We start from the raw sequence: 55,196 nt of genomic DNA, 5'->3' as shown, positions 1-55,196 counted from the left end.
ATCGTAGGTGCCCAGACGCACGACTCTGCCGAGAACGCCTACTGAAGGAGAGCACATGATCAGCAACGGCCAGGTTCAGGCCTATTCAGGCCAAGGACGGTTTCTCGGCAATTTCGCCGCGTTCCTCTTCGTGTTCATCATGCTGCTCGGCTCCGCCGTCGCGCTGAACTTCTGGGACCTCGACTACGTGTGGATCCCCGGCCTTCTGTTCCTGGGACTGTACAGCCGGCGCATTCTTCGTAGGGAAGGAGATCGTCGGCCGGTCGGACTCCCTCGAGCACCAGGATCTCCACGGTGAGCATGGCGAGCCGCTGGACGCCATGGCCTCACGGGCTGCCGAATCCTCTGCTCCCATCGGCGAGCGCAAGCCCTCTTCTCAGCACTGAGCGGCACTTCGGCCCCGCGCACCAAAGACTCATAGCCAGACGATGACCCGCAGCATTGGAATCGACATGCTGCGGGTCATCTCTGTCATGGCCGTCGTGCTGGGGCACGCGTGGGCGTTCATGCCGGGTGAGGAGTATCTCCAGATATGGCGGATGCCGCTCTTCTTCTTCCTCACCGGGTATTTCCTCTCCTCCTATCGGACGTTCCGCCAGGAGGCGGCGGTGCGGTGGCGCACGCTCGGGGTTCCCTACGCCACCTGGTTCGTGATCCTCTCGGCCCTGGTGCTCGTTCATGAGCTGAGCCCGAAGCCGTTCGACGCCGAGAGCGCGGGCTCGCTGATCGCAGGCGCCGCCTACGGAGGCGGACTGACGCATTCGCCCTACTTGGCGTTCTGGTTCATCTCGGTGCTCTTCTTCGCGGTGCTCCTGGTGCGCGTCCTGCTGCGCCTGCCCTGGTGGACTCATCTGCTGGCCGCTGCGGGCGGGCTGGCTCTGGCTGAGGCCCCGGATTCACTGATGTCCTACACGCCCCTGGGCATCGGCCTGGCCCCGGCGTGCGCGGCCTACATCCTCGCGGGCTACTGGGTCCGCCGCCTCCTGACGGTTCCGCTCATTCAGCCCTGGGCCGCCTCTCCCGGCGCCGGGGCCTTGGGCCTGGTGCTGATCGCAGGCGGAATGGTCGGTGTGAACTCCGGGCTCAGGACCATGAACATGAAGTGGTCGGGGTTCGGCGACTTTCTCATCTCCCCCTGCTGGCGGTGATGATCTGCTTGGGCCTGGTGCTGATCTTCTCCACATGGGCCGACCGCGGCCTAAGCCTCCTTCCCGGAGCTCGCCCCGTCATTTCGGGACTCGTCGCCACAGGGACGCTCGTCGTCTTTCTGCACCCTTACATCCTGTTTCTGATGAGCGGCATCGTGGAGTTTCCCCGGCCCGAGTCTTGGTGGCACTGGCGGTCTGCTGGCCGTTGGGCCTTCTGGTCAACCGCACGCGGCTGAGCCGCTGGCTCACCGGCTTCGGAGCCAAAGGCGGCGCTGCGCGCCGACAGGATGCCGCTGCGACCCTGCGGCGGTTCCGCCGACAGGCGGACCGAGCTGACACTGCGCGCCAAGCGGTATCCTGGCCTGCGGCTGAATACATCCACTCAAGCGAGGCTCTCTCACCCCTATGGCTCTCACCGGTCTGCGCACGGCTCTGTCCTCGGACTCGTCCTACTCACGGGTGGCATCTGCTGCTCGGCATCCCGCAGGCGAACGGCCCGAGGAGCTGCAGATCGCAGCGAGCTCGGGCCTGCGCCCGGCTCTGATCGCTGAGGCTGCGGCGAGCCTGCGACAGGCCCACAGCGACGGTGTCGTACTGGCCGTGACGGCCACCGACCGAGAGGCGGAGGAGCTGGTCGCCTCTCTGGCCGCGTTCGCCCCGAGGCGGAGGTCGCACACTTTCCTTCCTGGGAGACCCTCCCCACGAGCGTCTCTCGCCCCGCTCGGACACCGTGGGACGCCGACTCGGTGTGCTTCGCAGATTGGCGCACCCTGAGGAGGGCGGGAAGCTCGATGTGGTCATCGCGCCCGTACGAGCGATGATCCAGCCCATCGTTGCGGGGTTGGGAGACTTGGCACCCGTAACGCTTGAGACCGGGATGACGTGCTCCTTCGAGGACGCGGTGGCCCGCCTCGCCGCCGCTGCGTATTCGCGGGTGGACATGGTCACCCGGCGGGGCGAGTTCGCGGTGCGCGGGGAATACTCGACATCTTTCCGCCCAATGAGGCGCACCCGGTGCGCGTGGAGTTCTTCGGCGATGAGGTGGAGCAGATGCGATCGTTCTCCATCGCCGACCAGCGCTCCCTGGAGGGGATCCGCCGCAGCGGGTGGAGGCCGTTCCCTGCCGCGAGCTGCTGATCACCGATGAGGTCGCGGTCCGCGCCAAGTCGCTGCTGCCCCAGATGCCTCACGCTGTCGACATGCTCCAGAGAATCTCCGAAGGCATCGCCGTGGAGGGGATGGAGTCTCTGACTCCCGTTCTGGCCCACAGGATGGTTCCGCTGGTGGCCGAGCTGCCGGAGGGCTCACTGACACTCGTCATCGAGCCTGAGAAGGTGCGCACCCGAGCCCATGACCTCGCTGCCACCAACGAGGAGTTCCTGGCTGCCGCCTGGCAGGCTTCGGCCGATGGGGCTGCGTCCCCGCTGGCTGTGACCGACGAGGAGGAGAGCGCATTGGCGGTAGCGCCTTCGCCAGCCTCAGCGAGACCCGGGCGCAGGCCCTCGACCATGGGCGGGGCTGGTGGAGCATCACCTCATTGGGCCTGGACGCGGAGCTCGAGCAGGACGCGGACATGCTGTCCATCGCTTCCAGGAGCCCATCGGCTACCGGGGCTCGGTCGAGCAGGTCATGGAGTTTCTCGCCGGGCGGGCGCGGGACTCCTGGGCCGTCGTGGTCACCACAGCCGGTTCCGGCTCCGCGGCCCGCGTGGCTGAGCTCCTGGAGGAGCACCATGTGCCCCACGAGCGCGTCGAATCTCTCGGGGAGGCGCCGGCGGCAGGGCGGGTCACCGTCACCACCGCGAACGTGGCTGAGGGCTTCGCCCTCGACAGTCTTCAGCTCGCACTTCTCACAGAGTCCGAGATGCTGGGCCGCTCCATCCGGCAGGAGGGCCGCCGCGACGGCAGGGCCCGGACGCGCAAGCGCAAGAATGCCGTTGACCCCCTGGCTCTGGCCAAGGGCGACTATGTCGTCCACGAGCAGCACGGCATCGGACAGTTCGTGGAGCTGGTTCAGCGGCCGGTGGGCTCCCCGCAGGCCGTCAGGGCCAGGACCGCCGGGATGCGCGAGTATATGGTGCTCGAGTACGCCTCGTCCAAGCGCGGCTCGCCCCAGGACCGCCTGATGGTGCCCACCGACCAGCTCGACCAGGTCTCGCAGTACGTGGGCGGCGACCAGCCGAGCCTGTCAAGATGGGAGGCTCGGACTGGGCCTCCACCAAGCGCAGGGCGAAGAAGGCGGTCAAGGAGATCGCAGCGGAGCTGATCAGGCTCTATGCGGCTCGCATGGCATCGCGCGGACACGCGTACAGCCCCGACACCCCTGGCAGAGCGAGCTCGAAGACGCCTTCCCCTACGTGGAGACGCCCGACCAGCTCTCTGCGATGGAAGAGGTCAAGCGCGACATGGAGTCGGACGTCCCGATGGACCGTCTGATATCCGGCGACGTGGGGTTCGGCAAGACCGAACTGGCCATCCGGGCAGCCTTCAAAGCCGTCCAGGACGGCAAGCAGGTCGCCGTGCTCGTCCCCACGACGCTGCTGGTCTCGCAGCACTACGAGACGTTCAAGGAGCGCTACGCCGGATTCCCGGTCACAGTGCGCGCTCTCTCGCGGTTCCAGAGCACCAAGGAATCCCGTGACGTCATGGCCGGGCTGAAGGACGGCAGCATCGACATCGTCATCGGAACCCACCGGCTGCTCGGCGGCGAGGTTCAGTTCAAGGATCTCGGCATGATCGTCATCGACGAGGAGCAGCGCTTCGGGGTGGAGCACAAAGAGCAGCTGAAGAAGCTGCGCACCAGCGTCGATGTGCTAGCGATGACCGCCACACCCATTCCTCGTACCCTCGAGATGTCACTGGTAGGCATCCGGGAGACCTCCGAGCTGAACACCCCGCCCGAGGAGCGGCACCCTGTCCTGACCTACGTGGGCGCATACTCGGACAAGCAGGTCTCCGCGGCCGTGCGTCGAGAGCTGATGCGCGAGGGTCAGGTCTTCTATGTGCACAACCGGGTCTCCGATATTGATCGGGTGGCCGCGAGAGTCCGTGAGCTCGTCCCTGAGGCGCGAGTCGAGGTGGCCCACGGCCAGATGGGCGAAGCGCGCCTGGAGCAGATCGTCAACGACTTCTGGGAGCGCCGCTTCGACGTGCTGGTCTCCACCACGATCATCGAAACCGGGCTGGACATCTCCAATGCCAACACGCTGATCGTGGACAAGGCCTCCTCGTTCGGACTCTCCCAGCTGCACCAGCTGCGCGGACGGGTCGGCCGTTCCCGGGAGCGGGCCTACGCCTACTTCCTCTATCCCGCGGAGAAGCCGCTGGGCGAGGACGCCCTGGAGCGGCTGAAGGCTGTTGCCGCGCACAATGAGCTCGGCGCCGGATTCCAGCTGGCCAAGAAGGACCTGCAGCTGCGCGGTGCGGGAAACCTCTTGGGCGGCCAGCAGTCCGGACACATCGAGGGCGTCGGATTCGACCTCTACCTGCGAATGGTGGGCGAAGCCGTGGCCGACTACCGCGGCGAGGAGGACGCCCACCCCGCTGAGGTCAAGATCGAGCTTCCCATCAACGCCCACCTCCCAAACGGCTTCGTGCCCTCGGAGCCGCTGCGGCTGGAGGGCTACCGGCGGCTCGCAGCCGCCGATTCCGACGAGAAGGTCGACGCCGTGGTCCAGGAGTGGCAGGACCGCTACGGACCGCTGCCCGAGCCTGCCCAGAACCTGGTGGAGGTTGCTCGGTTCCGCAACAGGGCGCGGGACGCAGGAATCACCGACGTGGGCGTGCAGGGCAAGTTCATCCGGTTCTCCCCGGTTGAGGAGCTTCCGGAATCGCGCCAGCTGCGGATGGAGCGTATGCACCGCGGAGCTCAGCACAAGGCATCGATGAAGCACCTGCTGATCCCGAAGCCGTCCACCGCTGCCATAGGCGGCGGCGAGGTGGTGGACGCGGACCTCCTCGAGTGGCTCCACCAGGTCTATGACGCGCTGCTGAAGCCCGCACAGGCCCCGCCTCGGTCAGCTGAGCACGGACAGTGCGATGATCCCGACAAGGATCATCACCACAGCGACCACGAGCAGGGCGGGAAGCCATATGGCCGCCGCCCGAACCTGGTTCGACGAACCCTGGGAACGCTCCACCAGAGAGCCGAAGGCCTTCAGCAGCCCGTAGACCGTGAGAGTGCCCAGGGAGGCGGCCACCGTGAACCACCACATGAGCGCGAGCATGGCTGCTGCCTCCTTCGGTCTGCCGTTTCGCCTGGTCTCTCCACGGTACAGGTGACGAAATGTGAATGTGACGTTTCGTCATCCTCACTGCGCCCGGTAAGCTGTCGGAGCTTCGCGAGTGCGGCAGAAGGAGACGAACTCTCCTCAAACCCGGCATAGGCCGCACACCAACCCCATGTTCACGGGTGGTTCCGGGACTGAAGCGGCCTGTTCTCCGAAGAACGACGACTGGGATGGGCAAGAGCATCAGAGGAGACGCCTCACATTGATCACCCTGGCTGACGTCAGCAAGGTCTACCCCGGCAGGGTCACAGCACTGGACGAGGTGTCCCTGCGCATCGGGGCAGGAGAGATCCACGGGATCGTCGGCCGCTCCGGCGCGGGAAAGTCGACACTGATCCGGTGCCTCACGGGCCTCGAACGCATCACCCGCGGCTCCATCAGCATCGACTCCACAGACATCGGCGGCGCGCGCGGGCGCCGCCTGCGTCAGGCACGCCGAAGCATCGGCATGGTCTTCCAGCACGTCAATCTGCTGGACTCCCGCACTGCTGAGCAGAACATCGCCCACCCCTTGGAGGTGGCCGGGATGCCGCGCGCCCAGCGCAGGCGCCGCACGGCGGAGCTGCTCGAGCTGGTCGGGCTCTCCGATCGTGCTTAAGCAACTATCCCGCGCAGCTCTCCGGGGGCAGAAGCAGCGGGTCGGGATCGCGCGCGCCCTGGCAGCCGAACCTCGCGTCCTCATATGCGACGAGCCCACCTCCGCGCTGGACTCCTCGACCACCCGCCAGATCCTTCAGCTCATCCGTGAGCTGCGGGATCGGCTGGGAATCACCGTCGTCATCATCACCCATGAGATGTCGGTGGTCCGTGAGATCTGCGACGGGGTCTCCCTGCTGGAGGACGGCAGGATCGTGCGCAGCGGCCAGCTCCTCGACGTCATCTCGGATGCCAGCTCCCCGCTGTCCAAAGAGCTGATCTCACTTCCGCCCACCGCGGGCATCAGCCCCGGGAGCAGCTCGTCGAGGTGCGCGTGGCCGAGACTGAGCAGATCCGCAGCCTCGGCGACCTGTTCGGCCTCCTGACCGAGCACGGCCTGCCCACGCGGATCGAGGCCGGAACCATCGAGACCATCAGCGGCCGTCAGGTGGTAGCTTCACCTGCGCCCCGGGAGCACGGAGCTGGCGCAGCGTGCTGTGGAGGTCCTCAGCGGCGCCGGACTGCACGCCGAGCTCACGACTGCCGAGCTGCTGGCCGCGGACGCCGCTGCGCGCGAGGACCACGACGCTGACCAGGAGGCCACCGATGCTCGCCGCTGATGAGGCCCGCTGGCTGGACAACCCGGTCTTTCAGAACCAGCTCGGGGACGCCATCCTTGAGACGCTCTACATGACGGGGACCACGGTTCTTGTCACCGTCCTGGTGGGGCTCCCGCTGGGCCTGCTGCTGCACAACTCCGGCCCCAAGGGTCTGCGGCCAATGGCGCTGCTCTACCGCGTGCTGTCATTGGTCGTCGACTTCGGCCGGTCGGTGCCGTTCATCGTGCTGATGGTCTGGATGATTCCCGTGACGCGGATGATTGTGGGCACCGCCGTGGGATGGGAGGCGGCCGTCGTGCCGCTGACCGTCGGAGCCATTCCCTTCTTCGCGCGCATGGTGGAGAACGCTCTGCGCGAGGTCTCCTGGGGCAAGGTCGAAGCCGTGCGCATGATGGGTGCCTCCGATCTGCGGGTTGCGATCCAGGTGCTTCTGCGCGAAGCCCTGCCCGGGATCATCGGGGGCTGACGATCACCTCCGTGACGCTGATCAGCTTCACCGCCATGGCCGGAGCCGTGGGCGGCGGCGGCCTCGGGCAGCTGGCCATCAACTACGGCTATCAGCGCTATCAGGGCGACGTCATGCTCGTGTGCGTGCTGCTGCTGGTGCTCATCGTCACCGCAGTGCAGTACAGCGGCAACTACGCCGCACGCCGCCTAGACCGCCGCTGAGCGCGCCCCAGGGCTGCTCCCGCCCACCCATGAACCTGCAGCGCACTGAGCTGTGCGCTGCCCACCACCGAAAGGAACCCCTATGAAGCACACCCCGCTCAACCTCTCAGTCGCCGCAGCCGCTGCTGCAGCACTGATGCTCTCCGCCTGCGGCGACGAGGGCGAGACCGGCGAGCCCGCCGGCGAGGAGGCCGAGGACGGCACCGTCGAGCTGACAGTCAGGGCCTCTCCTGTGCCCCATGCCGACATCCTGCAGTTCATCGACGATGAGCTTGCCGAGGAGGCCAGCCTGAGCATTGAGGTTCAGGAGTTCGACGACTACAACCTCCCCAATGAGGCGTTGGACAACGGCGACCTGGACGCCAACTACTTCCAGCACGAGCCCTGGTTCGACGCAGAGGTCGAGGAGAACGGCTACGACATCGTTCACTTCGACGGCGTGCACATCGAGCCGTTCGCGCTGTACTCCAGCCAGCACGATGACACGGCCGATCTGCCCGAAGGCGCAACGATTGCACTGAACAACGACCCCTCGAATCAGGCCCGCGGGCTTGTGCTCCTGGCCGAGGCGGGTCTCATCGAGATCGATGAGGATGTTGACGCCCAGGCTCTGACGCTCAACGACATCACGGAGAACCCCAGCAGCTTCGAGTTCATCGAAGCTGATGCGGCTGCTCTCACCCGCACCTTGGACGACGTGGATGCAGCGGTGATCAACGGCAACAACGCGCTCGAGGCGGACCTCTCCCCACCGAGGACGGATTGCTGGTCGAGGACGGCGACGATAACCCCACGCGAACTTCCTGGCGGTGCGCACCGAGCACGAGGACGATGAGAGCGTCCAGGCTCTCCAGGACCTGCTCACCTCCGATGAGGTCCGTGACTACATCGAGGAGAACTGGACCGACGGCGAGGTGCTGCCTACCTTCTGATCGCTCGCCTGACGCGTGAGAGGACCGACGTGTGGGGCCGCCCGGGGAGTTCCCGGGCGGCCCCACACGTATTCGGTGCAGTCGACGGTGCTCGTCAGGGCTGCTTCTCGCGCACGGAGTCGGCGTCCGAGGAGAGGATCACGGGTTTGGGCGAGGTGTAGAAATCCTCAAACTCCTCAAACGCCTCAGGCTCGTCGTACTTCTCCCTGTGGCTGGACCCCATCTCATAGGCAGCCAGCGAGAGCACCCAGAGAGCTGTGATGGGCAGCACGAACCACAGCATCGTAGCGCTGAAGGGCTCGAGCGCGGCGTGCTGGGCTGCAGACAGGACGAGGTACACGACGTAGGCCACGTACATCATGAACAGAAGCAGGCCTTCCCATCGCCGGATGGCGCCTGAGGTGAAAGCCAGCGGAACGAGCACCAGCGCCACCGCGAGCATCACGGGTATGTCGAAGTTGATCGCTGCGGGATCCACCTGCACCCCCGCAGGGGAAGCGAGGGCGGTCAGGCCGAGCACGGCGCCGATGTTGAAGATGTTCGAGCCGACCAGGTTGCCGACCGCCATGTCCCGTTCGCCCCGGATTGCGGCGATGACGCTTGTGGCCAGCTCCGGAAGAGAGGTGCCGATGGCCACAATGGTCAAACCGATGATCAGGTCTGAGACGCCCAAAGCCGTCGCGATGCCGGTGGCCGCGACCACCAGCATCTGGGCGCCCCCGACGAGCAGCGCGATGCCCACGGCGATCAGAAGGATATCTACGGTCGTGGCGCGCAGCTTGGTGGCGCGCAGCCACGCTGTCACACGTCCGGCGCTTCCCTCGGCCAAGACGTCGTCGACCCCATCTCGTCGGCCGAGGAGCCGCTGCGACGCGCGAAGAAGAGGGTGGCCACCAGGTAGACCAGCAGCCCGGCAAAGAGAATGGCGCCGTCGACGAAGCTGAAGCCGCCGTCAAGAGCGAGAATCAGGGCGAGGACGGAGAAGCCGATCATGACGGGTATATCGGCCTTGATCAGCTGAATCTTCACGAAGAGAGCGCCGAAGACAGCGGTGAGCCCCATGACGAACAGGATGTTGGCAATGTTGCTCCCGACCACATTCCCTACGGCCAGCCCGGGTGAGCCTGCCGCCGCGGAGCTCAGACTCACGGCCAGCTCGGGCGCCGAGGTGGCGAAGGCGACGATCGTGAGCCCGATGATCAGCGACGAGAGGCCGAAGTTCTTGCCGATCGACGCGGCACCGCGGACCAGGGCTTCGCCTCCCGCAACGAGAAGGGCGAAGCCGCCCACGAGGAAGATGAGGTTCAGAAGAGTCACTATGCCGATCCTACGTTGCTATACGAAAGTTGTATACATGAGCCAGAGCGCCGTCGCACCAGCTGGTTAGGATGAGGGCATGGCCATCGAAGCTGAGAAGATCATCCCGCACTCTGCCTCCGAAATCGTCGGCGCGTACGCAAGCCGAGGGTTCCAGGAGCACCTCTCCAAGAAGTTCGGCTCCGAACTGACCTCCTTCGACGTGCAGGGATCCCCGAGTCAGGGTTCACCGTCATCACGCAGCAGGCGATGAGCACCGACAAGCTCCCGGAGATCGCAAAGAAGGTGGTGCGCGGGGCACCGTGAAAGTCACCGTGACCGACACGTGGGGCGCACCGGACGAATCAGGGTCCCGGCGGGCGGACACCACTGTGGAGATCGCGGGTGTGCCGGTCACCGGGAACGCCTCCCAGACCCTCCACGCACGTGGCGATCAGGAGACCAAGTCTGTGGTCCGCGGCGACGTGACCGTGAAGATCCCGCTCATCGGCGGGAAGGTGAAGTCCGCAGCGGAGCCCTACGTGGGCCGGTTTGTGGAGATTCAGGCAAAAGAGGTCGCCAAGTATATCGAATCCCAGCCCTGAGGCCCGCGATCCCGGCTTTCGTCCGCCATGGCGGACAGAGCCGGGCGCCCTCGCGGCCTGACCTAGTGGAAGCTGTTCATGGCCCGGTCGAGGCCCTCGGTGACGATCGCTTCGACCGAGTCTGCCGTGCGGGACACGAACTCGGGAGGTCTCGCCCCTCGTCCGCGCTGAAGGGCTGCAGAACGTAGGCAGCCGTGTCCATCTGGCCCGGGGGCGGCCGACTCCTGCCCGCACTCGGATGTAGTCTCTGTTTCCGCCCAGATGCTGCGTGATGGACTTCAGACCGTTGTGACCGCCCTCGGAGCCGCCGCGCTTGAGCTTCAGGCGGCCGAAGGGCAGGTCGACCTCGTCATGCACGACGACCAGCCGATGCGGATCCACTTTGAAATAGTCCATCAGTCCGCGCAGGGGCTTCCCCGACTCGTTCATGTAGCCCTCGCTGACGGCGAAGACCAGCTTCGGGCCGTCCGGCAGCTGCGCACCTACTGCCTTGGCACCTACTTTGGTGCGGCTGTAGGACGCGCCGAGCCGGTCGAGAAGCTCATCGAGGACCATCTGCCCGACATTGTGCCGGGTACGCTGATAGCGGGCCCCGGGGTTCCCGAGGCCCGCTATCAGCCAGGCTTCTGACGCCATTCAGTCAGGCTGCCGAAGACTCACTCGGAGTCGTCGGCGTCTTCCTCGCCGGCGTCACCCTCAGAGGTTTCGTCACCCTCCTGGGGCTCATCGCCGGTCGTCTCGGTGTCGGACTCAGTGTCCTGCTCCTGCGGCTCGTAGATGGTGACGATGGGAGATTCCATGTCGTCGAGCTGCAGCTCGGAGTAAGCAGGCAGGATGAGGTGCTCGGGCAGAGCGTTCTCGTCGCGGTCGGTGATGTCGATGCTGACGGACTCGGGCAGCGCCGTGGCATCCGCCTCAACAGGCACGGTGACCTGGTCGAGCATGTGCTCGAGGCCCTGTGCGGGCTCACCGATGACCTCGACGGGGACATCGACGACGATCCTCTCGCCCTTTCGCACCGCGAGAAGGTCCATGTGGACGATGAAGGGGCGAAGCGCCTCACGCTGGATGTCCTTCGGAACCACCATCTGGTCCTCACCCTCGATGTCGAGGGTGATCAGAGCGTTGGGGTTGCGGACTGCCAGCATCGTGGCGTGGCCCTCGAGGAGGACGTGGCGCGGCTCGTCGCCGTGGCCGTAGATGACTGCGGGGATCTGGTTCGCGCGGCGGGCTCGGCGGGCGGCGCCCTTGCCGAATTCGGTGCGCACCTCTGCGCGCAGGAGGAGTTTGTCAGCCATGAGAGTCCTTATGCTTAGTCGATGACGGAGCGTCGCAGCTGAGCTGCCCGCTCCTCGCCTCAATGTGTGTACAGCGTGCCGAAGGCACAGCGAATAACTGTACCCGAGACGGGACGCTGCAGCGAGCTCAGAAGACGATGGTGGCGTTGCCGTCGCGCAGGACACGGTCCTGGCAGTGCGCCTCCACCGCTGAGGAGAGCACGCGCCGCTCGACATCGGCTCCGCGCCGCCTCAGGTCATCGGCCGTCTCCCGATGGGTCACGCTGACCACGTCCTGGGAGATGATCGGCCCCTCGTCCAAGTCTTTGGTGACGTAGTGGGCCGTGGCGCCGATCAGCTTCACTCCCGCTCCTTGGCCTTGCGGTACGGTCCCGCGCCGATGAACGCAAGCAGGAACGAGTGGTGGATGTTGATCACCGGGACGCCGACCTCCTCGATGAAGCGCTCACTGAGGATCTGCATGTACCGGGCCAGGACGACGAGATCCACGTTGTCGCGCAGCAGCTCCAGGTGGCGCGCCTCGGCCTCCTCCCTGCGATCCTTGTCCACCGGAATGTAGAAGTAGGGAATCCCGAAGGCTCTGACATCCTCGCTGTGATCCGGGTGATTGGAGATGACCATGGTGATGTTCACGTCGAGGTCCCCGCGGCGCTGACGCCAGAGCAGGTCCAGCAGGCAGTGATCGGTCTTGGAGGCGAACACCGCAACCCTCTTGAGGCGGCGGGCCTCCGTCAGGCGCAGCTGCACATCGAAGCCCTCCAGCTTCTTCTCCAGTGCCTCCCGCAGCTGCGGAGCATGAGCCGAGAGGCTGTCCAGGGTGAAGACGGTGCGCTGGAAGAAGCGTCCGCCGCTGGGGTCCGAGGTGTGCTGGTCGAGACTTGCGATGTTGGCTCCGTGCTCGGCCAGGGTGCCGCTGATCGCTGCGACGAGCCCAGGGCTGTCCGTGCCCTGGACGATGAGGCGGCCGACGTCCTGCAGGGACGGGTCTGAGGCCGCCTGGACCATCGCCAGGGTGCCGAACTCTCACGGGGGACGCTTCTGTCATATCAGGATTCCTTTGACGATGGTGCCGAGATCAGCCGCGGGCCTGTGCGAGCAGCTCCTGCCGCCACGCCTCGGTCCGCTCGAGATCATTGAACGTGTAGATGTGGAGACCGGCGATGCGGGTGTCCGCGGTGTGCAGCTTCTGCACCAGCCCCGCAGAAGCGCCGTCGGCCGGTATCCGGAGGGTGAAGAACTTCCAGAGCATGTTCTGCTGCTTCTTGAGGAAGTTTGCCGAGGGTCCCAGCCCGAGGCTGGCCGAGATGCGCATCAGCTTCTGGCGGCTCACGGGACCGGGCACACCGGCGTAGACGGGAAGATCCACGCCCTCCTGCCGCAGCTGGGTGCCCCACTTGATGTAGGCGTCGGGGTCGAAGCAGATCTGCGTCAGGATCCTGTGGGAGTGCGCGGCCTTTCGGCGCAGGGCTTCGCCGATCACCGCATCGTCGAAGAAGGCGTGTCCCTCGGGTAGCCGCCGATGCCGATGTCGACGAAGTGGTGACCTCTCTCGTCGAGCGCTCGGAGCAGGTCGAGAGCCTCGTGGAACTCCCCGCAGGCTCCTCAGCGTCGCCGCCGATGACGAAGAGGCGATCGATTCCGGCCGCCTCGAGCCGCTCGACGATGGTGTTGAGCTCGTCGGGTCCGGAGACCAGCCTCGCCGGCACGTGGGGTGCCACGGAATAGCCGCTTCCGGCCAGCTGCGCGGAGACGTCCAGCGTGGGCTCGAGGCCTTTGCCCCGGTGGCGGTGACAGTGAGCGGGACCTCTGTGGGTACGTGGGCCCGCACCTTCTCCACCGCCGTCTTGAACGGCATCACTTCGTAGCTGAGATTGTGCGCCAGGGTGTGAAGCGTGCGCCGCTCGTCCTCGTTCGTCGCCAGTGATCGTGCCATCAAACACTCCTTCTACCCTTGAGCGGGACTTGTGTGCCCTGCATCACACAGATGATGCCCTCACTCGTCGCCTCCGTCAGAGTTTCTCCCATTCACCGGGATAACGCGACCATTTGGCCGCATAGTTTGGCGGTGTCTGTGACTCGTATCACACTATGAGGGAGCGTGACCAGCACCCCTCAGCGGAAGGACGAAGAAATGGCGAACTCAGCCTCAGGCGAAGCTGTCCTCGACCGCGTCATGCGCATACTCAGCATCGTGGAGATGGAGCAGCACCTGCCTGCCGGGCAGCTGGCCCGCCAGACCGGGCTCCCCAAGAGCACCGCATACCGTCTGATCGATGATCTGGCGCGCAGGGGGCTCCTCCAGCGGGACGCCCGGGGCGAGGTGACCCTGGGCAGGCGGATCTGGGGCATGGCGCAGCACACCCCCTGGCAGCCATGCTTCGCCAGGCCGCCCTGCCCCAGATGCAGGAGCTCAACAGCCTCGTCGGGCAGACCGTACAGCTCGCCGTCCTCGAGGACGCTCAGGTGCTGATCGTCGAACGCCTGTCTCGCACCGGCGCCGTCACCAACCCCGCGGAAGTGGGCACTCACATGCCAGTCCACCTGACCTCCATGGGGCACGTGCTGCTCGCCTACTCCCCCGAGAGACCGCCGAGTCAGTCATCCGGCAGCAGCAGCACCGCATCGCCTCCGAGCGCCCGCAGCTGCGCTCGGAGCTTGCCGATACACGCAGACGCGGATTCTCACGCATCAACGAGGCCATCCACACCGGCACGATGGGAATCTCCGCACCCGTGATCGATGAGCATGCCAGCGCGGTGGCCGCACTGACGCTGGTGGTCCCGAGCGACGATTCGAAGCTCGGCCTCTACGTGAGCTCGCTGCAGGCAGCGGCGCGGAGCATCTCAAGCACCTGCGGTCCTATCACCTTCCTCCGTCACGACCCGCCGCAGCTGCCGCTGCGTAGATCAGCCCATTGGATGGGACCCGATTTTGCTCCGCGGACGAGATCAGCGAGTGTGATATGACTCACACACGAGTACACCGCACGAGAGGAACCCCATGCTTAGGACCGATTCCACCCGACGGTGGGCACCCGCCCGCCAGACCATGCTGCTCACCGCAGGCATCGCAGCGCTGACCCTCAGCGCCTGCAACGGCGACGGCGACGCCGAGGGCGGCGCTGAGCCCGGCGACGACGGCGAGCTCACTCCCATCGAAGTCGGCGCACTGCCCATCGTCGACACCGCGCCGCTCTATGTCGGCGTGGAAGAGGGCATCTTCGAGGACCACGGCCTGGACGTCACCATCACGCAGGCCCAGGGCGGCGCTGCCCTGCTGCCCGCCGTCACCGGCGGAGACATGGACTTCGGGTTCAGCAACGTCACCTCGCTGGTCATCGCTCACGCCCAGGGACTGGACATCGACATTCTCATAAGCGGCAGCGCAACCACCGGCGATCCGGATGAGGACTTCGCTTCGGTCGTCGTCTCTGAGGACTCCGACATCGAGGAGATCGAAGACCTGGAGGGCGCATCCATCGCGGTGAACACGCTCAGCAACATCTCGGACTCCACGATCAGCGAAGCGGTGGAGCAGGCAGGCGGGAACTCTGACGCCATCGACTTCGTCGAGATGCCGTTCCCGGACATGCCTACCGCGCTGGAGTCCGGCCAGGTGGACGCGGCCGCGTCCGTGGAGCCGTTCCAGACCATCACCAGGAACGACGGTGCACGGTCAGTCTTCTCCAACTATGCCAACCCGATTGAGGACCTCACCGTGGCCGTGTGGTTCACCGCTGGGACATATGCAGAGGAGAACCCTGAGATCACCGAGGCCTTCACAGAGGCGATGGGTGAGGCCCAGACGTTCGCCGATGAGAATCACGATGTGGTCCGCGAGACGCTGCCCACCTACATGGACAGCGATGAGCAGGTGCTCGAGGAGCTGACGCTGGCGCACTACCCGGCAGCAGTCAACGAGGACTCGCTCCAGCAGATCAACGACATCTCTGCGGACAGCGACATCATCCCCGAGCCGATCGACATCGAGGAGCTCTTCAACGAGTACTCGCTGCGCGACTGGTCGTTCGCGCGCACAAAGAAGGAGGAGCCCGATCCGGGCCCCTCCCTTCTTTGTGGCTTCAGCCTAGGACTGGCTGGTCCGCCAGCCTCCTGCGTACTCCTTGCGCGCAACCAACGAGTAGGGCACAGGGCTGACCACAGCCCGCACCTCAATCTGCTCGTGCGGCTCAACGGTGGGCTTTGAGGTTCCTCCGCCGGGCTCGCCCCACAGGACCTTGACCTCAGCACCCTCAGGCACATTGGCATCGACGGTGGCCAGCGAGAGCACCGTCCGGTCATTGGCGGTGTAGCCGGTGAACATCGACACACCCACGGTGGTTCCCTCTGCGTCGAGGACGGCATCGTAGTTGGACGAGCCGTACTGGGCCATGGGGAGGTCGAAGTACTTGTACTGCGGGCCGTCCACATCGACGAGTGAGCCCCAGATCTTCTTCATGTCCTCTGCGTTCCAGGCCAGCGTCACTTTGCGCTTCTGGGTCGCCGGGTCCACCTGCTCGAGCGCCTCACGACCGATGAAGTCGTGGTCGAACCGCACAAAGCCGCCATAGCCCAGCTCCCATGGCGTGAGGTAGTAGTCCTCGATCGAGCCGCCCACAAAGCTGCCCGCGAGCGCGTTGACAGCCTCGTAGCTGTCGGCGCCGAGCCACTCGCGGTAGCCGCGCAGCTCTTCGCCGGTGTAGATGGTAAGCAGCGGTGATGGGATCCATCCGGACTCGATGGTGTTGGAGGAGTAGGTTCGCGAACCCACAGGCAGCATCCCGAACTCGGCGCCTAGCCTCAAGGATCGTGTCGCGGATCTCGAAGTAGTCCTCGTAGGGCCCCCACAGCTCCAGGCCTGGAGCTCCGGCCATTCCGTGCCGGAGGGTGCGGACCTCTTTGCCTCCGATGTTCATGGAGGACATGTTGAAGAACTTCAGCTGCTCGAGGGGCCGCCGTGCAGCTTCTCGATGACCTTCCAGGCGTTCGGGCCCTGGATCTGGAACCTGTAGTACCGGCGCGAGACAGGGCGTCCCATCGGGTGGGAGGGCGAGCGTCGGTCCACCTCGACCTCGACGTTGTAGCCGCCGGTCTCGGCGTGGTATAGGAGCCAGTTCGCTGCGGGGCTGCGCCCGACGTAGACGAACTCCTCCTCGGCCAGGCGGAACATGATGCCGTCGCCGATGACGTGTCCCGAGGGAGTGGTCGGCACGTACTGCTTGGCCTTATTGACCTCGAAGTTGGCCACCGAGTTGATGGCTGTGTCCGAGATGAGCTTCAGCGCGTCAGGCCCCGTGATGAACAGGTTGTCCATGTGGTGGGACTGGTCGAAGAGCACCGCCGCCTCGCGCCAGGCCTTCTGCTCGGTGCGCCAGTTGGAGAACTCAGTGGGGACGACGGGGTAGACGTAGGCCCCGAGCTGTGAGTTTCGGAGCAGGTCGACGGTGCTGTCGGCCCCGTCAAGGACGTCCTGGAGTGAGCGATGTGACATGGTGTGTTTCCCTTTCTCGTGGATTTCAGGCCGATGAGGCGCTGGCGTCGTGCTTAGCCTTCTGGATCTGCTGGTACACGTGGTGGCGGAGCTCCGTGAAGCGCTGCTCCGATCGTGTTTCGAGCTGGGTGCGCTCGCGGGGCAGGTCAATGTCGATGTCGTCCTGCACCACGGTCGGCGAGGAGGAGAGCATCAGGACCCGCTGCCCCAGGTACACGGATTCGTCGATGTCGTGGGTGATGAAGAGGATCGTCAGCCCGTGCTCCATCCAGAGCTTGCGGATCAGATCCTCAAGGTCGGCACGGGTCTGAGCGTCGACAGCCGCGAACGGCTCGTCCATCAGGAGGACTTCGGGCTGATAGGCGATCGCCCGGGCGATCGCCACACGCTGCTGCATGCCCCCGGAGAGCTGCCAGGGGTATGACCGGGGCACGTGGCTGAGCCCCACGGCTTCCAGAGCGTCCTCCACCAGCTTCTTGCGCTCGCTCTTGGGCACACCGGCATTCTTCAGCGGCAGCTCCACATTGGAATCGACCCGAAGCCACGGGAAGAGGGACCGGCCATACTCCTGGAATACGACGGCCATGTTCTTGGGAGGTCCGTGAACCGGCTCGCCGTGGAGGATCACTTCGCCGTCTGTGGGCTCCAGGAGCCCGGCGATGCACTTGAGCAGCGTGGTCTTGCCTGAGCCTGAGGGCCCCACGAGGCAGGCGAGGTCGCCGCGGGCCAGGTCGAAGGTGATGCTGCGGACAGCTTCGATGGGTCCGGCATCGGACCGGTAGGTCTTCTTGAGTCCCCGAATCCTCAGCAGGGTCTGATCGTCGGGGAGGGTCTTGCCCTCGGGGAGCTGGGCGGCGGTGTCAGGCTGCATTTTCTACCTCTTTCAGGCCGTGGTACCAGCGCAGGAGGCGCTGCTCTACAAATCGGAAGATGAAGGACAGGGTCACGCCGATGAGTCCCAGGACTACGATCCCGGACCACATCTCGGAGATCGCGAAGGAGCGCTGGAACTGCACAATGGTGAATCCGAGTCCGGAGGACGTGGCGAACATCTCGGAGATGACCATGAGGATCAGGCCGATCGACAGGCTCTGGCGAACACCGGCCATGATCGTTGGGGCGGCCGCCGGAAGCAGCTGGTACCTGACACGGTTGAAGCCGCTCAGTCCGTAGCTGCGTGATGTTTCGGACTGGACGGGGTCGATGGCCCGGACGCCCTCGATGGTGTTGAGGAGGATCGGCCAGATGCAGCCCGAGACGATCACCGCGACCTGCATGGGGGCGCCGACTCCGATGAGGAGCATCAGGACGGGGATCAGCACCGGCGGGGAAGGGCCCGGAAGAACTCGAACACGGGCTCGGTGAGCTGCCGGATCACGCGGTTGAGACCGATGAGCAGTCCGAGCACCACCCCGAGGATCAGGGCGAGGGCCAGGCCGATGAGGAGTCGCTGGAGGCTGGGAAGGACATCCCGGGTGAGACGCTCGCCGGTGATCCAGGTGTCGACGAACGTCTCAGCGAGCGGAATGGGCTCGGGCACGAAGAAGCTCGGGCTGGTGGTGGCGTACGCCCACCACGCCGCGATCAGCAGCACCGGAAGGGCAAAGAGCGCCAGGACCGGCGAGATATAGCGCTTGAAGATTCTCATGATGCGAGCTCCCCTCGGACGGATGTGTGCCATGACAGGACGCGGCGCTCCACGAGACGTGCACCGAAGTTGATCACGACGCCCAGTGCCCCCGTCGCCAGGATGAGGGCGTACATGTTGGTGATGGCACCTCCCTGCTGCGACAGCGCGATGTCGCTGCCCAGCCCCGGGGTGCCGATCACCAGGCCAGCGGTGATCGCGAGGATCAGTGCGACAGCCGCGGCCAGCCGCAGTCCGGTCATCAGATAGGGAAGCATCGTCGGGATGACGACGTCACGGATGCGCTGCCAGTAGCTGAACCGGTAGGACTGTGCGGTGTTCATCGCCACCGTGTCGATGTCGCCGACCCCGTAGAGGACCTGAATCAGGACCTGCCAGAAGCAGGCGTAGACGATGAGCAGCAGAGCGGAGTCCAGGCCGATGCCGAAGAGCAGCACCGCCAATGGGATCAGTGCCACGGAAGGGATGGGCCGCAGGAACTCGATGGTCGAGTGGGTGTAGCGGCGCAGGAAGCTGCTCATGCCGATCACGAGGCCGAGAATGGTGCTTACTGCCGTGGCGATGAAGAGGCCTATCGCCCAGGCCTGCATCGTCACGCCGACGGAGGCCCAGAAGCCGAGGTCGGCCAGATTGCCCGCCGCTGTCATCAGCACTTCGCTGGCGGGAGGCAGATAGCGGCTGTCAGCGAGGCCTAGTCTGGGAAACAGTTCCCAGATCGCCAGGAAGGCCAGGATCCCGGTGAGGCCCAGAACGGGCGAGCCCCAGGACCGACCAGAGGTCGGCCTTCGCCGGGATGATGTTTCGGGTGCCACGGTGTGTGCCTCCTGTGGGTGCAGCTGACTCGTCCTTGTTCAGCCATCATGTGACACAGGGCACAGTTCTGCTTGGCACGGACTCATTCAGTGGGACTCACAGGGCCGGACGGCAGCCTCTCCACAAGACTGTGGCCTACGCCACATATATGGAGGGGCTGTTGTCAGGGAGCAGAGCATCATCACACCTTGCACTTGCGACTCTCGTCTTCGTGGCCGCGGCAAACCTGCGGCCCGCCATCAGCGCCGTCGGGCCGCTGCTGGAGACCATCGGAGATGAGACGGGCGCAGGGCCCACCGCCCTCGGGGCGCTGGGTGCACTGCCGGTCTTCACCTTCGCCCTCGTCTCCCCTTCGTCCACCTGCTGTCTCGGCGGTGGGGCATGGACCGCACCGTGCTTGCCGCCCTGACCGTGCTGACGCTGGGCACTGTCGCCAGATCCGCGGGGGCGAGGCGGTGCCGCTGTTCCTCGGCACGCTCATCCTCTCTGCGGCCGTGGCGGTCCTCAACGTGGTGCTCCCAGCAGTGGTGCGCAGGGACTTCCCGGATCGGGTGCCGGTGATGACGGGCGCCTACACGGCGGTGATGACCGGTGTGGCCGCACTCGCCTCAAGCACGGCCGTCCCGCTGTCCGGCGCGCTGAACTGGGAACTTGCCCTGGCAGCAGCAGCTGCTCTCTCGCTTCTCGCTGCGCTCCTCTGGGGTGGCGCCAGAGCCGCAGCGGGCCCAGTGAGGCCGTCGACAGCAGCAGCACGGGGCGCGGGGGCTCATCCCGCTCCGTGTGGTCCTCACCCCTGGCCTGGGGAGTCATGATCTTCTTCGGATTCCAGTCAGCGATGTTCTACTTCTTCCTGACGTGGCTTGCCGCCATCCACACGTACCACGGGTTCAGCGCCGTAACGGCGGGACTGGGAGTGGGGATCTATCAGGCGACGGGCATTGCGGCGATGCTGCTGATCTCTCGGATTCTGCAGAGAACCCGCGACCACCGACTGGTGGTGGGGTCACGGGCGTAGGAATGGCTCTCGGCAGCTTAGGGATGGTGCTGCTGCCGGAGCTGATGCTGCTGTGGGCCGTCGTGAGCGGCTTCTTCTCGGCCAGCTCTCTGCTCCTGGCGCTGACGATGATCAGCCTGCGCGCGGCGGGGCCGCAGCAGGTAAACGAGCTCTCAGGCATGGCCCAAGGAGTGGGCTACGTCATCGGCGGCGCAGCCCCTCGCGGCCGGATACCTCTTCCAGGTCAGCGGCACCTGGACAGTGCCTCTGCTGCTGAGCCTGGGGGTCATTGCGGTGTACACCGCGATGGGAATGTGGACCGGACGGGATGTGCGTCTGTTCGGGCAGGGGTCAGTCGGTGAGCAGCTCGAAGTCCAGACGATCCTGGATCTCCTCGGCGCTGAGACCGTAGGCCTGACGCAGCCTGACCCCACCGTCTTCGATGTGGAAGACACCATGATCGGTATAGACCCGACTCACACACCCCAGCCCCGTCGCCGGATACCCCAGCTGCGGAACGATCTTCGCCGTGCCGTCCTTGGCGAAGAGGCTCATCATCACAAACACATCCTTAGCCCCGATCGCCAGATCCATCGCACCGCCCACCGCCGGAATCGCATCCGGGGCACCAGTGGACCAATTGGCCAGATCCCCACCAGCAGAGACCTGGAAAGCACCCAGCACACAGACGTCCAGGTGCCCCCGCGCATCATCGCGAAGGAATCAGCATGATGGAAATAGCTGGTCCCCGGCAGCTCCGTGACCGGGATCTTGCCCGCATTGATCAGATCACCATCGACCTCATCCCCTGAGCCGCCGGGCCCATCCCCAACATCCCATTCTCGGTATGCAGAGTCACCCCCTGCTCCGGAGTCAGATAATCCGACACCGTCGTAGGCTGACCGATCCCCAGATTCACATACGAACCCGCCGGAATATCAGCCGCCACCAACTGCGCCAACTGCTGCCGTGAGAGCTTCTCGTCATATCGTGCGGTGATCATCCTTGGAGTCTTCCTTCCCTGCTCGCAGCCTCACCGGACGCGGTGGGCACCTCCACCACAGTGTCCACATACAGCCCCGGCGTGACCACCGACTCCGGGTCGATGGACCCAGTAAGCAGAACCTGCTCCACCTGAACCACCGTGCGCGCTGCCGCAGCAGCCATCACCGGACCGAAATTCCGGGCCGTCTTGCGATACACCAGATTCCCCACCTCATCAGCTGCCAGCGCTTTGATCAGCGCCACATCACCGCCCAACGGGTACTCCAGCACGTAGTTCCGGCCCTGAATCTCCCGGACCTCCTTGCCCTCGGCCAACGTGGTTCCGTAACCGGTGGGAGTGAAGAAAGCCCCAATGCCCGCACCCGCTGCGCGCAGCCGCTCAGCCAGATTGCCCTGAGGCACAAGCTCCAGCTCAATCCGACCAGCCCGGTAGGCCTCATCGAAATGCCACGAATCCGACTGCCGCGGAAACGAACAGATGATCTTCCCCACCCGGGACTCCTTGACCAGCAGCGCCAACCCCGCATCACCCTGACCGGCATTGTTGCTCACCACCGTCAACTCCTTAGCGCCAGAGTCCAGCAGCGCATCAATCAGCTCATGAGCCTGCCCAGCATTGCCGAACCCACCCAGAAGCACCGTCGCCCCATCACCGACTCCAGCCACAGCCTCAGCAGGGTCAGCCGCAATATTCACCGACATGCCTCACTCCCCTTCCGCGTCGACGTTCTCAAGAACAACAGCCAGGCCCTGCCCCACACCGATGCACAGTGTCGCTACACCCCACCGCTGCCCGTCAGCCTGCATGCGGGCCGCCAACGTCGACAAGCACCGGGTCCCCGAAGCGCCCAGCGGATGCCCGATCGCCACCGCTCCGCCCCACGCATTGACGATCTCAGGGTCGATCCCCCACGCATCGATGCACGCCACAGATTGAGCAGCGAACGCCTCATTCAGCTCCACAGCGTCGACACGGTCCCACGTCAGGTGGCGTGCTCCAACGCCCTGTTCGAGGCCTCGACAGGCGCATAGCCGAAGAACTGGGGCTCGTTGGCAGCCGCGCCCCAGTAAACGATGCGAGCCTGAGGCTTCAGGCCCAGCCTCTCCCCATGCGGCCCGGGACCCGATCCACGCAGCCGACGCCCCATCATTCAGCGGTGACGCATTCCCGGCCGTCACCGTGCCGCCCTCCTTGCGGAACACCGGAGACAGATTCGCCAGCGACTCAGCACTGACGCCCTGCCGCAGGGTCTCGTCCCGGGTCAGATCCGCACCGGGAACCTCCACGGTCAGTCCCTCATACTTTCCAGCATCCCAAGCCTCCAGCGCGAGGCGGTGGGACCGGGCGGCGAACTCGTCCTGACGGATCCGAGAGACCCCGTACTTCTCCCGAAGCTGCTCAGTGGCCTCACCCAACGAGACCGTCCACTCCGCAGGCATCCGCTCATTGATCAGCCGCCACCCGAGCGCGGTGTTCACCAGCTCAAGGTTCTTCATGGGGAACGGACGCTCCGTCTTCGGCAGCACCCACGGCGCTCGAGACATCGACTCCACACCCCGACCAGCACCACATCGGTCTCTTCGAGCCTCACCTGACGGGCAGCCTGAATCGCGGCGTCCATCGAGGAGCCGCACAGCCGGTTCACCGTGCTGGCAGGCACCGAGGTCGAACCCCAGCCAGCAGCCACGCCATTCGCCCCACATTGCGGTTCTCCTCACCCGCACCATTGGCGTTGCCGAAGATCACCTCACCGACCACATCGTGGCGTCCTCACCGGAGACACCCGGAGCACGGGCCAGCAGCTCGCTGATCACCACCTCCGCGAGATCATCCGGACGCACCCCGGACAGCGCCCCGCCCACCTTGCCGAAAGGAGTGCGCACACCATCAAAAACAAACGCGTCAGTCATATGTGGAACCGTAATTCGTGGTTTGTGTCACAGTCGCAAGGTCTCTCATTCAATGGAATCCAGAGGCTCAGAACGGGTACGGAGGGATGTTCCCGGACACCGTGAGCCACTGCGTCTCTGTGAAGGCTTCGATGTTCGCAGCCGCACCCCGTGGCGGGAGCCGTTGCCGGAGTCCTTGGTCCCTCCGAATGGAGCCGTGGCTTCGTCGGCCACCGTGGACTCGTTGATGTGCACGATTCCGGAGTCGAAGGCGTCCGCCACAGCGATGGCCTCGCTGACGGGGCCCAGCACCGACAGCGAGAGCCCGAACTGCGAATCGTTGGCCAGACGAACAGCCTCCTCGACGGATGACACCGGGGCCAGGGTGCGACGGGGCCGAAGATCTCGTCGCTCCAAGCGGGGTTGTCGGAGGCCACGTTGCCCAGCACCGTCGGTCGGTAGAACAGGCCGTCATGCGTGCCGTAACCAGCAGCTGGGCGCCCTGAACGAGCCCGTCCTGGACGATGGAGTCGACCCTCTTGAGCTGGTTCTCGTCGATGATCGGCCCCATCATCACTCCTGAGTCGGAAGGCCTGCCGACCATGATTCCGTCGGCCTTCTCGGCCAGGGCTGATGCGTATTCGTCGTAGATGTCCTCGTGGATGATGTGGCGGCCGGTGGTCATACAGATCTGCCCTGGTGCATGAACGATCCGAATGCGGCAGCTGAGACGGCCTTCTCGATGTCCGCGCCGGGAGGACCACCATGGCGTTGTTGCCCCCGAGCTCCAGATGGGCTCGCTTGAGGTGCTCGGCGCAGAGGGCGCCGATCTTCCGGCCTGCGGGCGTGGAGCCGGTGAAGGCCACCACTCGCGTCTCGGGGCCGTGATCGTGGCCTGACCGATTTCGGCTCCGCCTGGCAGCAGGTGCAGCAGCCCTTCGGGCAGCCCCGCCTCCTCGAAGATGCGGGCCAGCACCACGCCGCCGCAGACTGCGGTGCGCGGATCCGGCTTCAGCAGCACGGCGTTGCCCAGGGCCAGAGCAGGCGCCACGGCGCGGATGGACAGGATCAGGGAAGTTGAAGGGAGCGATGACGCTCACGACTCCAGCCGCCCTGCGTCGAGCGATGGACCAGTGAGGCTTGTCCGTGGACAGCATCTCCCCAATGGGGCATCTCCCCAATGCGGAGGCCTCGTAGCACTCCTCCGCCGCGATGTGCGTCTCCAGCTGAGCCTTGGGCGCAATAGCGCCCGACTCCTGAACAATCCACTGTTCGATCTCAGCGGCGTGCTCCTCGAAGAGCATGCCGGCCTTCCGAAGCACCGCGGCCCTCTCGGACGGCGGACGAGCGGCCCAGTCACGCTGGGCTCGGGCGGCACTCTGAGCTGAGGCGCGCACATCGTCTGCGGAAGGCATGCCCCAGCTGCCGAGCTCGGCCTGTGTGGCTGGATCTGTGGCAGTGCCTGTCTCGCCTGAAGAGCTCCAGCTGCCGGTGAAGAGCTTTCCTGACCAGATGTCGGGGTTGAGCAGAGTCATGACGGTGGTCCTTTCCTACGAACGGGAGGGCGAATCGGACTGCGGTGTCGTGCTAGGCGCTCTCGTCTCCGGCGGCTTCCTCGGCAAGGACGCGCTGGCCGATGCCGAAGGCCACGTTGGCGGCGGGGACGGAGCAGTAGATGGCTGCTTGGAGAAAGACTTCCTTGATCTCCTCCGCTTCGAGACCGTTGCGGCGCGCGGCTCGGACGTGCATCTCGAGCTCGTGCCAGTAGCCGCCCGAGATGAGGGCGGTGAGGGTGATGATGGAGCGTGATCTGCGGTCGAGCCCCGGCCGGGTCCAGATGGTGCCCCAGGCGTGCCGGGTGATCATGGACTGGAACTCTTCGGTGAACGCGTCGGAGGCGGCGGTGGCCCGGTCGACGTGCTCGTCGCCGAGGACTTCGCGACGAACAGCCATTCCATCGGCGTAGATCTGCTCGCCGGTGCGCGGCTCGTGCTGTTCGGGGCTGGTCATGAGAAGAAGTCCTTCAGCATCTCGGCAGTGTTCTCGGGGTCCTCCGTGGGGCCTGGTGGGCAACTCCTCGAAGGGTGACGGCGCGCCCTTCCGGCACGCCCTCGGCGATGGTGTCCGCATCAGCCGGGGGCAGACCGTGTCCTCCTCGCCGGCGAGGGCGAGGATGGGGTCTGACGCCTCGCCCAGGCGTTCGGTCAGGTCGTAGTCGGCCAGTGCCCGGCAGGCTGCTGCGTAGGAGTGGCGGTCTGTCTGCTGCAGCGCATGCAGCAGCGGGGTGACCCGTTCGGGGTGCTTCTCCAGGAAGCCCGGTGCGAACCAGCGTTTGGCGGAGCCCTCAACCATGGTCGGAGTCCCCGCCTGGGCGACGAGGTCCGCTCGTTCGCGCCATCCTTCGGGGTTCCGAGCTTGGCTGCCGAGCACAGGACCGCCAGGCTGCGGAACGTGCCGGGGTGATCGACTGCGAGGGTCAGGCTGACGGCTCCTGCGATCGACACAGCCGGCGTGAAACCGCGGGAGGGCAGCGTCGACGGCACCGTGCTCAGCTGCTGCATGATCAGCCGCGCGAACCACTGCGGACGCCAGGTTCGACAGGCTGAAGGGCCCCGGGTGCGCAGCCGAGCTGCCGTGCCCCGGCAGATCCCAGCCCACCACCGTGAAGCGATCGGCCAGGAAGGGCAGGGCAGGGCCCCAGAGGGCCGTCACCGAGGTGCCCAGCGAGGGCCGACCATCAGGAGGGCGAGGGCCCTCTGCCTCCGGCGTGAGCAGGCTGGGGGTCAGGGACAGGCTCATAGGGGTTCTCTCCTGATCTGCGACGGTGGGCGTCTGCGGCAGCGTCGATGAACTCGTCTGCACGCCCGAGGTATCCGGATGGGTCGAGCGCCTCATCGACGGCCTGGGAATCTCCGAGCGCTTCGATGAGACCGGCACGCAGCTCCCCGGCGTAAGCCGCCTCAGCCTGGATCAGGGCCTGCAGCTGGGATCGGCCGCCGGGCAGCCTCTGGCCCATGGTGAGCATCAGGCGTTCGGACAGCAGAAGATCCCCTGCGCTGCTCAGGTTGGCCGCCATCGCCTTCTCGTTGACGATCAGGTAGGCGAAGAGCTCTCGGGCTCTATCCGCAGCTCCGACGGTCATGCGACCCAGCTCTGTCAGGGCAGCCCACTCCGCATGCCAGGCACCGTCGGGACGCTCGTCATCGGCGGCCGCCGCAGCCTGATGCAGGGTGCTCAGGTGGCCGGGCGCCGCGAGCGATGCGGAGCGGATCAGCGTGGCCAGCACGGGATTCTGCTTCTGCGGCATGGCGGAGGAGCCGCCCCTGCCCGCGGCAGAGGGCTCGCGCAGCTCCCCAGCTCCGGACGCTGGAGGGTGAGGACGTCCACAGCGGACTTGCCCAGCGCCGCAGTGACTCCTGAGAAGGCGGAGGCCAGGCTCAGGACGGGCTGCCTCTGCACGTGCCACGGAAGGTCAGGAACGCTCAGGCCCAGGCGTTCCCCCAACGCCTCCGTCAGCTCCGCGGCCTTGCCTCGGCCTGCGATCTGCACGAGCGCCGCCTGAGTCCCCACCGCGCCGCCCCACTGCAGGGGCAGCGATGCCGCAGCGTGGGCGAGCGTCTCCGCCGCTGAGCTGATCCCGTCCAGCCAGACAGCCGCTTTGAGGCCGAAGACGGTCGGCAGGGCGTGCTGGGTCAGAGAGTGCGCAGTGCAGAGGGTGCCCCGATGCCGCTCGGCCAGATCGGCCAGGACGCGGCCGCCGCCCGTGCGTCCTCGACGGCGTGCCGGGCGGCTCGTAAACAGAGCAGGACAACAGCGGTGTCCAGGATGTCCTGGCTGGTGGCACCCCGGTGCAGCGCCGAGTCCCCTGCGCCCCGCTCCGCGAGCTCGGCGCGCAGAGCCTTCAGCAGCGGAATGACCGGATTGCCGCCGCCCGCGGCGGCTTCGGCGAGCTGCTCAGGAGCCAGCGCAGGGAGCTGGCGGCGATCAGCGCAGATCGCAGTCAGCTCCTCGGCATCAGAACGCTCGGCGAAGCCGTGCTCCGCCAGCACCGCGCCCCAGGCGGCCTCCACATCGAGCAGCGCGTCCACGAAGGCCTGCTCAGAGAGCGTCTCCGCAGCACGCGTGTTCGCCCACGCCGGGGTGAACAGACTCGAGGGCGCCATCAGGACCGGTTCTGCTCCGCTGCTGCTGGACCGTTCAGGGCCGGAGTCTGCGGGTACGACAGGAAGACCGTCTCGTCCTCCCCTGCAGGGTGATGTTGAACAGGAGCCCCCGTCGGACTCCCGCTGGGCGATCAGGGTGCCCCGGCGGGACTCCTCCACGCTGCTCAGCAGCGGGTCCTCTCCCAATGCATCGCTCTCCGGGAGATAGGCCCGGGTGAAGACCCGGTCGAGGAGGCCGCGGGCGAACACACAGACCAGGATGAACGGAGCGCCGCCCTCACGCGTGGGGCCGGGGTCGACGGTGGTGAAGGTGAAGTGCCCGGCGTCGTCCACGGGGTGCGCCCCATCCGGTGAAGGTGTAGCCGTCACGCTTGAGAGAGCCGGGCTGCCGCGAGATGGAACCCGAGGCGTCGGGCTGCCAGATCTCGATCAGGGCGTCAGGGATGGGCTTGCCATCACCGTCGCGCACGGTGCCGTGGAACCGGATGGATCCCTCCCGAGAGGGCGGCACGAGCTCACCGCCCCGTTCGAAGGGAGCGCGTACCCGTAGAAGGGGCCCACTGTCTGGGCGGGGGTAGGGGTGAGGTCCTGCATAATCAGTGATCGCCCTCCTCAGGCTCGGTCCAGGTGCGGTTCGACCCCGAAAGGACGATATCCCAGCGGTAGCCCGTTGCCCACTCATGCTGGGAGACGGAGTGGTCGTAGGAGGCCACCAGTCGGTCACGGGCCTGCTGGTCCACGATGGACTGATAGATGGGGTCCAGTGAGAACAGCGGATCGCCCGGGAAGTACATCTGGGTGATGATGCGCTGGGTGAAGTCGGTGCCGAACAGGCTGAAGTGGATGTGGTAAGCCGCCACGCGTTGTTGTGGTTCTTCCAGGGGTAGGGCGCTTAAGCTTGATGGTGGTGAAGGTGTATTCGCCGTCGGGCCCGGTGATGGCCCGCCCCACTCCGGTGAAGTTGGGATCCAGCGGCGCGGGGTGCTGATCGCGCTTGTGGATGTACCGCCCGGCAGCATTGGCCTGCCAGACCTCGATCAGTTGCCCGGCCACCGGTAAGCTGACCGTCCACGACGCGTCCGGTGACGATGATCCGCTCACCGATGGGCTGGCCGTTGTGCTGAATGGTCAGGTCGGCTTCCAGGGGATGCACGTCCCGCTCCCCGAAGGCCGGGCTCCACAGCTCGATCTCTTCCGGATCGGTGTGGTGGAGGCTCTTGGTGGGGTGGCGCAGCAGGGAGCTGCGATAGGGCGGGAAGGCCAGCCGAGCAGTTGTCTCCTCGGGCCCGCCGTGAGCCAGTGCGTGCTCGTACTCCTTATGGACCTCGCGGATCTCCGCGGTCATCTCATCCTGCGTCGCTGCGGCAGCGTCGGGATTGGTGTTGGGGACGACGTCATGTGCCTGACCGCTCCTTTGGTAGGGCCGCTGGTGATCGTGCTGACAGTCTCTGTTAGTGAGCTGGATCACTGCGACTGCCTTTTCATTCAACAGGACGCCCCGATGCGCCGGGGACGGCCCCAGCCGCCAAGGCTCTGCTGATCCCTCGCGAAGCCGTCTGCATCGCCATCAGCGCCTGAGGCAGGCGATCCCACGCGAGGGGCACCACGATGGTGAGCGCAGCTATGGCATGTCCTCGGGCATCCAGAATGGGCACTGATGCTCCGGCCGTGTCGGTGTTGATCAGCCCTCCGAGCCTCAAATGACCCCTCGACCGTGCCTCCCCGAGCTCCCTGAGGAACTCGGGCCGCTCACGCCTGATGCGCTCACCGTGGACGCTCATCACCCGGTCCATCTGCCCCGGTGCGGCGAAGGCGAGGAGAGCGTGGCCCATGGAGGTGAGGTGGACGGGCATGCGGCTGGCCACCTCCGCGGGATTCGAGACGGCCCCGCGCCGCGAGAGCCGCTCGACGATCAGCACATCCGCGCCGTCCAGCACAGCCAGCTGCGTGGTCTGCTGCACGACGTAGTTGACGTCCTGCATGAAGGGCAGGGCAGCGTGGCGCAGGGTGCGGGAGAGCACGGTGTGCTGAGCGATCTCCACAGCCGCTGGCCCAGCTCGATGTCGCCCACAGCCGTGCGCGCCAGCATCCCGCGCTCGACGAGGTCGGTGATCAGCCGGTATGCGGTGGTCCTCGGCAGCTCTGCCGCCTCTGCCAGCTCGCCGGGAGACAGGACAGGGTCCCGCTCGAGAGCGCCGAGTATGCGCATCACGCGGTCCAGCAGGGCGTCGCCTGAGCGCGAGTTTGCCATCCGCTGCGGCGCCTCCTTCATGATCAGCAGCACATCGTCTGATGGCCAGTATGACGGGGCGCAGACCTCGAGGCCGTACGCGAGTCTCATTCAATGGATCCAGCGTGGGACGCCTTTTGTGGCCCGTACCACCTCCTCAGTACGGTCACTGCGGCTGTGATTCACAGCACACCGCAGCCCCGTTCAGAGAAGGAATGCGAGCACGACCTCAATGCGCGAGCAGCTCGATGCCCGGCCCATGAGCCGCTATCAGTGGTTCATCGTCGCCCTGGCGACCTTTCTCATGGGCCTGGACGGCTACGACGTGCAGGCGATGGCATTCACGGCCAACGCCGTCTCCCAGGACATGCCCTGATCGTCAACTGCGCCAAGCCTCTTCCTCTCCGCCACGGCATCCTCCATGCCGGAGCTGATGCTCTGGCGCGTGATCAATGGGCTGGGAGTCGGGGCATCCTCGCCTCCGGGACCGTGCTGATATCCGAGTACTCCAACGCGAAGCATCGAGGGCTGGCGCTGAGCATCTACGCGGCCGGGTATCCGGTCATCGCCACCATGGGCGGCCTGATGGCCGTGCCGCTGATCCAGAGCTTCGGGTGGCAGTCGGTGTTCGTCCTCGGCGGCGCCCTGACCGTCGCGGCCATCGTGCTCACCGCCGCGGCCATGCCTGAGTCCCTGGAATTTCTGGCTGTTCAAAGAGCCGCGGCATCGCTTGGCGCCGACGCGGACCGCAGAGCGCATCGCAGCAGGCCTGGGCCTGCAGGCCGATTCGACATCGAGCCTCAGCGCCGCCGACCAGGGCGGCGCTGAGGAGGGCGGCAGCTCCTACGCCGCACTGCTCTCCCCGCAGAATCGGAGGAACACCCTGTTCCTGTGGGCAGTCTTCTTCATCGTCATGTTCGCCTTCTACTTCGCAAACACCTGGACGCCGCAGCTGCTCACCGAGGTCGGGTTCACCCCGAGGAGGGGATCATGGGCGGCGTGATGCTCATGCTCGGCGGAGCCGTGGGGGCAGTCCTCTACGGCGTGTGCACGGCCACATGGGATCCCCGCGCCGTGCTGGCCGTCTTCGCCGCCCTGTCCGGGACGATGTTCGTCGTCTTCATCACCTCGACCAACGTCTACGCGCTCGCCCTGATCACCGGTGTGGGCCTGGGCATGATCGTCAACAGGTGCATCTCGGGTCTGTACACCTTGGCGCCCATGACCTATTCCCCACCCTGCGTTCCACGGGAGTAGGAGCGGCGCTCGGAGTCGGTCGGTGCGGCGCCATCCTGGCACCCATCATCGTCGGCGGCCTGCTTGACTCAGGATGGACCCCTGCTGCGCTCTGCACCGGAGTCGGACTGCTCATACTCCTCGCCGCAGGGGCGGCCTGATGCTCCGGCTCGAGATGCCCCAGAGGGCGCCGGAGCATGGGGATGAGACGGGCGAATCCGTGACCCCCGAGCTTCGCGCGGCCGCCGAGACCCCGCGCTGAGCAAGGCCCATCCGCACACAGGGCACCCGCGTGCGCCATTCCATTGAATGGATCACATGTGGCACGGGTCACTATTGTTCTCGAGACTGGACAGGTCAGCGCCCCGTCCAGCAAGGAGTCCCATGTCTGCTGCGAAAACCGAAGATATCAGCACCGTCGACGTGGGCATCGTGGGCGGCGGCCCCGCCGGACTGATGTCCGCCATCCTGCTGGCCCGGCGCGGGATCACCGCTGCTGTGATCGAGCAGCGCAGCGAGCAGGAGATCCGCACCACACACCGCGCCTAAGCATCCTGGAGGCGGGCACGGTCGACATGCTCGTCCAGGCTGACATCGGCTCGCGCGTCCTCACGGAGGGCCACGAGCACACCGGCACGATCCTCAGCTTCGACGGCACGCAGGTGCGCATCCCGCTCAAGGAGGCCGTCGGCCGTTCGGTGTGGCTCTACCCGCAGAATGAGGTCTTCACCGACCTGGCTCGCGCGTGGCAGGAGGAGGATGGAGAGGTCCACTGGTCGGTCAGCGACACAGCCGTCAGCGGCCTCACGACCAGCACTCCGGCCATCGACTTCACCGACAGCGACGGACGCGCCCGGCGCATCGAGGCCAAGATGATCATCGGAGCCGACGGCTCACGTTCAGTGTGCCGCAGGAGCATCCCGGAGGATGTGCGGACCGACTACTTCACCGAGTATCCCTTCGCATGGTTCGGGATTCTCTGCGAGGCCCCTCCCACGGCGCCGGAGCTCATCTACGCGAACTCCCAGGACGGCTTCGCCCTGATCTCTCAGCGCAGCGCGACTGTGCAGAGGATGTACTTCCAGTGCGACCCGGAGGCGAACCCGGACGACTGGGACGACGACGCGATCTTCGATCGCATCCAGAGCGTCCTCGGGTCCGCCACGGAGCTGAAGCGCGGACCCATCATCAGCAAGAATGTGCTCCCTTCCGTTCCTACGTCTGCGAGCCGATGACCTACGGGCGACTGGTGCTGGCAGGCGATGCGGGCCATACGGTGCCGCCCACCGGCGCCAAGGGCCTGAACCTGGCCTTCACGGATGTCCGGGCGCTCATCCCGAAGGTGGAAGAGTTCCTCGCAGAGCCGGACGGAGGCACAGCCGCCCTGGAGCAGTACTCACAGACCGCTCTGGACCGGGTGTGGAAAGCTCAGCACTTCTCCTACTGGGCCACCTCCCTGATGCACAACCGGCCGAACGACGACGCGTTCGCGTACCGGCGGCGTCGCGGAGAGTTCGATGCGATCACCGGATCCCCGGAGGGCCGCGCCTACTTCGCGGACGGCTACACCGGCTGGGCGTAGCCGCCGCGACGCTCAGGACTGGCCGTCGAAGAGTGTGGTCACCGACCCGTCGGTGAACACCTCTTTGATCGCGCGGGCAAGGATGGGAGCGATGGAGAGGACCTTCAGGTTCTCGAAGCGCTTCTCCTCGGGGATCGGAAGCGTGTTCGTGACCACAACCTGACGGGCCCCGCAGTTGGCGAGCCGCTCAGCCGCAGGCTCCGAGAGGATGGCATGGGTCGCTGCGATGATCACGTCCTTGGCGCCGGCGTCCTTGAGCACCTTCACCGCGCCTGAGATGGTCCCGCCGGTGTCGATCATGTCGTCGATCAGAACGCAGGTGCGGCCTTCGATGTCACCGACGACGCGCTTCGCCTCAGCCAGGTTGGGCTGGGTCAGATCACGCGTCTTGTGGACGAACGCCAGGGGCGCTCCTCCGAGCCGGTCCGCCCACTGCTCAGCGACCCGAACGCGACCAGTGTCCGGGGACACCACCGTCACCTCGTCCTCGGAGACCTCACCACGGATGTAGTCGGCCAGCAGCGGAATCCCGAAGAGGTGGTCGACGGGACCGTCGAAGAAGCCCTGTATCTGCGCGGTGTGCAGATCAACGGTCATGATCCGGTCCGCGCCAGCGGTTCGGTACATGTCGGCGACCAGGCGTGCGGAGATCGGCTCGCGTCCGCGGCCCTTCTTGTCCTGACGCGAGTAGGGTAGAAGGGGCTGACGACCGTGATGCGCTTGGCGGAGGCCCGCTTCATCGAGTCGATCATGATCAGCTGCTCCATGAGCCAGTTGTTCAGCGGAGCCGGATGCGACTGGATGAGGAACACATCCTTGCCCCGGACGGACTCCGCCGATCGCACATAGATCTCGCCGTTGGCGAAGTCGTAGGCGTCCATGGGGAGCAGCTCGGTGCCCAGCTCGGCCGCGATCTCCTCCCCAGCTGAGGGTGCGCCCGGCCTGAGGCGACGACCATGGTCTTCTCGGTGTGGACCCTGATCTCATCCATTGCGGTGCTCCCCTGCCCCTTCGGTGTTCTCTGACTGTTCGGCGGACGCGAGACCAGCCCTCTCCGCTGCCTGTGCCGCTGCGGAGCCGGGCCTCCTTCGCTCGACCCATCCTTCAAGATTTCGCTGCTGCGCTGCCGTGATGGCCAGTGCGCCGTGCGGCACGTCCTGGCGAACCACCGCGCTTCGCGCCCGTGTACGCGCCGTCGCCGAGCTCTACGGGCGCAACGAAGACGGTGTTGGAGCTGGTGCGCACGTGGTCGCCGATCACGGTGCGGTGCTTGTCCACCCCGTCGTAGTTGGCGGTGATGTTGCCGCAGCCGATGTTGGAGTCCTCGCCGATCTCCGCATCGTAAGCGTAGCCGAGGTGGCTGAGCTTGCTGCGGTTCCCGATGCGGACGTTCTTGGTCTCGTAGAACGCGCCGATCCTGCCCGCTTCCCCAAGCACCGTGCCCGGACGCAGGTAGGTGAATGGGCCCACGCTGCTGCCCGCGCCGATCACCGCACCTGCGCCGTGGGTGCGGATGACCTTGGCCCCCTGCCCGACTGTGACATCGGTGAGTGTGGTGTCCGGGCCTACGGTGGCGTAAGCAGCGACGTGGGTTGCGCCGTGCAGCTGCGTGCCCGGCAGGATGGTGGTGTCCTGCTCGAGGGTGACGGTCGGCTCGATCCATGTGGACGCGGGGTCCACCACGGTGGTCCCCGCGCGCATCGCAGCTTCGACGACCCGCCGGTTGAGCTCGGCGCCGAGGGCCTGCAGCTGGACCCGGTCGTTGGCTCCCTCCACCTGCCAGCGGTCCTCCGCCACGACGGCGGAGACTCTGCCGCCCTCACGGTGGGCGATGGCGAGCACATCCGTCAGGTACTTCTCGCCCTGAGCGTTCTCCGTGGAGACCTGCTGCAGCGCCCGGGTCAGGACGGCAGCGTCGAAGGCATAGATGCCCGAGTTGATCTCGCGCACTGCCCGCTGCGACTCGTCCGCATCCTTGTGCTCCACGATGCCGATGACGTCATCGCCCTGACGGAGGACTCGCCCGTAGCCGGTGGGATCCTGCACCTCTGCGGAGAGCACTGTGACCGCGCTGCCCTTTCCCTCGTGCTCAAAGACGAGGTCGCTGAGCAGCGCCGGGGTCAGCAGCGGAACATCGCCGTAGGTCACCACGACGGTGCCGGTGAGCGCCTCCTCAGGAAGAGCCGCCAGCCCGCACTCCACCGCACGGCCGGTCCCAGGAATGTCATCCTGATCGGCCAGCAACACGTCGGCGTCGTGCTCGGTGATGTGCCTGGCGACCTGCTCCCGCTCATGGCGGACCACCGCCACGAGATGCTCGGGCTCGATCGCCCGCGCGGTGTCCAGGGCGTGGCCGATGAGGCTCGTGCCTGCCAGGGGATGGAGGATCTTCGGCAGCGATGACTTCATGCGGGTGCCGCGCCTGCGGCAAGCACGATCACTGCGGTCGGGCGCACTGGTGTTCTCACGTTCCGCCACTAGGATTCGAACCTAGACTATCGGTACCAAAAACCGGTGTGCTGCCCTTACACCATGGCGGATGAATCAAGCCCGACAAGACTACCAAGGAACAGATCGCCCGAGGCTTCAGGCAGCGGCGGCGTCGGCCAGTGTGGCGAGAAGGCCTGCGCCCGCTGAGAGGAAGAGCATGAGGGCCAGCAGGACGGCGATGAGCCGCTTGGCGGGAGTGATGTGCACGAGTTCCTTCGGGGCAGGTGACGACGTCATGGCCAGCTCGGCTGTGCCAGTATGGATGCGCTCCCTGTCAGGGTAGCGGCCACCGCGGCCCTCAGAGCAAACTGATCCTGGCCTCAGCGGGACCTCTGAGGCATGCCGCACACTGGGCAGCCCTGACTCGAGTACCCGCGCGGGAGGAGAACGAGGTGAACGCACGGGCTTCCGCCATTCCTCCCTCGGCCCTGCTTCCCGAGGGGCGAACTGTGTTCGGGCTGAACCCTGACTGGGGCGTGGAGACCCTCCGCGAATTCGCCGAGACGACCGGGGTCGGGCCCGGCGCTGCGGTCTCGTTCGTGGAGCTTCCGTGGGACGAGGGGACGTGGAGAACGTCACCGCAGCAGCGGACCAGATCGCCGAGTTCAACGGCGTGCTGATGCTCACTGTGGAGCCTGTCGATGGTCTGGGCGCCGTCACCCCTGAGGTGATCGAGGAGCTGGTGAGCGTACTCCGGAGCATCAACGAATCCGGAGTGCCGGTCCTGCTCAGATACGCCCACGAGATGAACGGCTCCTGGTATGCATGGGGGCAGCAGCCCGAAGAGTACGTGCGCAGCTTCAGGGAGGTGGCGGAGGCAGTCAGCGCCGCTCCGGCGACCGAGATGCTCTGGGCGCCCAACTACGCCGGCGGGTACCCCTACTCGGGCGGCGGTCACCATGCCCAGCCAGGCTCTGCGGACCACGCGGCCCTCGACACCGACGGCGACGGCCACCTCACCGAGGGCGACGACCCCTACGCCCCTACTATCCCGGCGATGACGTCGTCGACTGGGTAGGCATGACCATCTATCACTGGGGCGACTCCTACCCCTGGGGCACCGACAGCATGCCCGAGCCCGGCAAGCTCACCGACCAGCTGACAGGCTCCTACGACGGGCTCGGCGGAGATGACACTGTCTTCCCCGACTTCTATACGGAGTACGCGGTGGAACAGGGCAAGCCGATGGCCATCCCTGAGACGGCCGCGTTCGTCTCCGCGGACGCCGACGACGAACGCGGCCTCGCGATCCGGCGCAGCTGGTGGCAGCAGGTCTTCTCGGAGGAGGTGCACGAGAGGTTCGAGCACATTCGGCTGATCAGCTGGTTCAACTGGGACAAGTACGAAGCCGAAGTCGACGGGCTCGTGCGCTGGTCGCTGACCACTGACGGTGCAACTGCTGAAGCGTTCGGCGCAGACCTTCCTGACTGGGTCCTCACCAGTGACGACCTGGAGCCGCAGGGCCCCTGAGGCCTATCCCGTGATCTCAGCGAGCTCCAGCCACCTGCTCTCCAGCTCATCGGCCTGGTCCTGGACCTGCTGCCGCTCAGCGGTGATGGCAGCCAGCCCCTCGAAGTCGCTCTGGTCATGGGCAGCCAGACGCTCATCGAGCTCGTTCACCTGGGCCTGCATCTTCTCCAGCTTCCGCTCGATCGATGACGCCTCCTTCTGCGCAGCCCGCCGGTCCGCGCCTGAGACGCCGGCGTCCTTCTCGGGCTTCGGCCCGCTGGGGCTCAGAGGCGCTGATTCGCCGCGGCTCCCGGGGCAGCGGACGGCGTAAACTGCTGATCCCGGAGCTGCAGGTACTCGTCCACACCCCCGGGCACGTGGCGCAGCGATCCGCCGAGGATCGCATACTGCTGATCGGTGGCCCGTTCGAGAAGGTACCGGTCGTGCGACACGACGATGAGTGTGGTAGGCCAGGAGTCTAGGAGGTCCTCGATGGCTGCGAGCATGTCGAGGTCCACATCGTTGGAGGGCTCGTCGAGAATCATGACGTTGCACTCGCTCAGCAGCACCAGCAGCAGCTGAAGCCGCCGTCGCTGACCTCCCGAGAGATCGCCCACTCGCGAGGACAGGTGAGCGCGGGAGAACCCCAGCCGTTCGAGCAGCTGGGAGGGCGTCGTCTCCTTGCCCTCCACCTCGACAACCGTCTTCTCCCGGGCGAGGACCTCACGAACCCGATCGGATTCGATCTCAGCCAGCTGCGAGAACTGCTGATCCAGGATGCCGACCTTCACCGTCTTGCCCCGCTTGATCCGGCCCTCGGTGGGCTCGACGGTTCCGGCGATGAGCCCCAGCAGGGTGGACTTGCCGGCACCGTTGGCTCCCAGAATGCCCGTGCGCTCCCCGGACCGATCCTCCACGTCACATCGTTGAGCACGACGCGCCCGTCGAACGCCACCGAGACTCCCAGGAGGTCGACCACGTCTTTGCCCAGGCGCGCGGTCGCCATCTTCTTCAGCTCCACACTGTCCCTCGGGGGCGGAACATCGTTGATGAGCTGGTTGGCCGCCTCCACACGGAACTTTGGCTTCGAGGTGCGGGCCGGGGCCCCTCGACGCAGCCAGGCGAGCTCCTTGCGCATCAGGTTCTGGCGCTTCGCCTCCACCGCTGCGGCCTGCTTGTCCCTCTCCACGCGCTGCAGCACGTAGGCCGCGTAGCCGCCCTCGAAGGGCTCGACGATGCCGTCGTGGACCTCCCAGGTGGTGGTGCACACTTCGTCGAGGAACCAGCGATCGTGAGTGATGACCAGCAGTCCGCCGGAGGTTTTCGCCCAGCGGCGCTTCAGGTGCCCGGCGAGCCATGCGATGCCTTCGACGTCCAAGTGGTTCGTGGGCTCGTCGAGGGCCATCAGGTCCCACTCGCCGACCAGGAGCTTCGCCAGAGCGACCCGCCTGCGCTGCCCCCGCTGAGCTCCGCCACCGGACGATCCCACGGGAGGTCCGAGGCCAGGCCGGAGATCACATCACGGATCTTCGCGTCCGATGCCCACTCGTGGTCCGCCTGGTCCCCGACGATGGAGTAGCCCACGGTGTCTGTCGCACTCAGATCGTCGGACTGGTCGAGCACGCCGAAGCGCACGCCGCTGCGACGTGTCACGCGCCCGGCGTCGGGCTGCAGCTGGCCCGAGAGCATCGCCATCAGGCTCGACTTTCCTCCGCCGTTGCGACCCACGATCCCGATCCGATCGCCCTCATTGACCCCGATGGTGACCGATTCGAACACAGTGTGCGTCGGATACTGAAGATGCAGGGCTTCGGCGCCCAATAGATGTGCCACAGAAACAGGGTATTGACTCGACGCCCGCAGTCGGTAATCAGTCCAGACTCAGCTCATCGCCCGGCGGACGTTCAGGCCGACACGTAGGATCAGTCGTATGCAGATCACACACTTGGGACACTCATGCCTGCTGATCGAAGCCGCAGACACTCGCGTGCTGCTGGACCCAGGGCGTTCTCCGATGCGTGGCACGGCACAGAGGGGCTGGACGGCATCCTCATCACCCACCGGCATCCGGACCACCTGGACCCCGAGCATGCTGCCGCTCTGGTGGAGGCCAACCCGGACGCCGCCGTCCGCGCGCCCACTGACACGGACGAGGCTGTCCGTCTCTCCGGTGTCCAGCACGTGGTTCCTGGGGCGAAGTTCGCCGTCGGTAGGCTGCAGGTGCAGGTCGTGGGAGGAGATCACGCCGTCATCCACGACGACATCCCGCGCGTGAGGAACGTCGGCTACGTGATCACCCACCCGGAGGAGCCGACCCTCTTCCACCCGGGCGATGCCCTGGAGAGCACCCCGCCCTCCATCGATGTCCTCGCACTGCCGATCATGGCCCCCTGGTCGGCGATGAAGGAGCAGGTGGAGTTCGTGCGCGGCTTCGACGGGCTGAAGACCGTCATCCCCATTCACGACGAGCTCCTCGCCGACCGTGGGCGCGAACTGTTCACCCGCCAGATCACCAACCTGACCGGATACGAGCTGACCTGGCTGCGCGAGAGCGGCCCCTACGAGATCACGGTCTCCGAGCCCGAACGGGATATCTCCACCCAAGAATTCGTCTCCGGGTGAGCGAGCTGCTCATACCGGCGGCCGTCGTCGGGCTTGTGGTGGTGGCCTCGGCTCTGCAGCGCGTGACCGGCCTGGGCTTCGCCATGGTCGTCTCACCCTTCTTCGTCGTGATGCTCGGCCCCCATTCCGGTGTGATGCTGACCAACATCCTCGGCGGGGCCATGCCTCTGATCATGCTCGCCGCCGTGTGGAGAGACATCGAATGGCGGCGCATCGCGTGGATCGTTCCGCGGCGGTTCTCGTCACCCCGCTCTTCGCATGGGTCGCTGAACGCTCCCACGTAGGTGTGCTCTACGTGGTGGTGGCCACCTTGGTGATCCTGGGACTCTCAGCCGGAATCATTGCCTCCTGGGTGGGAGGAAGCCGCACGACGGCCCCGCAGCGCGCATCCTGGTAAGCGTAAGCGCAGGCGCCGGAACCGTGCTGGTAAGCGTGGGCGGCCCTGCCATGACGATCTACGCGGTGCTTGCCCGGTGGAACCCCACCGTATGGCCGCGACGCTCCAGCCGCTGTGGGTGGCCATCTCTGCGGGCGCGCTCAGCAGCAAGCTCACCTTCAGCGGGAATCAGACTCCCCAGTTCCACTGGACCGTATGGCTGGGCTGCCTGATAGCAATCCTGGTCGGCATTTGGATCGGCGGGCATCTCAGCAGGCGCGTCGCGGCGGGCACTGTGCGCAGGCTTGTGATCGCGCTGGCCTTCCTCGGCGCGGTCATGGCGCTGGTGACAGGGCTGGTCCAGCTCGTATGACTCCTCATCAAGCGGCAGCGGCCGCCCGCTCGGTAGACTCCGGCGGTGTGAGCCCATCAGCTGTGACCCCCGGTGAGATCCCTGCCGCCTATCGTCCCGCTGCGGCGGAGCCGCTCGGCGAGCGCGGGCCGGTGCGCGAGCTTACCGAGGAGAAGTCGGGCCGGAAGCGGCGCCTCGACTACCCTCCAGCGCCGGAGCCGCTCCCTGTTCCCGTAATCGACAACCATGCTCACCTGGACTTCCGGGACGGGCAGGTCCAGGTGACCGTGGCAGAGCATCTCGATGCCGCCCAGCAGGTCGGCGTCAGCGGCGCCGTGCTGGTGGGGTACGACGTCGCCAGCTCACGCTTCTCCGTCGAGGCCGCTCGGACCGACCCGCGCGCCAAAGCCGCGGTGGCCCTGCACCCCAACGATGCTCCGCAGCTGGCGGAGAAGGGCAAGTATGCCTCTGCCTTCGAGGAGATTACGACCCTGGCGGAGGCCGAGCATGTGGTCGCTGTGGGAGAGACGGGGCTGGACTTCTTCCGCACCGCAGAGGCCGGACGGGCCGCGCAGAAGGAGTCCTTCTACGACCACCTGGCGCTTGCCGCTCAGCGCGGGCTTCCCGTACAGATCCACGACCGCGAGGCGCACGCCGATGTCGTCCGCGTGCTGAAGGACGCCCCGGCGCTGCCGCGGCAGTCGTCTTCCACTGCTACTCCGGGGACGCCGAGCTGGCCAGGATATGCAACGCGAACGGCTGGTACATGAGCTTCGCCGGCACCGTGACGTTCAACAACGCCGAAGGCATACGGGACAGGCTCCGCGAGGCTGACCCCAGCTCATCCTCGTCGAGACCGACTGCCCCTTCCTCACCCCGCACCCCTATCGCGGTCAGCCCAACGCTCCCTACATGATTCCGCAGACCATGCGACGCATGGCTCAGGTGCGCGAGGCTGCCCTGCCCGGGCTGTGCCAGCAGGTCATGCTCAACACCGCCCAGGCCTACGGGACGTGGACATGAGCGGGTCCAGCGCCGATGCGGTCGCCTCCGCTCCCTCCGAGTCTCCCCGACCTCTGCTCTCGGCGGCGCACGTCCGCGAGCTGGCTGCCCGGCTGAGCATCCGCCCCACCAAGCAGTGGGGCCAGAACTTTGTGATCGATCCGAACACCATTCGACGCATCGTCGGACTGGCGGACCTGCGCGGCGATGAGCACGTGCTGGAGGTGGGCCCGGGCCTGGGCTCGCTGACCCTGGGGCTCCTGGACGAGGCCGCCCATGTCACGGCCGTGGAGATCGACCCCAAGCTCGCCGCCCAGCTTCCGGAGACGATCCGATCCTTCCGTCCCGAGAGCGCCGATCACCTCACGGTGGTGCGGCAGGACGCGATGAAGATCCGTGCAGGAACGCTCAGCGGCAGGGTGATAGGTCACCATTCCTCTTTCGGCGATGCCGCCGTGCGCGAGGCCGGGCCTCCCGTGGCCCTGGGCGAGCCGGAGGTGCTCGTGGCCAACCTGCCCTACAACATTGCCGTACCCGTCGTGCTCCACCTGCTGCAGGCTCTGCCCTCGCTCACCAAGGGGCTGGTGATGGTGCAGGAGGAGGTTGCCGACCGCATGGCCGCCGAGCCGGGCTCGAAGATCTACGGAGTGCCGAGCGTGAAGGCCGCGTGGGACACTGACACGAGGAAGGTCGGAGTGGTCGGCAAGCGTGTCTTCTGGCCGGAGCCGCGGATCTCCTCCGGCCTGGTGCGCTTCGACCGGCGCGAGCCGGTCAGCGCACAGGTGCGCCGCGACGAGGTCTTCGCCGTCATCGACGCGGCCTTCGCCCAGCGTCGCAAGACGCTGCGTGCGGCCCTGTCCTCGCTGGTAGCTCCCCGGTGCCGCCGAGCAGGCGCTGGTGAAGGCAGGCATCTCCCCCAAGCCCGGGGTGAGACCCTGAACGTCGAAGCCTTCGCTCATCTGGCTGCCGCTCTGCGCGAGCTGTGACTTCTCCCAGGCGAGGGCCAGCGTGGGGTCAGGAACCTTGTCAGGCCCTGCGTCTAGGGTTGGGGGCACTATGCGAGACAGTCAGCTCTTCGGGCATGTGACGGCGGAAGCCCCGGGAAGGTCAACCTCAGCCTCCGCGTGGGCCCTGTGCGCGCGGACGGGTACCACGAGGTGGCCACCCTCTACTGCGCGGTGTCTATGTACGAGAGAGTCACAGCCTCGCCTCGCGAGGACGAGGCCATCACTGTCAGCATCTCCGAACGCTCCGTGTTCTCCGGCGTGGATCTGCTCGATGAGAGCACCGGTGAGCGAGTGCTTAGGCTGAGATACCCCTGGACGAGCGCAATCTCGCCTACCGGGCTGCCGCACTGCTGCGCGATCGCGTCAGGCAGCAGCGCGAAGGGGTGCTCTCTGGGCCGTGGCTGGGCAGCGAGCCGCCGAGCTACGGCGTCGACCTGTCCCTGGTGAAGAACGTGCCCGTCGCCGGGGGCATGGGGGCGGCTCCGCGGACGCGGCAGCCACCCTGGTCGCATGCTCGGCACTGTGGAACGCCGGGCTGTCCAAAGAGCAGCTCGCCGAGATCGGTGCCGAACTGGGCGCAGACGTGCCCTTCGCCCTGATGGGCGGGGCAGCCGCCGGTCAGGGCGTGGGAGACGAGCTCTCGCCGCTGCTGCACCGCGGAACGCTGCATCTGGTCATCGCACCAGCCTCGGTGGGGCTCTCGACCCCCGGGGTCTACCGCACCCTGGACTCCATGCGCGAGCAGGCCGGCGTGCGCGCCGAGGATCCCGATCTTGACCCGGACCTGGTGCGAGCGGTCTCCCAGGCGGACGCCGAGACGCTCTCCGCCCTGATGGTCAACGATCTCCAGGCCCCTGCCGTCAGCCAGCTTCCAGAATTGGACGACCTTTTGGATCTGGGGCTCTCAGAGGGAGCCATGCAGGGCATCGTCTCAGGCTCCGGCCCAACTGTGTTCTTTCTTGCCCACGACGCCGCTCACGCCTCGCAGCTCGCCACGTCGCTGGAGGAGCGCGCAGAGGTGTGGGCCCTTCCTGTGACTGCCCCAGTAAGCGGGGCCCGGCTCCTCACTCAGAAGCAGAGGAGCGCGGGAGGAGCCCATGCCTCCTAGGGAAGAGTGCGGAATCGCTCCAGGACCACCAGTGTGCTCTCGCTGATCTCCAGGTCCTCACCGATGTGCTCGCGGACCTCGGCCGAGTCCCAGAACTCCCGGTGGGCCGCACGCCACTGGCCCGGATCGTCGAAGCCCTCTCCCTCGGCGGTGATGTGGGCGCGGGAGACGTCCTTCAGCGGGACGACCTGCACGTCGGTGACCTCGATGACGCAGGTAGGCTGGTTGTCCGAGTCAACCACCACACCTCGATCCCCGACCGCAGGAAGCGCCTCTCCGAAGGCCTGATACTCGGCGAGCAGCGACGTCGTGGCAGTCTTCTCGCCGGATTCCACGGCACTCACCAGCGCCTCCCTCATCGGACCAGGGACTGCGAACTCCACCGGGGGCAGAAGAGCGGCAGCCTTCTCCTGCTCGATGACGGCCCCAGATTCTTGTCATGGAAACGCAGAACCGTGCCCTGATGAGTGGTCTCCAGCAGCCGATTGGCGGAGCTGCCGCGCTCCACAAAGCGAATGTGCTCGTGCTTCTCACGAAAAGCCTCAATGCCGGTGCGCGTGACGAACTGCACGTGCTTCACGCCCTCGGCGTCCGGCTCAGCACCGCTCTTCGGCTGCGGGATCTCCACGAAGCTGGCGAACCACCGGCTGCCGGCCCCTCCGACCGGAGCGCCGGGCGCGAAGACAGCAATGAGTCGACCGCTGATCTCCTTCTCGGACAGCAGGCGCGCATCCTCCTCTGTCAGCTGAGCCTTGAGCTGGTCGTACCGCTCGTGGCTGCTCACCTCCAGGCAGACCGTGTCCAGCTGGACGACGTCGCCCTCGAGGCCCAAGGCCGAGAGGACCTGCTGAGCGCGGCCGATGTATTCGGAGTACAGGTGCTGAATATCCACGGGACCACACTTTACTCGCCGGAGTGTCTCATTCCGCGTAGAGGGACTCCACAGTGTCCGCGTAGTCCGCCACCACTTTCTGGCGGATGAGCTTCATGCTGGGTGTCAGATGCCCCGATGCCTCCGTGAGCTCGGCATCCACCAGTTCAAACTTCCTGATCGACTCCGCTCGTGACACGTGGTCGTTCGCCTCATCCACGCGGGCCTGAACCTGGGCACGCAGTGCCGGGTAACCTCCTCGTGCTCCAGCACCTCACCGATGGACAGTCCGGAGCCGTATCCGTGCCGCTCCGCCCAGCCCGCCAGGTTGTCCGGGTCCGGGAAGACGAGCGCGGCCACGAAGGGCTTGCCGTCTCCCACCACAATGGCCTGGGCGACGAGCGAATCAGCGCGAACCGTCTCCTCCATCGGCGTCGGATACACGTTCTTGCCGCTCCCGGTGACGATGAGCTCCTTCTTGCGTCCGCTGATCGTCAGGAACCCGTCAGCATCCAAGGTGCCGAGGTCGCCGGAGCGGAACCAGCCCTCCTCGTCGAAGGTCTCCGAGGTTGCCTCCTCATCGCGGTGATAGCCGTCGAAGATCACCGGGCCCCGCAGGAGGATCTCGCCGTCCTCGGCCAGGCGCACGCTGTTGCCCGGAACCGGCAGCCCCACCGAGCCGATGCGGGTCGCCCCGGGGTGTTCAGCGTGATCGGGGCCGTGGACTCGGTCAGCCCGTACCCCTCTTGGACCGGAAGCCCGATGCCCGTGAAGAAGTGGCCGATCTCGGAGTTCAGCGGAGAGGCGCCCGAGACGAAGTGGGTGACGCATCCGCCCATGCGGTCATGCAGCTTGCCGTAGACCAGCTTCGAGAACACCGCATGCTTGGCCTGCAGCGCGGCCGAGGGACCGCGACCCGTCCCGTCGGCTTCATCCTGTCGGGCCTGCGAGTAGGCGATGGCGGTCCGCCGAGCGGCATGGAAGATGCCGCCCTTGCCTTCGGACTCAGCCTTGGCCGCCGCAGAGTGATACACCTTCTCGAAGACGCGCGGCACAGCCAGCAGCCAGGTGGGCCGGAAGGTCCCGAGGTCCTCAATCAGGGTGCTGGTGTCTCCGGTGTGGGCGACCTGAATGCCGCGATGGATGCACGCCAGCTGAACTGCGCGGGCGAGGACATGGGCCAGCGGCAGGAACAGCAGCGTTCTGGACTCCCCGTGACCGAGTATGTCTCGGGAGAAGTCGAGCAGGTTCGCCACGCCTTCTGCGAGGTTGCGGTGCGTGATGCGCGCACCCTTGGGCTTGCCGGTGGTGCCGGAGGTGTAGACGATCGTCGCGACGTCGTCGAGAGTGCGTGCTGTGCGCGCCTGCTCGAGCTCGGCGTCAGTGACCGACGCCCCGCCCTCGGCGAGCTCATGCAGAGCAGCCACACTGCCCATGGAGCGGATGGTCACATCGGCGCGCACCATGTTTGCGGCGCTGCGCACCTTCGCGCTCAGCGACTCCTCGCCGACGAGAACCAGCTTGGCGCCGGAGTTGGCCAGCACATGAGAGACCTGATGCGTGGACGCAGTCTCGTAGATCGGAACGGAGACTGCACCCGCGAACCACGCGGCCTGGTCCACCACAGCCCACGGATAGGAGGTCTGGGACATGATCGCGATCCTGTCCCCGGCTCAACGCCCGAAGCTATGAAACCCTTGGCCACACCTCGGACGGTGCTCAGAAAGCCCGCGATCGAAATGTCCAGCCACCCATCGGCACCGTTGCGGACCGCGTAGACCGCATGCTCGGGTAGGCGCTCAGCCAGCGCGAGCACACCGTCGGTGACGTTGGAGTCGTCCGGCAGGTGCACGACCTGTTCGGTGGCCGCCTCAGAGATGGGGCTCTTAGGCGCAGCAGGGTTCACTGGGGCGTCACTGGTCGCATTCACCTGGTCAGTCTAACCATCAGATTCCGCACAGCGGCGGGCCAGAACAGCCCGTCGCCTGTTACTGCTCGGTAGCTTCGCGCCGCTGCAGGACGGCCTGGTACAGGTCTCGGCTGCTGATGCGATGCTCGCCCATGGCTGCTCCGCCGCGACCTGCTTAGCGGCATCCTTGAGCCTCGTCCCCTCCTCGCACCGACGCAGCACTACGCTCGCGAGCGCCTCCACCTGCTCCGCCTCGGTCAGCTGAGCCGATCCGTCGTCGCCCGGCGCGGCCCCGGCGAGCACGAGCACCATCTCGCCCTTGATGCCGCCTGCACTTTGGCGCTCCTCCAGCTCACGGGAGAGCTCGCCCAGAGTCCCGCGCAGAACCTCCTCGTAGCGCTTGGTGAGCTCACGAGCGACCGCGGCGCGCCGTTCACGGCCCAGCGCCTGTGCCAGCGCGTCGACGCTGCGAGAGATGCGATGCGGCGATTCGAAGAGCACCGTCGTCCACTCCTCCGACCGGAGGCGGTCGAAGAGCCGCTGCCTCTGGGACTCTCGGCGCGGAATGAACCCGCCGAAGGTGAACGCATCCGTCGCCAGCCCCGAGAGCGCCAAAGCTGTTGTCACAGCCGATGCGCCGGGCGCCACGGTGAATGCCACATCCGCTTCCACTGCCGCTGCGATCAGTCTGAATCCGGGGTCCGAGACTGCGGGCATTCCCGCATCGGAGACCACAAGAATTCTGACTCCCTCGCCTGCCTGGCGCACGAGCTCCTCACTCCGTGCGGCCTCATTGTGCTCATGGAGGCTCACCAGCTTCGCCCGTGTGCTGAGGCCCAGACCGCTGATGAGGTGCCTGGTGCGCCGCGTGTCCTCGCAGGCAATGACCTCAGCGGTGCGGATCAGCTCCCGCAGCCGGTCGGTGGTGTCGGAGAGATTTCCGATCGGGGTGGCGGCGAGCACCACAGGGGTGTCCCACAGCTGGTCGTCGGGGTCGGTGTGGCCGGGGTCAGCCGGAGCGATGCTCATCGAAAGTAGGATACCCACAGTGACAGCTCTGACCCGGTCCCAACCACCCCGTCCGGGGGCACGGAGGCTCGGCGGCGCGCCCTGTGGGAGCAGCGGCTCAGCGCAGCGCCGTACGTCCCAGGCCTGTGGGGATGGGTCGTGCCGGTGCTGCTGGCCCTGCTGGCCGGTGCCCTGCGGCTGTGGAACCTCGGCAACCCTCGGGCTCTCATCTTCGACGAGACGTACTACGCCAAGGATGCGTACGCGCTCATGACCGCAGGCCACGAGCTGGCCTGGCCGGAGAATCACGATGCCCAGTTCATCGCCGGGGACCCTCGCCCATCCGATGAAGGCTCCTATGTGGTTCACCCGCCCCTGGGCAAGTGGCTCATTGCGATCGGTCTGAGGATCTTCGGCACCGAGACCGCCTACGGGTGGCGCTTCTCCTCCGCGGTGGCGGGCGCCCTGGCAGTGCTGCTCATCGCCCTGATCGCGCAGCGAATGTTCCGCTCCGTGTTCCTGGGCGGCTTCGCAGGCCTGCTCACGGCGGTGGAGGGCCACCACCTGGTGATGTCGCGCACCGCGCTGCTGGACATCTTTCTGATGCTCTTCGTCCTGGCAGCATTCGGCGCCCTGCTGGCCGACAGGTACAGCACGCGTCGGAGGCTGGCGGAGTGGGCCTCGCGGGATCGTGAGCAGCTCAGCGCTGCTGAGCGTGCGTGGGGGCCCCGGCTGGCGCTGCGGCCTTGGCGCCTGGCCGCTGGAGTCCTGCTGGGCTGCGCCGTGGCGGTGAAGCTCTCAGCCCTCGCCTTCATTCCGGTATTCGGCATCATGGTGGTGCTCTGGGACGTCGAGGCGCGCCGCACCGTGGGAGTCCGGCGGTGGTTGGCCAGCGGTCTGGTGCGTGACGGGCTTCCCGCGGTGGCCACTGTTCTGCCGCTGGCACTCCTGACCTATGTTCTGAGCTGGTCAGGGTGGCTTGCCACCAGCGGCGGGTGGGGCAGGAACTGGCACGAGGAGAACCCCGCTGAGGGGTGGCGACGCTGGTGCCCGGTGCTCTGCGTTCACTGTGGAACTACCACGCGGCTGCCGCAGACTTCCACACAGGGCTCGAGACAGGACACGACTACGCCTCCGCTCCCTGGACCTGGCTCTTCATGGGCCGCCCCGTCTCGATGCACTATCAGGGGTCGGGCAGAGGGAGGTCTACGAGCACACCGGAGAGACCTGCGGCGCAGATCGCTGCTCCTCCGCTGTCGTCGACCTCGCCAACCCCTCATCTGGTGGACCGGAGCGGTCGCCGCTGCCGTTGTCCTGCTTCTGTGGCTCGGACGACGGGACTGGCGCAGCGGAGCTGTGCTCTCAGGCTTCGCCGCAGGCTATGCGGTGTGGCTCCTCTTCCCCGACCGCACGATGTTCTTCTTCTACACGATCAGCTTCCACCCGTTCCTGATCCTTGCGGTGACCATCCTTGCGGCCCTCGTCCTCAGGTGGGGGACACGACGCGGCCCTCCGTGCGGCAGCGCAACACGGTGCTCGTGTCCTGCTTCACGCTGCTGAGCATCGCCGTCTCGATCTTCTTCTGGCCGGTGTGGACGGCTGAGCTGATCCCCTACGATGAGTGGCAATGGCGGATGTGGATCGACTCATGGATCTGAGCGGCGCCTCTGACAGCAAAGCGGAGGCCCGGCGGAGGCTGCGTGCGCGCAGAGCCCAGATCACCCACGAGGAGACGGCCGAACGGGCACGCCTGATGTCCGACGCTCTGGAGTCTCACGTTGACCCATCGGCCCTCGCTGTCGGCTACCTGCCGTTCGCCGGAGAGCCCGACGTGCTTCCGTTCCTCCGGCGGCATGCTGAGCGTGGCGGAATCGTCGTTCTTCCTCTCACCCCGCACGACGGGAGCCGGGAGCTGCAATGGGGGCGATGGACCCCAGAGACGCCCCTTCGGGAGCATCCCGTGCTGCCTCTGCGCGAGCCCGACATTCCCCGGATCAGAGATGAGCCTCGCAGACCTGCCCAGCCTGGCCTCCGGCCGCGTGGCCCTGCTGGTGCTTAAGCGCTCGCCATTGATGAGTCGGGTGCCAGAATGGGGCAGGGCGGCGGCTTCTACGACACCACGCTCAGCTCACTGTCGCAGCTGCGCGCCGCAGACCCTGAGCTGAGCTGCGAGGTCATCGGCGTCGTCCACCACGACGAGCTGCTCAGGGCTGGATCATTTCCTGTGGAGGCCCATGATCTGCGGGTGCAGGCTGCCGTGACCGAGAAGGGCCTCGAAGCGCTGGGCGAGGCATATAATCGGCACTCGGACAATCCGAGTGCTCACACCTAGCGAGAGCCGAGTATGGAGTTTCAATGCCGACGTACGCCTATGCCTGCAAGGAATGCAGCCATGCCTTCGACATCTACCAGTCGTTCGAGGATGACGCCCTGACCGCATGCCCCGAATGCTCGGGGTGCTGCGCAAGAAGTTCGGCAATGTGGGGTCGCCTTCAAGGGCGCCGGTTTCTACCGCAACGACGCCCGCGGCGGAGCTCCGACTCTGCCGGGGCCAGCTCGGAGAAGTCTGACTCCGCCAGCGGCTCCAGCGCCTCGAGCTCCGGCTCAGAGACGTCCTCAGGCGGTTCGTCGTCATCCAGCTCCGCCTCCTCGTCGGCCGCAGCGACTGCCTCCTGATCAGGAGCTTTCCGAGGCCTCGCCCGAGGCGCTGGTGAGAACGAGGTCCAGCCTGCCGCGATATCCGGCCTCGGCGACATCCTCTGCCGTCTGAGCGTCCACCCCAAGGATGACCACATCGCTGCTGTCGGCCGAGCTGCCGAGCCAGGTCTCGTCTCCTCCCTGCGGAACCCAGAGCACCGGCGCGGCTTCGACCACTCGAGCAGCCGCAGACTCGCCCTCGGGCGCGTCCGATGAGGCAAGCACATCGACGCGTTGGCCCGCGGACATGAAGCCCAGGATTGCTGTGTCTGCAGGACGGACAGGAACCGCCACCGTGCTTACCGGATGGCCCTGGAGAAGGCCCGGGCCCACCAGCTGGGCCGGGTGGAGCACCGCTCCTGCGGGCAGGGGCGCAGCCATCGCTTCCCCTCGAACGACTCGGCCGTGTGGGCGTACCCTTCAGGCAGCGACCCTGCGTCGACCTGATCCTCCTCCAGCATAGAGGCGCTCAGGAGTTCGCCCGCCGGCACGTCGACGGTGACCCGCACGGCTGTCACCGTGTCCGAGGCCCCGCCCTGCTGGCCCATGAGCACGGCGACTAGCGCCGCGGCCCCCATGAGCAGGGCCAGCGGGGCGCGGAAGCGTCGCAGCGCTCGCGGCACCCCGATCCGCGCATTCTCCGTCGCACGCGTGGAGGTCTGCGAGGGCTGGGCGAACCGCCTCTGCGCGGTGACGCTGCGCCTCGGCGGGCGGGGCTGACCGGTGCGGGCATCGCAGCGGAGCGCACCTGGGGCGCACGCGGTAGGCGCGGCACGAAGGGCATGGAGTCAGGCGCCGCGTGCCGAGCCGACGTGGGCGATGTGCGACGATCATTCACGCGCGTCCGCGAGCTGGCAATCATGGCTCCACGCTGTCGCAGCGTCTGCCGTCACGCGCAGCAGGAACCCGGTTCCTGACGCGACCGGCGCGCCGAGGCGGCGGCACCTGAGTCGGTGGAAGACTCAGCCCCAGTGGGGAGGACGCTCGCGCTTGAGCGCTTCCGCCCGCTCATCGGTCTCCCGCGCAGGCAGGACCGCTTCTGCCGTCAGCGGCACCCAGGGCTGGGACTCCGCCGCTTCCGACTGCCCCGAGGTGCCTGGCACCGTGACGCGACGTCGTCCGCGGCCCGTCCTCCTCTGCCGCACCCGGCCCTCATCGCCCGTCATCGGCTGAGGTTGCCGCGCTGCCGCGGGCTCAGCCACTGACGCTGCGGCACACGGCTGGAGGAATTCGACGCATCCGCAGCGCCGCCGAATGTCAGCGGGCCGGTGTTAGGCGGAGGCGCGGAGTCGAGGAAGTCTGGCACGCCCGCCCTCTGCGAATTCGGGTCCGGACGACAGGCCGACCTTCTCGGCCACCAACTCGGTGATGCGACGCGGATCGGAGAACACCTCGATGGTCCACAGCACCATGCACTCCCACCCGAGGCTCCGGAACCGCTGCGGGATCAGCCGAGAACGCTCGCGGACGGACTGTGCCGCGTACGCGGCGGTGCCGTCCGAGATCATCGCCACCGGTGTCACCTGGGCGGTAAGCGAGATCTTTCGCGGACAGGCGGCCAGGTCCATCGTCCCGCGGAACGCGTCCTCGACACGCCCGCCGCGCGCCCGAATCCGGTCCACCAGGTCCAGCACGAGCGGGTCGGTGAGCTCATCGGAGCCTCTGGCTGCCTCTGAAGAGTCAGTCTGCAGGCTCAGCAGCTCAGGAAGCAGGGCCGCGCCCTGGTCCAGGTCCGTCTCGCGGAGCTCGTCAGCAGTCAGGGACACGACGACCGTCAGTAGGCCCCGAGCCCGTGTCACCGCCTGCGCAAAGTACTCACGCCCTCGAGGTCCGGAGAGCTCGCCGAGCTCCGCTGCTTAAACTTGCCCTGGGGCGTTCTGCCGAAGCCCAGGGAGAAGATGACGTCGTCGCGCACTACGGCGTGGGCACGCTCCACCGGCGCCACGACGAAGCTCTCTCCTGTGCCTTCGCCTGCTGCCCCGGCGCCGGATCCGCCCGGGACGCCTGCAGCACCGTGCTCGAAGAAGGACGATGCCCAGGCATGGTTCGCCAGGTGCAGCCTGATGGCATCGGCAACTCGCTGGGCGTGCCATGCCGAGCCGGTGACCACGGCCAGGAGCGGTTTCGATTCCGACGGACGTGTTCGAAGACGAGGTCCACCACTCGGTTGACCTCCGCTGTGGGCGACTCCACCGTCTCGCGGCCGCCTGAGGCGGCTGCGCTGACGTGCTCCACAGATACGCGCCTGCTGAGTCCTGTCAGCTGCGAAGCATCGGGCAGCCGCACGAGGTCGCCGTCGTAGAGGTGGTCCGAGAGCAGCGCAGTGAGCTCCTGGTCGACGCCTCGATGGACCTGGCGCAGGCGGTGCACCGGCAGCACTCTGGCCAGCTCGGTGCAGATCGAGCCGGGAACGTGCGCCTCCGCGGCCCGCGCGATGGGGTCCGCGGACACGGCCAAGGGCTTGGGCGCACCCGAGACAGGGTCTCCGAACGCCACCACCTGATCGGCGCGGGAAATGGCTCCCAGAGCGGCTTAAGCACGGCGAGGGTCTCCGCGTCGAGGAGGATCACCGCGTCGAAGCCCGGTGCGTCCGCGGAGCGGCGGGCAGGTGCTCTGCCAGCCCGAGAGGGGACGTCGTCCACAGCGGCACCAGAGGCTGAACCAAAGAGGCCGGAATCTGCTGCAGCGACTCCGCGGACGGCGTTGCGTTCTTCAGCAGGCCGCGCAGCTGCCCCGCCTCTTCAGGATGGTCCTCGAGGGCTGCCTTCCACCGCGTGGCGAGATCGTGGGTGAGCCGCTGGGCCCCGGTGGCGATGTGCGCCGCATCAGCCTCCGCGAACTCCGCCTCGATGGTGCGCAGGTTCTCGTAAGCCGTCATGGCCAGGTACTCGTCGCCGGAGATCATCGCCTCCAGTGCGGACTGCCACCACGCCAGCTCCAGCTCGTCGGCCACCCGGCCTGGCTCGACCTCGCGCGAGGCGAAGTCGTCGATCAGCTCCCGAAGCCCTGCTCACGGAGCTGCTCGGTGAGAAGCGTGCGCTCAGGAAGGGTGTGCAGGGACCGCTCGTCCTCCGCGAGAGCCTCCACGGTCGCAAAGAGCTCCTCGGCAGGCAGGTCGAAGAGAGTCTGCTCGTCCTCACCCGCAGGAGCCAAGCCTGAGACGAGCTTCTGCAGACGGGTCTGCACCTCGCCCACGCCGTCGACCAGGGCGTCCAGCTTGGGCGGCACCTTGGGAGCGAGTCTCCTTGGGCGTGCTTCAGCCAGCTTTCGCGCTCAGCCTGCACATCGACCAGTGAGCCGTGCAGATCGTTGATGGACACGCCGGGCCGGATGTACTCCTTGGCGACCCGGCGCAGCCGTGACCGGTTCATGGAGCTCATCTCCACACCGTGCTGGCGCCTCCACCAGCCGGGCGCAGTCGCCGCGATCAGGTCATGCACGTCGCGGGCGTACACGTCATGGCTGAACTTGCCGAGCGACTCCTGGACCTGCTGGAAGAGCAGGACCTGGGCGTGCCAGTCCGCGAACGAATCCCCATACGGAGGCTTGCGCTGCGGCACGCATTCTCCATCTGGGCCTTCAGCTCCGGCAGCTCATCGCGCAGGTGCTTGACGAGGTCATGCGCGTCCTTCGTCTCCTGCCGGTTGCTCAGGCGGGCGTCGAACCATGGGCTGGTGCGCGTGGACTCCGAGAAGGCCCCAACTCGGCAGCCCGCTTGAGCTTGACTGCCGCGGGCGAGCGCTCGACCGTGTTGTCCAGCACGGAGCGGCGCAGGCGCACCGAGGTGGCCGGGGCCGGATTCAGGCTGGTGAGCGCCGCGAGTGCCTGCATGGCCTGGTATGGAGAGCAGCTCCACCGGTCACGGACCTTGTGCAGGCTCGCGACGTGATCTCTCAGCTGGTGGCGCGCGCTGGTCAGCTTCCTGTGCACCGCCGAGAGGCGAGGGGCTCGGCTCGTTCGGCCCGTTTGATGGCTCGTATGACCTGATCCCGCAGCGCTGAGGGGTCGGCTGCCGCAGGAACGTGCACGGCCAGGGTTCCCAGCTTGGCGGCGGAGAGGCGCTTACTGAACTCCGACAGAGTCTCTGTGCGCTCCGCGACCACCAGAACACGTCTGCCGGCCCAGGCCAGTCCGGCGGCCGCGTTGACGGCGGTCTGGGTCTGACCGGTGCCGGGGGCGCAGAGACGACCACGGACGTGCTTAAGCCATGATCGCGTCCAGCGCCTCCTGCTGGTCTGCGTCGGCGTCGGTCACGAGCCGCTCGGTCTCAGGGGCACGGTCATCGGGAGCAGGCATCGCCGCCTGGGCCTCTTCGGCGTCCCGCTGGCCGAGGGGCTCACCTGCGGCCATGGCCGAGATGACGGGGTGGTCGAGGCTCAGCGTCTGCGGGTTGCCGAGGTCGGCGAGGTCGGCGAATGTCGAGACGTAGATCTGGTTCCACACCTGGAGAGACTCCAGGTCTCCGGCGGCGCCTCAGCCTGCGCCTCCTCATCGCTGCTCGTCGCTGAGACGGTCTTCTGGAGCAGCGCCGAGGTGCGCTGGTAGTCGAAGCGTGCCGTGACGTAACCGGCAGCGTAGAACTCGTCCGGGCTCAGGACCACCCCATGGACGGTGGCCATGTGACGAGCCAGGGCTGGGTTCAGCCGGGCGGGGCCGGTGAACTGCAGGTCGTAGTCGCCGCTGTCGCTTCGCGTCCCCAGGGTGACTGGGATGAGCATGACGGGCGCAGTGAAGGTGGACCCGCCGGAGGCGTCGTGCTCCGTCCACGAAGCGATGCCGCATGCCATGTACCCGGTCTCGATGCCGCGGTCGTCGCGCATCTCGCGGATCTTTGCACGGATGTTGGCCGCGGCCTTCGCCGCAGGGGTGAAGACTGCGGAATCGTTCAGCAGGGTCGAGAGTCTCGTGCGCCTCCCGCCCAGCAGCTGCATCAGCCCGGACGAGTTGGCGTCGGTGAGATCGACTGCGTTGTGCTGCGAGGGCGTGAATCGCAGCATGGTGTCGTTCTCAGTGCCGGTGCCGAAGGATTCGATCCAGCTCAGCACCTCAGCCCCATCACCGCCACTCTCGGTGACGACGTCGTCGACTTCGCTCAACGGCTATTCCTCCCGAACACGGACGCGCTTTGTCCGGAAGGCTACCGTCACTCCCACTCGATGGTCCCCGGGGCTTCGAGGTCACGTCGAGGGTTACTCGGTTGACCTCCTCCACCTCATTGGTGATCCGGTTGGAGATGCGGGCCAAGAGGTCGTAGGGCATACGGGTCCAGTCCGCGGTCATGGCATCCTCCGAGCTGACCGGCCGCAGCACGATCGGGTGCCCGTAGGTGCGCCCGTCCCCTGCACGCCCACCGAGCGGACGTCGGCCAGCAGCACCACGGGCATCTGCCAGACGTCCTGGTCCAGGCCTGCCGCCGTCAGCTCTTCCCGGGCGATCAGGTCTGCGGTCCGAAGGATCTCCAGGCGCTCCTCCGTCACCGCCCCCACGATGCGTATGCCCAAGCCTGGGCCGGGGAACGGCTGCCGCTGCACGATCTCTGTAAGCAGGCCCAGTGCGGCTCCCACGGCACGCACCTCGTCCTTGAACAGGGCGCGCAGCGGCTCGACAAGCTTGAACTGGAGGTCCTCGGGAGGCCGCCGACATTGTGGTGGGACTTGATGTTGGCAGCTCCCTCACCGCCTCCGGACTCCACCACGTCGGGGTACAGAGTGCCCTGGACCAGGAACTCGACCTTGGCTCCCTCGGCCTGCGCCTCCTCGAGG

Annotated in this window: 52 protein-coding genes, 1 tRNA gene and 26 pseudogenes (2 of these 79 only partly in view); 33 read left to right on the top strand and 46 right to left on the bottom strand. The window is 66.6% G+C overall.

From position 1 onward, the window contains the following. The 9 genes and pseudogenes from deoC to K0H76_RS09090 all read left to right on the top strand — a co-directional run. Nucleotides 1-45: pseudogene (gene deoC / locus K0H76_RS09130) on the top strand (deoxyribose-phosphate aldolase); it begins 656 nt to the left of the window's first position. A gap of 10 nt (nt 46-55) precedes the next feature. Then, the gene (locus tag K0H76_RS09125) at nt 56-298 is read left to right on the top strand and encodes a hypothetical protein (protein ID WP_258935211.1); all 243 of its coding nucleotides are present in this window, start codon (nt 56-58) and stop codon (nt 296-298) included. Between the two features lie 130 nt (nt 299-428). Further along, complete coding sequence (locus K0H76_RS09120; protein ID WP_258935210.1) at nt 429-1,148, top strand: acyltransferase family protein; 720 nt, start codon at nt 429-431, stop codon at nt 1,146-1,148. Continuing rightward, entirely contained in the window at nt 1,148-1,384 is a 237-nt protein-coding gene (locus K0H76_RS09115; protein ID WP_258935209.1) for a hypothetical protein, read from the top strand. The genes K0H76_RS09120 and K0H76_RS09115 overlap by 1 nt, the downstream gene beginning before the upstream one ends. A 169-nt stretch (nt 1,385-1,553) precedes the next feature. Then, nucleotides 1,554-5,136 (top strand): annotated as a pseudogene (gene mfd / locus K0H76_RS09110) (transcription-repair coupling factor); the annotation flags it as partial. Nucleotides 5,137-5,638: 502 nt separating this feature from the next. Then, nucleotides 5,639-6,523, top strand: a pseudogene (locus K0H76_RS09105) (ATP-binding cassette domain-containing protein); the annotation flags it as partial. 46 nt (nt 6,524-6,569) lie between these two features. Continuing rightward, the gene (locus tag K0H76_RS09100) at nt 6,570-6,692 is read left to right on the top strand and encodes a hypothetical protein (RefSeq protein ID WP_258935534.1); all 123 of its coding nucleotides are present in this window, start codon (nt 6,570-6,572) and stop codon (nt 6,690-6,692) included. Beyond that, nucleotides 6,679-7,361 (top strand): annotated as a pseudogene (locus K0H76_RS09095) (ABC transporter permease). Before K0H76_RS09100 ends, K0H76_RS09095 begins: the two are co-directional and overlap by 14 nt. 82 nt (nt 7,362-7,443) lie before the next feature. Then, nucleotides 7,444-8,293, top strand: a pseudogene (locus K0H76_RS09090) (MetQ/NlpA family ABC transporter substrate-binding protein). Between the two features lie 94 nt (nt 8,294-8,387). On the opposite strand, the gene K0H76_RS09085 reads toward K0H76_RS09090, so the two are convergent. Both K0H76_RS09085 and K0H76_RS09080 read right to left on the bottom strand, forming a co-directional pair. Continuing rightward, nucleotides 8,388-9,098 carry a hypothetical protein gene (locus K0H76_RS09085; RefSeq protein WP_258935208.1) on the bottom strand — a complete coding sequence of 237 codons (711 nt, stop codon included), beginning with the start codon at nt 9,096-9,098 and terminating at the stop codon, nt 8,388-8,390. Further along, nucleotides 9,095-9,610, bottom strand: a complete 516-nt coding sequence (locus K0H76_RS09080; RefSeq protein ID WP_258935207.1) for a hypothetical protein — start codon at nt 9,608-9,610, stop codon at nt 9,095-9,097. The genes K0H76_RS09085 and K0H76_RS09080 overlap by 4 nt, the downstream gene beginning before the upstream one ends. A gap of 79 nt (nt 9,611-9,689) precedes the next feature. Here K0H76_RS09080 and K0H76_RS09075 point away from each other — a divergent pair, with 79 nt between their 5' ends. After that, nucleotides 9,690-9,863, top strand: coding sequence for a hypothetical protein (locus K0H76_RS09075; RefSeq protein ID WP_258935206.1), 174 nt, complete (start codon nt 9,690-9,692; stop codon nt 9,861-9,863). 49 nt (nt 9,864-9,912) lie between these two features. Then, complete coding sequence (locus K0H76_RS09070) at nt 9,913-10,194, top strand: DUF2505 domain-containing protein (RefSeq protein ID WP_258935205.1); 282 nt, start codon at nt 9,913-9,915, stop codon at nt 10,192-10,194. Between the two features lie 62 nt (nt 10,195-10,256). Here the strand turns inward: K0H76_RS09070 and pth are convergent. The 5 genes and pseudogenes from pth to K0H76_RS09045 all read right to left on the bottom strand — a co-directional run bounded on the left by pth (nt 10,257) and on the right by K0H76_RS09045 (nt 13,851). Beyond that, nucleotides 10,257-10,830 (bottom strand): annotated as a pseudogene (gene pth / locus K0H76_RS09065) (aminoacyl-tRNA hydrolase). Between the two features lie 20 nt (nt 10,831-10,850). Continuing rightward, nucleotides 10,851-11,492, bottom strand: a complete 642-nt coding sequence (locus K0H76_RS09060; RefSeq protein WP_258935204.1) for a 50S ribosomal protein L25/general stress protein Ctc — start codon at nt 11,490-11,492, stop codon at nt 10,851-10,853. Nucleotides 11,493-11,619: 127 nt separating this feature from the next. Then, nucleotides 11,620-12,497, bottom strand: a pseudogene (purU, locus tag K0H76_RS09055) (formyltetrahydrofolate deformylase). A 70-nt stretch (nt 12,498-12,567) separates the two neighbouring features. Next, the gene (locus K0H76_RS09050) at nt 12,568-13,425 is read right to left on the bottom strand and encodes a methylenetetrahydrofolate reductase (protein ID WP_258935203.1); all 858 of its coding nucleotides are present in this window, start codon (nt 13,423-13,425) and stop codon (nt 12,568-12,570) included. Nucleotides 13,426-13,638: 213 nt separating this feature from the next. Beyond that, nucleotides 13,639-13,851, bottom strand: coding sequence for a hypothetical protein (locus K0H76_RS09045; protein ID WP_258935202.1), 213 nt, complete (start codon nt 13,849-13,851; stop codon nt 13,639-13,641). Between the two features lie 14 nt (nt 13,852-13,865). Between K0H76_RS09045 and K0H76_RS09040 the strand changes: the two genes are divergently transcribed. Beyond that, nucleotides 13,866-14,228, top strand: coding sequence for a hypothetical protein (locus K0H76_RS09040; protein ID WP_258935201.1), 363 nt, complete (start codon nt 13,866-13,868; stop codon nt 14,226-14,228). A 264-nt stretch (nt 14,229-14,492) separates the two neighbouring features. Continuing rightward, a complete protein-coding gene (locus tag K0H76_RS09035) occupies nt 14,493-15,698 on the top strand; it encodes an ABC transporter substrate-binding protein (RefSeq protein WP_258935200.1) in 1,206 nt (401 codons plus the stop codon). Here the strand turns inward: K0H76_RS09035 and K0H76_RS09030 are convergent. The 4 genes and pseudogenes from K0H76_RS09030 to K0H76_RS09015 form a co-directional block, all read right to left on the bottom strand. Further along, a pseudogene (locus K0H76_RS09030) lies at nt 15,579-16,982 on the bottom strand (aminomethyl transferase family protein). The gene K0H76_RS09035 and the pseudogene K0H76_RS09030 overlap by 120 nt on opposite strands. A gap of 25 nt (nt 16,983-17,007) precedes the next feature. Next, nucleotides 17,008-17,853, bottom strand: a complete 846-nt coding sequence (locus K0H76_RS09025; RefSeq protein ID WP_146338989.1) for an ABC transporter ATP-binding protein — start codon at nt 17,851-17,853, stop codon at nt 17,008-17,010. Beyond that, nucleotides 17,843-18,630 (bottom strand): annotated as a pseudogene (locus tag K0H76_RS09020) (ABC transporter permease subunit). The gene K0H76_RS09025 and the pseudogene K0H76_RS09020 overlap by 11 nt, the downstream one beginning before the upstream one ends. Beyond that, the gene (locus tag K0H76_RS09015; protein ID WP_258935199.1) at nt 18,627-19,442 is read right to left on the bottom strand and encodes an ABC transporter permease; all 816 of its coding nucleotides are present in this window, start codon (nt 19,440-19,442) and stop codon (nt 18,627-18,629) included. The pseudogene K0H76_RS09020 and the gene K0H76_RS09015 overlap by 4 nt, the downstream one beginning before the upstream one ends. A gap of 131 nt (nt 19,443-19,573) precedes the next feature. Here K0H76_RS09015 and K0H76_RS09010 point away from each other — a divergent pair, with 131 nt between their 5' ends. Genes K0H76_RS09010 through K0H76_RS08995 form a run of 4 tightly spaced genes read left to right on the top strand, consistent with a single transcriptional unit; the run spans nt 19,574 to nt 20,799 of the window. Then, nucleotides 19,574-19,852, top strand: coding sequence for a hypothetical protein (locus tag K0H76_RS09010; protein WP_258935198.1), 279 nt, complete (start codon nt 19,574-19,576; stop codon nt 19,850-19,852). 46 nt (nt 19,853-19,898) lie between these two features. After that, the gene (locus K0H76_RS09005; protein WP_258935197.1) at nt 19,899-20,255 is read left to right on the top strand and encodes a hypothetical protein; all 357 of its coding nucleotides are present in this window, start codon (nt 19,899-19,901) and stop codon (nt 20,253-20,255) included. Then, on the top strand, nt 20,252-20,458 hold the full coding sequence (locus K0H76_RS09000) for a hypothetical protein (RefSeq protein ID WP_258935196.1): 207 nt from the start codon (nt 20,252-20,254) through the stop codon (nt 20,456-20,458). Before K0H76_RS09005 ends, K0H76_RS09000 begins: the two co-directional genes overlap by 4 nt. A 2-nt stretch (nt 20,459-20,460) precedes the next feature. Then, nucleotides 20,461-20,799, top strand: coding sequence for a hypothetical protein (locus K0H76_RS08995; RefSeq protein WP_258935195.1), 339 nt, complete (start codon nt 20,461-20,463; stop codon nt 20,797-20,799). Here K0H76_RS08995 and K0H76_RS08990 read toward each other — a convergent pair. The 13 genes and pseudogenes from K0H76_RS08990 to K0H76_RS08930 all read right to left on the bottom strand — a co-directional run bounded on the left by K0H76_RS08990 (nt 20,789) and on the right by K0H76_RS08930 (nt 29,836). After that, nucleotides 20,789-21,440 (bottom strand): annotated as a pseudogene (locus K0H76_RS08990) (3-oxoacid CoA-transferase subunit B). The gene K0H76_RS08995 and the pseudogene K0H76_RS08990 overlap by 11 nt on opposite strands. Further along, nucleotides 21,437-22,144: a 3-oxoacid CoA-transferase subunit A gene (locus K0H76_RS08985; protein ID WP_258935194.1), complete on the bottom strand. Its 708-nt coding sequence runs from the start codon at nt 22,142-22,144 to the stop codon at nt 21,437-21,439. Before K0H76_RS08985 ends, K0H76_RS08990 begins: the two are co-directional and overlap by 4 nt. A gap of 3 nt (nt 22,145-22,147) precedes the next feature. Then, a pseudogene (locus K0H76_RS08980) lies at nt 22,148-23,353 on the bottom strand (thiolase family protein). A 45-nt stretch (nt 23,354-23,398) separates the two neighbouring features. Further along, nucleotides 23,399-24,017 (bottom strand): annotated as a pseudogene (locus K0H76_RS08975) (aldehyde dehydrogenase family protein). 127 nt (nt 24,018-24,144) lie between these two features. Next, nucleotides 24,145-24,353, bottom strand: a pseudogene (locus K0H76_RS08970) (aldehyde dehydrogenase family protein); the annotation flags it as partial. A gap of 111 nt (nt 24,354-24,464) precedes the next feature. After that, nucleotides 24,465-24,747 (bottom strand): annotated as a pseudogene (locus K0H76_RS08965) (aldehyde dehydrogenase family protein); the annotation flags it as partial. Nucleotides 24,748-24,919: 172 nt separating this feature from the next. Beyond that, complete coding sequence (gene pcaC, locus K0H76_RS08960; RefSeq protein ID WP_146339007.1) at nt 24,920-25,342, bottom strand: 4-carboxymuconolactone decarboxylase; 423 nt, start codon at nt 25,340-25,342, stop codon at nt 24,920-24,922. 727 nt (nt 25,343-26,069) lie between these two features. Beyond that, complete coding sequence (locus K0H76_RS08955; RefSeq protein WP_258935533.1) at nt 26,070-26,618, bottom strand: hypothetical protein; 549 nt, start codon at nt 26,616-26,618, stop codon at nt 26,070-26,072. 24 nt (nt 26,619-26,642) lie between these two features. Then, nucleotides 26,643-27,028, bottom strand: a pseudogene (locus tag K0H76_RS08950) (lyase family protein); the annotation flags it as partial. Between the two features lie 572 nt (nt 27,029-27,600). Next, nucleotides 27,601-28,089 (bottom strand): annotated as a pseudogene (gene pcaG / locus K0H76_RS08945) (protocatechuate 3,4-dioxygenase subunit alpha); the annotation flags it as partial. A 2-nt stretch (nt 28,090-28,091) separates the two neighbouring features. Next, nucleotides 28,092-28,840: pseudogene (pcaH, locus tag K0H76_RS08940) on the bottom strand (protocatechuate 3,4-dioxygenase subunit beta). A 136-nt stretch (nt 28,841-28,976) separates the two neighbouring features. Next, complete coding sequence (locus K0H76_RS08935; protein WP_258935193.1) at nt 28,977-29,516, bottom strand: hypothetical protein; 540 nt, start codon at nt 29,514-29,516, stop codon at nt 28,977-28,979. Further along, nucleotides 29,408-29,836, bottom strand: a complete 429-nt coding sequence (locus K0H76_RS08930; RefSeq protein WP_258935192.1) for a helix-turn-helix domain-containing protein — start codon at nt 29,834-29,836, stop codon at nt 29,408-29,410. Before K0H76_RS08930 ends, K0H76_RS08935 begins: the two co-directional genes overlap by 109 nt. Before the next feature lie 121 nt (nt 29,837-29,957). Between K0H76_RS08930 and K0H76_RS08925 the strand changes: the two genes are divergently transcribed. Then, the gene (locus tag K0H76_RS08925) at nt 29,958-30,101 is read left to right on the top strand and encodes a hypothetical protein (protein WP_258935191.1); all 144 of its coding nucleotides are present in this window, start codon (nt 29,958-29,960) and stop codon (nt 30,099-30,101) included. A 166-nt stretch (nt 30,102-30,267) separates the two neighbouring features. On the opposite strand, the gene K0H76_RS08920 is transcribed toward K0H76_RS08925, so the two are convergent. Then, a complete protein-coding gene (locus K0H76_RS08920) occupies nt 30,268-30,408 on the bottom strand; it encodes a hypothetical protein (RefSeq protein ID WP_258935190.1) in 141 nt (46 codons plus the stop codon). A gap of 47 nt (nt 30,409-30,455) precedes the next feature. Here K0H76_RS08920 and K0H76_RS08915 point away from each other — a divergent pair, with 47 nt between their 5' ends. The 3 genes and pseudogenes from K0H76_RS08915 to K0H76_RS08905 all read left to right on the top strand — a co-directional run bounded on the left by K0H76_RS08915 (nt 30,456) and on the right by K0H76_RS08905 (nt 32,543). After that, on the top strand, nt 30,456-30,728 hold the full coding sequence (locus tag K0H76_RS08915) for a hypothetical protein (protein ID WP_258935189.1): 273 nt from the start codon (nt 30,456-30,458) through the stop codon (nt 30,726-30,728). After that, the gene (locus K0H76_RS08910) at nt 30,716-30,982 is read left to right on the top strand and encodes a hypothetical protein (protein WP_258935188.1); all 267 of its coding nucleotides are present in this window, start codon (nt 30,716-30,718) and stop codon (nt 30,980-30,982) included. The genes K0H76_RS08915 and K0H76_RS08910 overlap by 13 nt, the downstream gene beginning before the upstream one ends. A 363-nt stretch (nt 30,983-31,345) precedes the next feature. Beyond that, nucleotides 31,346-32,543 (top strand): annotated as a pseudogene (locus K0H76_RS08905) (4-hydroxybenzoate 3-monooxygenase). 12 nt (nt 32,544-32,555) lie between these two features. On the opposite strand, the pseudogene K0H76_RS08900 reads toward K0H76_RS08905, so the two are convergent. The 3 genes and pseudogenes from K0H76_RS08900 to K0H76_RS08890 all read right to left on the bottom strand — a co-directional run bounded on the left by K0H76_RS08900 (nt 32,556) and on the right by K0H76_RS08890 (nt 35,083). Beyond that, nucleotides 32,556-33,534 (bottom strand): annotated as a pseudogene (locus tag K0H76_RS08900) (ribose-phosphate diphosphokinase). Beyond that, nucleotides 33,527-35,011: pseudogene (glmU, locus tag K0H76_RS08895) on the bottom strand (bifunctional UDP-N-acetylglucosamine diphosphorylase/glucosamine-1-phosphate N-acetyltransferase GlmU). The pseudogenes K0H76_RS08900 and glmU overlap by 8 nt, the downstream one beginning before the upstream one ends. Before the next feature lies 1 nt (nt 35,012). Then, nucleotides 35,013-35,083, bottom strand: a tRNA-Gln gene (locus K0H76_RS08890). A gap of 342 nt (nt 35,084-35,425) precedes the next feature. Here K0H76_RS08890 and K0H76_RS08885 point away from each other — a divergent pair. Genes K0H76_RS08885 through K0H76_RS08875 form a run of 3 tightly spaced genes read left to right on the top strand, consistent with a single transcriptional unit; the run spans nt 35,426 to nt 36,503 of the window. Then, nucleotides 35,426-35,653: a hypothetical protein gene (locus tag K0H76_RS08885; protein WP_258935187.1), complete on the top strand. Its 228-nt coding sequence runs from the start codon at nt 35,426-35,428 to the stop codon at nt 35,651-35,653. Then, nucleotides 35,584-36,051, top strand: a complete 468-nt coding sequence (locus K0H76_RS08880) for a glycoside hydrolase family 26 protein (protein WP_258935186.1) — start codon at nt 35,584-35,586, stop codon at nt 36,049-36,051. Before K0H76_RS08885 ends, K0H76_RS08880 begins: the two co-directional genes overlap by 70 nt. A gap of 2 nt (nt 36,052-36,053) precedes the next feature. Further along, entirely contained in the window at nt 36,054-36,503 is a 450-nt protein-coding gene (locus K0H76_RS08875; RefSeq protein ID WP_258935185.1) for a hypothetical protein, read from the top strand. Nucleotides 36,504-36,506: 3 nt separating this feature from the next. Here the strand turns inward: K0H76_RS08875 and K0H76_RS08870 are convergent. Next, nucleotides 36,507-38,315, bottom strand: a pseudogene (locus K0H76_RS08870) (ABC-F family ATP-binding cassette domain-containing protein). Nucleotides 38,316-38,438: 123 nt separating this feature from the next. Here K0H76_RS08870 and K0H76_RS08865 point away from each other — a divergent pair. The 6 genes and pseudogenes from K0H76_RS08865 to K0H76_RS08840 all read left to right on the top strand — a co-directional run bounded on the left by K0H76_RS08865 (nt 38,439) and on the right by K0H76_RS08840 (nt 42,949). Beyond that, nucleotides 38,439-39,104 (top strand): MBL fold metallo-hydrolase, encoded by a 666-nt coding sequence (locus tag K0H76_RS08865; protein WP_258935184.1) that lies wholly within the window; start codon nt 38,439-38,441, stop codon nt 39,102-39,104. Beyond that, entirely contained in the window at nt 39,101-39,388 is a 288-nt protein-coding gene (locus tag K0H76_RS08860; protein ID WP_258935183.1) for a hypothetical protein, read from the top strand. The genes K0H76_RS08865 and K0H76_RS08860 overlap by 4 nt, the downstream gene beginning before the upstream one ends. 204 nt (nt 39,389-39,592) lie before the next feature. After that, nucleotides 39,593-39,853, top strand: coding sequence for a hypothetical protein (locus K0H76_RS08855; RefSeq protein WP_258935182.1), 261 nt, complete (start codon nt 39,593-39,595; stop codon nt 39,851-39,853). A 47-nt stretch (nt 39,854-39,900) separates the two neighbouring features. Next, nucleotides 39,901-40,855: pseudogene (locus tag K0H76_RS08850) on the top strand (TatD family hydrolase). Further along, complete coding sequence (gene rsmA, locus K0H76_RS08845) at nt 40,852-41,820, top strand: 16S rRNA (adenine(1518)-N(6)/adenine(1519)-N(6))-dimethyltransferase RsmA (RefSeq protein ID WP_258935181.1); 969 nt, start codon at nt 40,852-40,854, stop codon at nt 41,818-41,820. Before K0H76_RS08850 ends, rsmA begins: the two are co-directional and overlap by 4 nt. Nucleotides 41,821-41,958: 138 nt before the next feature. Then, a pseudogene (locus tag K0H76_RS08840) lies at nt 41,959-42,949 on the top strand (4-(cytidine 5'-diphospho)-2-C-methyl-D-erythritol kinase). On the opposite strand, the gene K0H76_RS08835 reads toward K0H76_RS08840, so the two are convergent. From K0H76_RS08835 to rsmI, 4 genes and pseudogenes are all read right to left on the bottom strand, one after another. Further along, nucleotides 42,946-43,293: an ASCH domain-containing protein gene (locus tag K0H76_RS08835; protein ID WP_258935180.1), complete on the bottom strand. Its 348-nt coding sequence runs from the start codon at nt 43,291-43,293 to the stop codon at nt 42,946-42,948. The pseudogene K0H76_RS08840 and the gene K0H76_RS08835 overlap by 4 nt on opposite strands. Nucleotides 43,294-43,304: 11 nt before the next feature. Beyond that, nucleotides 43,305-43,841, bottom strand: coding sequence for a VOC family protein (locus K0H76_RS08830; RefSeq protein WP_258935179.1), 537 nt, complete (start codon nt 43,839-43,841; stop codon nt 43,305-43,307). Between the two features lie 105 nt (nt 43,842-43,946). Then, nucleotides 43,947-45,472 (bottom strand): annotated as a pseudogene (locus K0H76_RS08825) (long-chain fatty acid--CoA ligase). Nucleotides 45,473-45,759: 287 nt separating this feature from the next. Continuing rightward, nucleotides 45,760-46,758 carry a 16S rRNA (cytidine(1402)-2'-O)-methyltransferase gene (rsmI, locus tag K0H76_RS08820; protein ID WP_258935178.1) on the bottom strand — a complete coding sequence of 333 codons (999 nt, stop codon included), beginning with the start codon at nt 46,756-46,758 and terminating at the stop codon, nt 45,760-45,762. Nucleotides 46,759-46,902: 144 nt separating this feature from the next. Here rsmI and K0H76_RS08815 point away from each other — a divergent pair, with 144 nt between their 5' ends. The 3 genes and pseudogenes from K0H76_RS08815 (at nt 46,903) to K0H76_RS08805 (ending at nt 49,413) form a co-directional block, all read left to right on the top strand. Next, nucleotides 46,903-48,297 carry a phospholipid carrier-dependent glycosyltransferase gene (locus K0H76_RS08815; protein ID WP_258935177.1) on the top strand — a complete coding sequence of 465 codons (1,395 nt, stop codon included), beginning with the start codon at nt 46,903-46,905 and terminating at the stop codon, nt 48,295-48,297. 88 nt (nt 48,298-48,385) lie between these two features. Beyond that, nucleotides 48,386-49,069, top strand: a pseudogene (locus tag K0H76_RS08810) (hypothetical protein). Between the two features lie 23 nt (nt 49,070-49,092). After that, on the top strand, nt 49,093-49,413 hold the full coding sequence (locus tag K0H76_RS08805; protein WP_258935176.1) for an FmdB family transcriptional regulator: 321 nt from the start codon (nt 49,093-49,095) through the stop codon (nt 49,411-49,413). Here the strand turns inward: K0H76_RS08805 and K0H76_RS08800 are convergent, their stop codons facing one another. The 13 genes and pseudogenes from K0H76_RS08800 to guaA all read right to left on the bottom strand — a co-directional run. Beyond that, complete coding sequence (locus K0H76_RS08800; protein WP_258935175.1) at nt 49,414-49,767, bottom strand: RcpC/CpaB family pilus assembly protein; 354 nt, start codon at nt 49,765-49,767, stop codon at nt 49,414-49,416. Continuing rightward, the gene (locus K0H76_RS08795) at nt 49,734-50,057 is read right to left on the bottom strand and encodes an SAF domain-containing protein (RefSeq protein WP_258935174.1); all 324 of its coding nucleotides are present in this window, start codon (nt 50,055-50,057) and stop codon (nt 49,734-49,736) included. The genes K0H76_RS08800 and K0H76_RS08795 overlap by 34 nt, the downstream gene beginning before the upstream one ends. Before the next feature lie 339 nt (nt 50,058-50,396). Further along, entirely contained in the window at nt 50,397-50,636 is a 240-nt protein-coding gene (locus tag K0H76_RS08790; RefSeq protein WP_258935173.1) for a hypothetical protein, read from the bottom strand. 69 nt (nt 50,637-50,705) lie between these two features. After that, nucleotides 50,706-51,200: a hypothetical protein gene (locus tag K0H76_RS08785; RefSeq protein ID WP_258935172.1), complete on the bottom strand. Its 495-nt coding sequence runs from the start codon at nt 51,198-51,200 to the stop codon at nt 50,706-50,708. A gap of 29 nt (nt 51,201-51,229) precedes the next feature. After that, nucleotides 51,230-51,370: a hypothetical protein gene (locus tag K0H76_RS08780; protein WP_258935171.1), complete on the bottom strand. Its 141-nt coding sequence runs from the start codon at nt 51,368-51,370 to the stop codon at nt 51,230-51,232. After that, complete coding sequence (locus K0H76_RS08775; RefSeq protein WP_258935170.1) at nt 51,349-51,933, bottom strand: hypothetical protein; 585 nt, start codon at nt 51,931-51,933, stop codon at nt 51,349-51,351. Before K0H76_RS08775 ends, K0H76_RS08780 begins: the two co-directional genes overlap by 22 nt. 67 nt (nt 51,934-52,000) lie before the next feature. Beyond that, complete coding sequence (locus K0H76_RS08770) at nt 52,001-52,387, bottom strand: hypothetical protein (protein ID WP_258935169.1); 387 nt, start codon at nt 52,385-52,387, stop codon at nt 52,001-52,003. 38 nt (nt 52,388-52,425) lie between these two features. Beyond that, a complete protein-coding gene (locus K0H76_RS08765; RefSeq protein ID WP_258935168.1) occupies nt 52,426-52,662 on the bottom strand; it encodes a hypothetical protein in 237 nt (78 codons plus the stop codon). A gap of 420 nt (nt 52,663-53,082) precedes the next feature. Beyond that, entirely contained in the window at nt 53,083-53,364 is a 282-nt protein-coding gene (locus K0H76_RS08760) for a hypothetical protein (protein WP_258935167.1), read from the bottom strand. Next, complete coding sequence (locus K0H76_RS08755) at nt 53,349-53,537, bottom strand: hypothetical protein (protein WP_258935166.1); 189 nt, start codon at nt 53,535-53,537, stop codon at nt 53,349-53,351. Before K0H76_RS08755 ends, K0H76_RS08760 begins: the two co-directional genes overlap by 16 nt. A 97-nt stretch (nt 53,538-53,634) precedes the next feature. Continuing rightward, nucleotides 53,635-53,877: a hypothetical protein gene (locus K0H76_RS08750; protein ID WP_258935165.1), complete on the bottom strand. Its 243-nt coding sequence runs from the start codon at nt 53,875-53,877 to the stop codon at nt 53,635-53,637. Beyond that, nucleotides 53,811-54,530, bottom strand: coding sequence for a DUF4011 domain-containing protein (locus K0H76_RS08745; RefSeq protein WP_258935164.1), 720 nt, complete (start codon nt 54,528-54,530; stop codon nt 53,811-53,813). Before K0H76_RS08745 ends, K0H76_RS08750 begins: the two co-directional genes overlap by 67 nt. A 47-nt stretch (nt 54,531-54,577) precedes the next feature. After that, nucleotides 54,578-55,196 (bottom strand): annotated as a pseudogene (gene guaA / locus K0H76_RS08740) (glutamine-hydrolyzing GMP synthase); it runs 979 nt beyond the window's last position.

Origin of the sequence: Nesterenkonia pannonica, from assembly GCF_019575955.1 — a bacterium.
Classification (GTDB): Bacteria; Actinomycetota; Actinomycetes; order Actinomycetales; family Micrococcaceae; genus Nesterenkonia; species Nesterenkonia pannonica.
Note: the sequence above shows the minus strand (reverse complement) of the source record. Positions and strands in the feature narration are given on the sequence as shown.

Excerpts from the sequence above, each read along its gene's own strand:
- K0H76_RS09125 (WP_258935211.1), top strand. The coding sequence starts at position 56 with ATGATCAGCAACGGCCAGGTTCAGGCCTATTCAGGCCAAGGACGGTTT.
- K0H76_RS09120 (WP_258935210.1), top strand. The coding sequence starts at position 429 with ATGACCCGCAGCATTGGAATCGACATGCTGCGGGTCATCTCTGTCATG.
- K0H76_RS09115 (WP_258935209.1), top strand. The coding sequence starts at position 1,148 with ATGATCTGCTTGGGCCTGGTGCTGATCTTCTCCACATGGGCCGACCGC.
- K0H76_RS09075 (WP_258935206.1), top strand. The coding sequence starts at position 9,690 with ATGGCCATCGAAGCTGAGAAGATCATCCCGCACTCTGCCTCCGAAATC.
- K0H76_RS09060 (WP_258935204.1), bottom strand. The coding sequence starts at position 11,492 with ATGGCTGACAAACTCCTCCTGCGCGCAGAGGTGCGCACCGAATTCGGC.
- K0H76_RS09050 (WP_258935203.1), bottom strand. The coding sequence starts at position 13,425 with ATGGCACGATCACTGGCGACGAACGAGGACGAGCGGCGCACGCTTCAC.
- K0H76_RS09040 (WP_258935201.1), top strand. The coding sequence starts at position 13,866 with ATGCTTCGCCAGGCCGCCCTGCCCCAGATGCAGGAGCTCAACAGCCTC.
- K0H76_RS09035 (WP_258935200.1), top strand. The coding sequence starts at position 14,493 with ATGCTTAGGACCGATTCCACCCGACGGTGGGCACCCGCCCGCCAGACC.
- K0H76_RS09025 (WP_146338989.1), bottom strand. The coding sequence starts at position 17,853 with ATGCAGCCTGACACCGCCGCCCAGCTCCCCGAGGGCAAGACCCTCCCC.
- K0H76_RS09000 (WP_258935196.1), top strand. The coding sequence starts at position 20,252 with ATGATCTTCTTCGGATTCCAGTCAGCGATGTTCTACTTCTTCCTGACG.
- K0H76_RS08995 (WP_258935195.1), top strand. The coding sequence starts at position 20,461 with ATGGCTCTCGGCAGCTTAGGGATGGTGCTGCTGCCGGAGCTGATGCTG.
- K0H76_RS08985 (WP_258935194.1), bottom strand. The coding sequence starts at position 22,144 with ATGTCGGTGAATATTGCGGCTGACCCTGCTGAGGCTGTGGCTGGAGTC.
- pcaC (WP_146339007.1), bottom strand. The coding sequence starts at position 25,342 with ATGACCAGCCCCGAACAGCACGAGCCGCGCACCGGCGAGCAGATCTAC.
- K0H76_RS08930 (WP_258935192.1), bottom strand. The coding sequence starts at position 29,836 with ATGAGACTCGCGTACGGCCTCGAGGTCTGCGCCCCGTCATACTGGCCA.
- K0H76_RS08925 (WP_258935191.1), top strand. The coding sequence starts at position 29,958 with ATGCGCGAGCAGCTCGATGCCCGGCCCATGAGCCGCTATCAGTGGTTC.
- K0H76_RS08920 (WP_258935190.1), bottom strand. The coding sequence starts at position 30,408 with ATGGCCGCGGCGGTGAGCACGATGGCCGCGACGGTCAGGGCGCCGCCG.
- K0H76_RS08910 (WP_258935188.1), top strand. The coding sequence starts at position 30,716 with ATGGGCGGCGTGATGCTCATGCTCGGCGGAGCCGTGGGGGCAGTCCTC.
- K0H76_RS08875 (WP_258935185.1), top strand. The coding sequence starts at position 36,054 with ATGACCATCTATCACTGGGGCGACTCCTACCCCTGGGGCACCGACAGC.
- K0H76_RS08865 (WP_258935184.1), top strand. The coding sequence starts at position 38,439 with ATGCCTGCTGATCGAAGCCGCAGACACTCGCGTGCTGCTGGACCCAGG.
- K0H76_RS08855 (WP_258935182.1), top strand. The coding sequence starts at position 39,593 with ATGGCCGCGACGCTCCAGCCGCTGTGGGTGGCCATCTCTGCGGGCGCG.
- rsmA (WP_258935181.1), top strand. The coding sequence starts at position 40,852 with ATGAGCGGGTCCAGCGCCGATGCGGTCGCCTCCGCTCCCTCCGAGTCT.
- rsmI (WP_258935178.1), bottom strand. The coding sequence starts at position 46,758 with ATGAGCATCGCTCCGGCTGACCCCGGCCACACCGACCCCGACGACCAG.
- K0H76_RS08805 (WP_258935176.1), top strand. The coding sequence starts at position 49,093 with ATGCCGACGTACGCCTATGCCTGCAAGGAATGCAGCCATGCCTTCGAC.